Origin of the sequence: Amycolatopsis sp. lyj-109 (genome assembly GCF_046548995.1) — a bacterium.
Classification (GTDB): domain Bacteria; phylum Actinomycetota; class Actinomycetes; order Mycobacteriales; family Pseudonocardiaceae; genus Amycolatopsis.
In genome coordinates this window covers 168026-225150 of the sequence record NZ_JAJPWR010000016.1, presented here as the reverse complement: position 1 = coordinate 225150, position 57125 = coordinate 168026, and the positions used below count along the sequence as shown (strand labels likewise).

Here is a 57125-nt window from a genome sequence, read left to right as displayed (position 1 = left end):
CAGGCGATCGCGGAGTCCTTGCAGCGTAACGGGAATCGCGCGCAGGACCTGACGCTGCCGGTGGGCTACCGCGTCCACACGCGGGTGAAGCCCACCGGCCTCGTCCTGCCAGGTCACTCGGCTGCTTCTTCACCGGAAGAGGACTCGTCCTCGTCTTCGCCGAGGATGCCGTAGAGCGAGCGCCGGGCGTCGTTGAGCACCTCGGCCGCGCGGGCCTGCTGGCTCTCGGTGCCCGCACGCATGATCTGCACGACGGCGGCGGCCAGGTTCTTGCCCGCCTTCGCGAGCCCGACCTCGGACGGGTCGACGTCCTGCGCGATCTGCTCCCACGGTGGGGTGCTGTCCTGCTCCTCCGCGGCGGTGCGGCCGGCGTCGGTCAGCTCGAAGAGCTTCTTGCCGTGCTCGTCCTTGCTGATGACCAGGCCTTCGTCGGCCAGCAGCTGCAGCGTCGGGTAGACCGAGCCGGGGCTGGGCCGCCAGAAGCCGCCGGAGCGCTCGCCGATCTCGCGGATGATCTCGTAGCCGTGCCGGGGCTGCTCGGCGAGCAGCGCCAGGATCGCGGCGCGGACGTCACCGCGGCGGCTGCGCCGTCCGCCGTGACCCCGCCGGCCCGGTCCGTGGCCACGGCCGCGTCCACCGGGGCCGAAGCCCGGGGGGAACTCGCCGAAACCACCGAAGGGCCCGAAAGGTGCCCGCCCACGTTCGTGGGCGAAGGGGTGTTGGTGCCTACGCATGTCGTGTTCCTTTCTCGAACTGTTGCGACACGTTCACGATATATCGGAAACGGTCGGCTGGCAACCTGGTTCCGGTGAGCTCGCTCACGGAACTCGAGTCTTCAAGATCCGGCGACCTAGATTAGGCATGCCTAACCACCTGTTAGCAAAGGTAATGACCTGTGCGGACCCGCTCGCTCTCGCTGACGGCCGGGTTGCTGGTCCTCGCCGCGGCCGTGGCCGCCGCCGTGCTGCTCAGCATCGGTGTCGGCACCCGCGGCCTGAGCCCGGGCACCGTGCTGGACGCCCTCTTCCACTTCGACGCGGGCAATCCCGACCACCTCGTCGTCCGCGAACTCCGCCTCCCGCGCACCCTCGCCGGGGTCCTGGCCGGCGTCGCGCTGGGCCTCTCCGGTGCCGTCATCCAGGGCGCCACGCGCAACCCCCTGGCTGATCCGGGACTGCTCGGCGTCAACGCGGGCGCGGCGCTCTTCGTCGTCCTCGGCATCGGGACGTTCGGCATCACGAGCGTCGGCGGGTACGTCTGGTTCGGCTTCCTGGGCGCCGCGGCCGCCGGCGGCGTCGTCTACGGCGTCAGCTCCCTCGGCCGGGCCGGGGCGACGCCGGTGAAGCTCGCCCTCGCCGGCGCCGCGGTGACAGCGGCGTTGGCCTCGGTGACCAGCGCCCTGCTGCTCACCGACCAGACGACGTTCGACCAGTACCGGTTCTGGCAGGTCGGCTCACTGACCGGACGGGACGCCGCGACGATCACCCAGGCGGTGCCGTTCGTGGTGGTGGGCGTGCTGCTCGCGCTGGTCGCCGCGCGTCAGCTCAACGCGCTCGCGCTCGGCGAGGACGTCGCCCGTTCGCTCGGCCAGAACGTCCCGGTGGCCCGGCTGGTGTGCGCGCTCGCCGTCGTCGTCCTCTGCGGTTCGGCGACCGCGATCGCCGGGCCCATCGCCTTCGTCGGGCTGACCGTCCCGCACGCCGCGCGGCTCGTCACCGGACCCGACCACCGCTGGCTGCTCCCGTACTCGGCGTTGCTCGCACCGCTGCTCCTGCTGGTGTCCGACGTCGTCGGCCGCGTGGTCGCGCGCCCGGCGGAGGTGCAGGTCGGGATCGTCACCGCGCTCGTGGGCGCGCCCGTGTTCGTGTTCCTGGTACGGCGCCGGAAGGTCGTGGCGGTGTGAGCGCCGTCGAGGTGGTCGCCGCCGCTCGTCGGCGCGGCGCCGTCCGGGCTCGGGTCGTGTCCGCGGTGCTGGCCATCGCGATCGTGGTCGTCTTCGCGGTTTCCCTGGCCGTGGGCGACTTCCCGGTGCCCCTCGGCGACCTCCCCGGCCTCCTTCTCGGCGGAGAAGGCCGCGCGGCCTACGTCGTCACGGAACTCCGGTTGCCCCGAGCGGTCACCGGCGTTCTCGTCGGCGCCGCCTTCGGGACGTCCGGGGCGCTCTTCCAGCGGCTCCTGCGCAATCCGCTGGCCAGCCCGGACGTCATCGGCGTGACGCAGGGCGCGAGCGCCGCGGCGGTCGTGGCGATCGTGCTGTTCGGCGCCGCGGGCCCGGTGGTTTCGGCCGCGGCGCTGGCCGGCGCGCTGCTCACCGGCGCCACGATCTACCTCCTGTCCCGCCGCGGCGGGATCCACGGCTACCGGCTGGTGCTCGTCGGCGTCGGGGTCGGCGCGGTGCTGACGAGCGTCGTGTCCTACCTGATGACCTGGGCCGACGTCACCCTCGCCCAGCAGGCCCTGGTGTGGCTGACCGGCAACCTCAACGGCCGCGGCTGGGACCACGTCGTCCCGCTCGCCGCGGCACTGGTCGTCCTGCTGCCCCTGGCGCTGGGCCGAAGCCGCGCCCTCATGGGGCTGCAGCTCGGCGACGACACGGCGGCGGGGCTCGGGCTCCACGTCGAACGCAGCCGCCTGGCGCTGCTGGTGATCGCCGTCGCCCTCGCCGCCTTCGCGACGGCGGCCGCGGGGCCGGTCGCGTTCGTCGCCTTCGTGGCCAACCCGATCGCCACCCGGCTCGTCGGCGGCGCCCGCGCGGGACTCGTGCCCGCCGCGCTGACCGGCGCGCTCGTCGTGCTGCTGGGCGACTTCGTGGCCCAGCACCTGCTCGGCGAACAGTTGCCGGTCGGTGTCGTCACCGGCGCCGTCGGCGCCCCGTACCTGCTGTGGCTGCTGGCCACCGCCAACCGCGCCGGGCGAGTGTGAGGAACGCCGTGACACTGCACACCGAGAACCTCGACCTCGGCTACGGGCCGCTGCGCGTGGTCAAGGACCTCTCCGTCCGGATCCCGCCCGGCAAGGTCACCATGATCGTCGGGACCAACGCCTGCGGGAAGTCGACGCTCCTGCGCGGCCTCGCCCGGCTGCTCACTCCGACGGCCGGCGCGGTCTACCTCGACGGCAAGGGCATCACGACGTGGCGCAGCAAGGACGTCGCGACCGTGCTCGGCCTGCTGCCGCAGTCGCCGACCGCGCCCGAAGGCATCACCGTCGCCGACCTCGTCGGCCGCGGCCGCTACCCGCACCAGGGCGTCTTCCGCCGCTGGAGCGCCGAAGACGACGACGCGGTGGCGCGCGCCCTGCTCGCGACCGACACCGTCGAGCTGGCCGCCCGCCCGGTCGACGAGCTGTCCGGAGGGCAGCGCCAGCGCGTCTGGATCGCCATGGCGCTGGCGCAGCGCACGCCGTTGCTGCTGCTCGACGAGCCCACCACGTTCCTCGACATCGCCCACCAGGTCGAGGTCCTCGACCTGCTTTCCGACCTGAACGCCGAGGACGGCCGGACGATCGTCATCGTCCTGCATGACCTCAACCTGGCCGCCCGCTACGGCGACCACCTGATCGCGATGAAGGACGGCCGGATCGCCGCCGAAGGCGCGCCCGCCGAAATCCTCACCGCCGACCTCGTCGCCGACGTCTTCGGCATGCCCTGCCAGGTCATCGAAGACCCGGTTTCCGCCACGCCCCTGGTCGTCCCGATCGGCCGGCGGCGGGCCACCCCGAAAGGAAGTCCCAGTGAGTCCTAAGTGGACGCGCCTGACCGCCGTCCTGGCGTCGGTCACGCTCCTCGCCGCCTGCAGCCAGCCGTCGAAGCCCAGCAGCTCGGGTGTCGGCGACCAGGACGTCGCCACCGGCGGCCGGCTGTTCTCCACCGCGGACAGTGAAACGGCGAAGCTCGGCGCGGACGTCGGCCCCGGTGTCTTCCCGCGCACGGTGACCCACGCGCTGGGCAAGACGAAGCTGGACAAGAAGCCCACGCGGGTCGTCGTGCTCGACAGCGGCGAGCTCGACGACGTCCTCGCGCTCGGCGTCACCCCGGTCGGCATGGCCACCACGGCCGGGCAGAGCGGCGTGCCGTCGTACCTCGCCGACCGCGTCAAGGGCATCCCGGCCGTCGGGGACATCAACAACCTCAACCTCGAGCAGATCGCGGCGCTGACCCCGGACCTGATCGTCGGCAGCAAGCTGCGCGCCAAGGACCTCTACCCGCAGCTGTCGAAGATCGCGCCGACGGTGTTCAGCATCCGGCCCGGATTCCCGTGGAAGGAGAACCTGCTGCTGGTGGGGGCCTCGCTGGGTGACGAGACGAAGGCCGTCGGGCTGCTGAACGACTACCAGAAGCGCGCGAACGAGGTGAAGGCCGGCATCAAGGGCACGCCGAAGGTCTCGCTGCTGCGGTTCCTGTCGGGCAACGTCCGGCTCTACGGCAACCTGTCCTTCATCGGCGTCATCCTCAAGGACGCCGGCATCGCGCGGCCCGCGAACCAGAACATCGACGAGCTCGCCGCGCAGATCTCCAAGGAGCGCATCGACGAGGCCGACGCCGACTGGATCTTCTACTCCAGCTACGGCGCCGGCCCGAGCGCGGACGAGAAGGCCGTCACGAGCAGCGGGCTGTGGGCCGGGCTGGGTGCGGTCAAGGCGCAGCACGCGATCCCGGTCGCCGACGAGGTCTGGTTCCTGGGCCTGGGCCCGATCGGGTCGATGAAGGTCCTCGACGACCTGCAGAAGTACCTCGGCTGAGAAGAACGGGTGGTCCTCCGCCGGCGGCCAAAGGTGGCTGCGGACTGTCGCCGACATCGCGAATGACTCATTCGAGACCTCAGAGGTCCCCAATGAGTCATTCGCGACCTTCGAACGCCCCATCGACCTCCTGCTGGAGCGCGGGCATTCTGCGCAGCCGGAGGCCTGAGCCTCCGGCGTTCGGTGCGCATTCTGCGCACTTTCGGTGGCATCGGTTGTGCGATGCGTCCACCAGTGCTGTCCTGGTGTGCGCTTCCTGCACGAAAGGTGTCGACGATGACCCATGCCCCCGTGACCGCCCCGGCGCTCACCGCGATCGAGCAACGGGTCCTGTGGCTCGCCACCGCGATCGTGCACCAGGCCAACCGGGTCCGGCCCAACCCGTCCGGGCTGAAGGTCGGCGGCCACCAGGCGTCCTGCGCGTCGCTGGTGTCGATCATGACGTCGCTGTGGTTCCGGCACCTGCGTCCCGAGGACCGCGTCTCGGTGAAGCCGCACGCGTCCCCGGTGCTCCACGCCATCAACTACCTGCTCGGCGAGCTGGACGAGGCCTACCTGCCGACGCTGCGCGAGTTCGGCGGCCTGCAGAGCTATCCGAGCCGCGCCAAGGACCCCGACCCCGTCGACTACTCGACCGGCTCGGTCGGCATCGGCGCCACCGCCCCGATCTGGGGCGCGCTGGCCCGCCGCTACCTGACCGCCCGGGGCTCTTCCGCGGGCACCGGACGGCAGTACTCGCTGGTCGGCGACGCCGAACTGGACGAAGGCGCGATCTGGGAAGCCATCCTCGACCCGGGCGTCGCGGAGCTGGGCGAGATCGTCTGGATCGTCGACCTCAACCGGCAGTCCCTCGACCGGGTCGTCCCGAACATCGCGGCCGGGCGGCTGCAGGGCATGTTCGACGCGGCCGGCTGGCAGGTGCTGGCGCTGAAGTACGGGCGGCTGCTGGAAGAGCTGTTCACCCGGCCCGGCGGCGCCGAGCTGCGCGCCCGCATCGACGCGATGCCGAACCCCGAGTACCAGCGGCTGCTGCGCTGCGACGCCGCCCAGGTGCGCGACCGGCTGCCCGCGGGGAACGCGGCCCTCTCCGAGCTGGTCGCGTCGCTGGACGACGAGACGCTGCTGGCCGCGATCCGCAACCTCGGCGGCCACGACCTCGGTTCGCTCGACGAGGTCTTCGCGTCCATTTCGGACGATCGGCCGACGGTGATCTTATGCTACACGGTCAAGGGCCGCGGTCTCCCCACCCAGGGGCACCCGCAGAACCACTCGTCGCTGCTGACCGTGGCGCAGATGGAAGAGCTGGCGTCGTCGTTGGGCACGGACCTCGCGTCACCGTGGCAGCGCTTCGCCGACGGGTCTCCCGAAGCCGCGTTGTGCTCCGACGTTGCTTCGCGCCTTCGCCGTCCGGACGTCCCTTCGGCGCCTTCGCTGGACCTGCCGGCCGACATCGGGCGTACGCCGTCCGGGACCGCCACGACGCAGGCGGCGCTGGGACGAGTCCTGCTCGACCTGACGCGCGAAGCGCCCGAAGCGGCGAAGCGCGTGGTGACGGTCAGCCCCGACGTCAGCTCGACGACCAACCTCGGCGGCTGGGTCAACAAGGTCGGCGTCTGGTCGGCCACCGAGCGCCGCGACTGGTTCGAGGACGACCCCGAGACGATCATGCACTGGCGGGAGAAGCCGACCGGCCAGCACGTCGAGCTGGGCATCGCCGAGACGAACCTGGTCGGCCTGCTGGGCGAGCTGGGCGCGACCTGGAGCCGCTGGGGCGAGCCGCTGCTGCCCATCGGCGTCATGTACGACCCGTTCGTCGAGCGCGCGCTGGAGCCGTGGTCGTTCGGCATCTACGCGGGCGGGCAGTCGATCCTGATCGGGACGCCGTCCGGTGTCACGCTCGCCCCGGAAGGCGGCGCGCACCAGTCGATCACCACGCCGTCGATCGGCATCGAGCAGCCCGGCTGCGTCAGCTACGAACCGGCGTTCGCGATCGACACCGAATGGACGTTGCTGGCCGCGCTCGGCCGGCTCGGCAAGCCGGGCGGGACGTCGTCGTACTTCCGGCTCTCGACGCGTCCGGTCGACCAGACCCTCGCCGCGGTGCCGGCGGACCCGGCCGCGCGCGAACGCCGTCGACGCCAGGTCGTGGCCGGCGCGTACCTCCTGCGGCGTGCTGCTTCGCCCGCCGTCACGCTGGCGGCGATGGGTGCGCTGGTGCCGGACACCCTGGCGGCGGCCGAGCGGCTCGCGCAGGTCGGCGTCGAGGCCGACGTCGTGTGCGTGACCAGCCCGGGCCTGCTGTTCGAGGCGGTCCAGGCCCGGTCGGGCCGGGGGAGCGCCGAGTCGTGGATCCTCGACCAGGTGTTCCCGGCATCACGGGCTCGCCCGTTGGTGACGGTCCTCGACGGTCACTCGCACACGCTCGCGTTCCTGGCCGGGATCAACCGGGTGCCGTCGGTCGCGCTCGGCGTCACGGGCTTCGGGCAGTCGGGGTCGCTGGAGGACGTCTATCGATACCACGGCATCGACACGGACGCGATCATCCGGGCCGCGCTCGACGCCGTCAGCTGAAGGTGGCGCCGGCGAGCAGGTTGTCCATCTTGGCGTCCCAGCCGGGGAAGGACCCGTACTGGACGACCAGGATCCGGCTCGTCGGCAGCCACCAGCTCCGGACCTGGTTGTTCTGCGCCGAGTTCTCGCAGGTGACCTTCCAGCGGCCGTACTCGGCGTTCTTGGGGCCGATCGGCGCGAAGCCGGAGTCGAGGAGAGTGCTGCCGGTGGCCCCCGCGGCTTTCCCGGGCGGCGACGCGGGGGTGATGCAGGTCGGCAGGTCCGTGCCGGTGTACCAGCCGAACGGCCGTTTCGTGCTCGGCAGGTTGACCGGCGCGCCGGGGTCCGCCTTGCGCAGGTCCACGACCCGCGCTTCGCAGGCCGCGGTGCCTTCGGAGATGCAGCCGTCCAGCAGGCCGTCCGGGCTGTGCTCGGTGTAGGTCGCGCCCGCCGGCAGGGTCAGGTGCAGGGAACCGACGATGGCCTTCGGCCCGCTCGGCGCTGGCGGCGGGTTCTGGGTGGGAGTGCTGCAGGCGGTGACGCCCAGGATGACCGCGACCACCAGGACAAGGTGCCGGAAGGACACGCGCTCACCTCTTTCGTCGGACACCGCTTTTTCACGGTGGATCATCCCTGTGGGTGACACGGCCCCGGCGACCGGGGGCGGTCCGTGACCTGGGGTACACCTCGTGGGGGCGCCACGGGCGACCCGGGCGGGCGCGTGGGAGACTGGTCCGGTTATGACTGCCCTTCCCCTCGTCTTCGACGCGCCCAAGCGCGGCCTCCCGCCGCGCCACCTCGCCGACCTCACGCTCGCCGAGCGCGCGGCCGCGGTCGCGGAGCTGGGGGAGAAGCCGTTCCGCGCGAAGCAGCTGTCGAACCACTACTTCTCCCGCCTGACGGTGGACCCGGAGGAGATGACGGACATCCCGGCGGCGTCCCGCGCGAAGCTGGTCGCCGACCTGATGCCGACGTTGCTGACCGAGGTCCGTGCCTTGCAGGCCGACAAGGGCGCGACCCGCAAGACGCTGTGGCGCGCCCACGACGGGACGCTCCTGGAGAGCGTCCTGATGCGCTACCCGGACCGCGCGACGCTGTGCATCTCGAGCCAGGCCGGCTGCGGCATGGCCTGCCCGTTCTGCGCGACCGGCCAGGGCGGGCTGGACCGCAACCTGTCGACGGCGGAGATCGTCGACCAGGTCCGTTCGGCGGCGTCGGTCATGCGCGACGGCACGATGCCGGGTGGCCCCGGGCGGCTGTCGAACATCGTCTTCATGGGGATGGGTGAGCCGCTGGCCAACTACAAGCGCGTGGTGGCGGCGGTGCGGCGGATCACGGATCCCGCGCCGGGTGGTCTGGGGATCGGTCAGCGTTCGGTGACGGTGTCGACCGTGGGCCTAGCGCCGGCGATCCGCAAGCTGGCGGACGAGAAGATGCAGGTCCGACTCGCCGTTTCGCTGCACACGCCGGATGACGAGCTGCGCGACACTCTCGTGCCGGTGAATGAGCGCTGGTCGGTCGACGAGGTGCTCTCGGCCGCCCGGTACTACGCCGACACTTCCGGTCGCAGGGTGTCCATCGAGTACGCCTTGATTCGCGACATCAACGACCAGCCGTGGCGGGCGGAGCTGCTGGCCAAGCGGTTGCGCCAGCACCTGGGGCAGCTGGTGCACGTCAATGTCATTCCGCTGAACCCGACGCCGGGTAGCAAGTGGGATGCGTCGCCGAAGCCGGTGGAGCGGGAGTTCGTCCGCTTGGTGAACGCCGGCGGTGTCGCGTGCACGGTGCGAGATACCCGGGGTCAGGACATTGCCGCGGCGTGTGGGCAGTTGGCTGCTGAAGGCTGAGTTGTTCGTTTCGATGTTGGAGTGTTTTTCGTGATGTATGCGCCCAGCCTGTTGGATCCGGCTGCGGAGGAGCTTCGGCTCGCGGACGTGGTCGGCCGCGGCGCCACCGAGGTGGCCCGCGAAGCGCGGACCCTGTTGGGCGAGCGGTTCAGCTCGGTGACGTTCATGTACGTGCTGATGCGGGCGTTCGAGGTGGAATACACGGCCGCGTGCGACGCGTCGCGGTGGCACGAGTTCCATGGCGGGCCGCGAGCGCTGTCGGATGCCGACCTGGAGAAGCTGCTCGCTCCTTGGCTCGACCGCTGATCAGTGGTCCGCCGTCGGCGAGTTAGCCAGGCCATGCGTCGGGACCGGCTACCTAATCAGTTCGACGTCCCCCGATCTCCTCGGGGCTGCTGAGGAGCCGGTCGGTACGAGCCGCGGTCGTGTGGTCAGTGCTCTGCCTGCACCCATTTGCTGAGGGCAGCAACCGTCGGGTCTTCTGCGAACTTCGTGTTCCGCTGGTGGTCGAGGTCGCGGATTGACATCTGCGACAACGACCATGCGAGAGGGGCTTGCAGACCCGGTGAGACCGAAGGTCGGATTGCGATGAACCTGCTGTCCAGCGGGAGGTCGACGGGGCAGTCCTCGCCAGGGATCGCTTCTGAGAAGGCTGCGTGTGCACGTTGTTCGGCGGCGACGTCGTCTAGCGCGTCTGGTCGCCCTTGGGTGGAGGGTGGGATGTACAGCTCCTGGACGCGCCCGGCTGCTCGTGGTGTCGCGAGTGCCCGGTAGTGGTTATCCAGCATCAGGAACACTGGAACGACGGTCGCCCCGCCACCGCGGTTATGGTCGGAGACCATGGGCGCTAGACGTCGCCACAGTTCGAGCATGGCGTCGACGCCGGTGTTGTCGGCGTAGCCGCCGTCGACGACGTTTGTCGCGGAGTCGTTGGTGCAGTTGTACATCCGGCCGGATGGGGAGATGTACGGGAACCGTGCGGACAGCAGCGCGGCTGTGGAGCGGCGGAGTCCACCTGGTGTCGTGCCGTCCTTGTCGCAGAGGTAGTCGAGGATGTCGTTGGTCGCTGCGGCGTCGGACGGATGCCCCCGTTCCACGTTGTTGCAGGCGTCTCCGACGTGGTCGGGATCGGTCAGGCGGACCGCGGAAATGTTCATCCGGCACCCGGTCTCCACCTGCGTACCGGTGAGCATGAGCAGCGGTCGTTTGCTGCCGGTGCGTCGCAGGTCGTCGAAGTAGCTTTGACCCATACCTTCGACGCGTCGCTCGATGCCCTCCTCGATGATCGCCGCGCGGTCCGAGCCGCCGAAACCGACGTATGCGCGGGCAAGGTCAACCGACAGCATCCATGACAGCGGGCGTGTCAACGGGTCGGACAATGCGAACGGCTTGGCGTACCAGTCTTGCGGGCGGTCGTTGTCGTTATTCAGGTTCGACACCCACGCGGTGTTGCCGAGGCTGCCGCCCGAGGCGCCGCCGAGCGCGAACACGGCCTCAGCCGGTGTGCGGTCAGGACATCCTTTTGGCCCCTTTCCCTTCGCATCGCTAAGACGGGTGCCGAAAAGCTGCGTCAGGCTGGACGCGGTCCAGTAGGCGGCGCGTTGGCCCCCGCCTTGACTGCTCACGAGGATCAGCGGGATCGGGGCGGCCTGATCGGTGGTCGCGCAGTTCGCCTCCAGCCACCCGTGCCAAGCGTCGGTGAGCGCGATCCCCTCCCTTGACTGTGGGTCGTCCGTGCGTCGGGTGTCGTGCGCAGAACCGTCGGCAATGGCGCTACACACGCCGAGCATCACGACCAGAAGGAGGGCGAACGGCACCCTCGAGAACCCCAGCACCAGCAACCCCCTGGGTACCGGCCAGCGTTCTGAGAACCGTTGCGTCACTGTCAGTGCGGCCATGAACAGGGTCAGCATCACGGCGAGCACCACCAGAGACGGCACACCTGCCTGGTCGTTGCACGCAGCCACTACGGCCAACGGTAGAGCGGCCACGACGATGAGCATGGCAGTCAACCTCGGAAGGAGCTCGCTGATCACCAGTCCGAATAGGGTGAACACGGTGCCGGTCAGGACGACGCCGACCACGAACACGATAACTTGGAGGCTGTTCCAGTCGTCGGGGAGCACGAACGCGGCCGGTGTGTACGCGTTGATCGCGCCGTATATCAACGCGATGACAGGCGCGCCGGTGAGCACGTTGGAGTACCTGTGAATGGTCTGCCTATCGCGGTCCAGAGGGGGTCCGGCGACGACCTGACGGATCTCAGTGGCCTTCTTCTCCGCAGCCAATTCCGTACCGTAGGGCATACGACGCCACAGCAATTCGAGGACCTCGATCAGGAGCAGAACGCCGACGACACCCCACAGCGGGTGGAGGTGGAAGCCCACGGCGAGTGCCATGAGTACAACGCTCGCGGCGAGGAACCCGAACCGGAAACCCGAATCTGCCGTACCTGATTCGCGGTCGTCCTCCGCATAGTCCTCCAGCAGCAACTCGCGAACTGAGAGCCTGGCGCCGATACCGAGCGCGCATGCCGCGGCGATGGCGAACACGCCGACGTTGAACGCGTCGATCCATTGCCGCAGGAGGTCGTTGACCTGGCCAGTAGGTTCCAACAGCACAAGGCCCGTGAACAGCGCGACCGCGGCGGTGGCGACCCTGGCTCGCCAGAGGACCTTCAAGAGCCGCCGCGTATTATCCCACAATCTGTTTCGGAGCTGCGGAGAACGAAGGCAATCCAGCAACACCGCGGCGATGAACAGAACTGTGAGCCACTTCGCCGATGTGAAGCCGAAGGACACCCATATCCACGGCTCCGCCACAGTGGGTCCCTTGTGAAACAACACCATGCGCAGGCTGTTCTCCGCGAGGTCAAAGACAGTCAGGAGCCCGAGCAACAAGACTCGCGCGTTCCGCTCCGATGTAGCGAGCCTTTTCAACCGTGTCGGCTTCGGTGGGGGGAACTGCTTGATCTTCGCGCGGACGACGGTCCACACCCGCCAGATGATCAAGCAGTACAGCCCGATGTACACCAAGTCCGCGATGAAATACGTGACCATCAGACGGCTGGTCAGATCGTGCAGGTCGCCATCGGCCCAGGCCTTGAGGATGGATCTCGTGTCCTCGACCATGTCGCCCGGCGGCAGGCGCCACGCGAGCGACTCGACGCCGCCAGCCTGCTGGTTTACCACCTGGGCCGAAGCGAGCAACGAGTTCATCGCTCCCATCGCGAGCATCACGCCGCCCGCGACCAACATCAGCAACACCAGCATCGACTGCCTCCAGGAGCCAGGACGGTCTGTGCCGGAAAGGTCGCTTTTGCGTGACACGGCGTGACGGGACTAATCGATGTTCACCCGTTTGGCGGAAGATGAGAAGATGAGCTCCCTGGTTGTTCGGTACCTCACCTAAGGGTGCCCGCTGAGGATGTTTTGGTGCCTGCGCCACACCCGCCTGAGTTCCGTCAGCGTGCCGTCTGGCTCGTCCGCCTGGGTGACGAACCGGTCGCCGCGGCCGACGGACGGACTCTCGACGTCATGCTATGACAGAGGTCACCCCACAGCGGTCGTATGGCGCTGACCAGCGTGTATCTTGCTGTTGTAAAACGGGCGGGATGGGTGAACCACTCGCGAATTTTCGTCGCGTTATATCGGCGATATATCGGATCGTTTATCCGGCTCCTGCTGGGCTTGGTATCTCTCAGCGTTCGGTGACGGTGTCGACGGTGGGGTTGGCGCCGGCGATTCGGAAGTTGGCGGACGAGAAGTTGCAGGTGCGGCTAGCGGTGTCATTGCACACGCCGGATGACGAGCTGCGTGGCACGCTGGTGCCGGTGAACAACCGGTGGTCGATCGACGAGGTGCTCTCCGCTGCGCGGTACTACGCCGACACCTCCGGCTGGCGGGTCTCGATCGAGTACGCGTTGATCCGGGACATCAACGATCAACCGTGGCGAGCGGAGCTGCTTGCGAAGCGGTTGCGCAAGCACCTGGGCCAGCTGGTGCACGTCAACGTCATTCCGCTGAACCCGACCCCGGGCAGCAAGTGGGACGCATCCCCGAAGCCGGTCGAGCGGGAGTTCGTCCGCTTGGTCAACGCCGGCGGCGTCGCCTGCACCGTCCGGGACACCCGTGGCCAGGACATCGCCGCCGCCTGTGGCCAGCTGGCTGCTGAAGGCTGAGTTCGTGTTCGTTTCGATGATGGAGTGTTTGTCGTGATGTATGCCCCCAGCCTGTTGGATCCGGCTGCGGAGGAGCTGCGGCTCGCGGACGTGGTCGGTCGCGGTGCGACCGAAGTGGCGCGCGAAGCGCGGACACTGTTGGGTGAGCGGTTCAGCTCGGTGACGTTCATGTATGTGCTGATGCGAGCCTTCGAGGTGGAGTACACCGCCGCACGGGACGCGGCGCGGTGGCACGAGTTCCATGGTGGACCGCGGGCGTTGTCGGACGCTGACCTGGAGACGCTGCTCGCTCCGTGGCTTGATCGCTGATCAGGCGTCTGAGGTGGGCGCCCGCGGCCTCGTCGGCTTGAACCGCTCGCCTCAGCTCCAGAAATTGGCATCAGCTGACGCTGATACGCATCGAGGCCTCTTCATTCGTTGATGTTCTTGGGGTGCCCGCAGCAGTGCTTGAACTTGCGGTCTGTTTTGGGGGTGCAGACGCACCTTCGGTTACGAGATGGCGGCTCGACAGTCAGCTGGACAGCCGCTCCGACGAGGGTGCCGGCTCGGGCGGACTTGATGAGGTAGCTCGGGTCGTCGGCGGCCATTCCACGGAGGTCGTATCCGAACAGCATCAACAGAGTGCCGCTCTGGGTTGTGGCGTACCACTCTGGGTTGAAGGAGAGTGGCAGGCGGGAGATGACCTCCTTGCCGTCTTGCATGATCTTGAGCTTGTTGCCCACGAGCTTCGCGTGGAGAGACGCTTTCGCGAGTTCCGGGATGCGTGAGTGGTCTGATTGTGGTGTCAGGTCGCTAACGGTCGCGAATCCCATTGCGCGGAGTGAGTCGATGAAGACATCCCTTGGTTGGCCGTTCTCGCCGGTACCCCATGGGCCTCGCGTGTCGACAATGATGCCGGGCAGGTTGCCCGTGAAGATGATGCATTCGATTTCGAAATGCACCTGGTTGTCGCGAGGTCCCGGGTCTATGCTGTCGACTACTGTCGATGGGGCGCACGCTGGGTGGGCGAGCGTGATCCGCGGTGGCCCGTCCGGGAAGCGTAGGAGTACCGCGTTCGCCGGTCCGTCTTCTGCGATGGGGAGCCGACATTCCAGGCAATGGCGACGGCCGGTGGCCAGCCTGGCCCAGATCGCGTCCAGTCTGAGGTCGGCGAGTTCGTCGATGATCTCTTGGACAACGGTGATCGTCCGGCGATCGGGAACTCGGTCGGATGCGCTGGCTACTTGTGCCGCTGCGGTCGCCATCTGGCGGGCATGGAATGTGTTCAACAACGCTTCTGGCACATCTTCCGGCATCGACAGCTGCGTAGCGTCCTTGCCATCCTGCGTGGCGACGGCCATGGCTAGGAGCATCTCGTGCTCCAGTACTTCCGATGCGGCGGCCATGTTGCCGCTGCGTTGCCAGACCAGCCGTGCCTGGCGGAAGCAACTCAACGCTGCGGGTAAGTCTTCGAGGGATACGTGCACCTTTGCCAGGTTTCGGGTGGCATTTGCGAGGAGGTCGGTCGTTCCAAGACGGCCGGCGAGTTCGACGGCGTGGTTGAATTCGGCTTTTGCTGCGGCATGGTGACCCTGCTGTGTGAGAGCGGTGCCGAGGTTGGTTCGCAGTGAGGCATGCAGGTCGTCAAGGCCGAGTTCTTCCGCGCGGCCCAGGATCGCGCGCATGGTGGCGATGGCCTTGGCCAAGTCGCCGGTGGCCATCTCAGTTGTGGCCTGGTTGCTGCGGATGATCAGCATGGTCTGGAAGTCGCGCAGGGCGGTGGCCAGTTCCGCGGCGCGGTCATACTCCACAACGGCCTCAGGCCAACGGGACATGCGCGCAAGCACATTGCCCCTGGTGTGACGGCAATGCATCTGCTCACTGCGAGAGCCGGACTTCTCTGCCAGCTCGACGGCTTGGTTCGCCGCGTTTGTGGCTTCCGGCCACAGCTCGCGGCGGGAATACAGGGTCGCGAGAAACCGGAACGCGGAGGCGCGGGTCTGGGGGAGCGCCGCATCGGCGGGTGCGTCGATGACCGAACGGAGGACCAGCGCGGCTTCCTGCCATCCGCCGTGTTGTATCAATGCTTCCCCGAGTCGTGCGCGCGCGTTCGATAAGGAGTCGGATTCGCCGCTGCGCTCAAGCAGTTTCACCGAACGGCGGAGCAATGGAAGTGCTCCGTCGATTTTCCCTACCCGGCGCAGTATCTTGGCCTGCTGGTGCTGGACTTGCGCGCACACCAGGGGACTTCTGGATCCTTCGGCGATCGCGGCGGCGTCCTGCAGGATTTCGTCTGCCTGCTCGTGCTGTCCGGCTTCCGCGTACAGGTTGGCGATATGTGCGAGGGCTTGGGCAAGGTTCCGGAGGTCGTTGATCTGCTCCGCCATCTCCGCACAGTCGACGAACAGCTGCATGGCAAGTTCGCGTTCACCTCGGTGTTCTGCGGTGGTGGCCATCAGCAGCAGCGTGGACACCTGGCTTCGGACGTCCCCGACCTCGTGGTAGATCTCGATGGCGGAGGTTAGTGTGCCCAAGAGCGACTCGCTGTCGCCGAGCGCCTGCTCGATCAAGCCCATTTCGCGCAGCGCATCCGCTTCGACTTCGCGGTTACCGAGTGCACGAGCCCGAGCCAAGGCAATCTCACACTCGGACTTCGCGGCGACCTCGCGGCCTCCGAGCCGGAGCGCTTGCGCGAGGGCGATGCCGGCTATTCCGAGAAGTCCGCCGATGCCCGCTCGCTTGGCTACTCGCAGCGCATTGCGAAAGTAGGCCTCGGCGCGATCCCATCGGGTCATTGCGACGTTCGCCTTGCCCAGGCTGTCAAGTGCGTGCGCGATCATGGTGTCGTTCCCGAGTATCCGCCATACGTGCAGGCTTCGCTGCAGCACTGGGATAGCGTCTGCTGCGCAGCCAGTGTTGAGCAGTAGGTTGCCGTAGGCGTTGCGAGCGGCTTCGGCGATCCAGCCGTGTTCCCCGTCGTCGGTCATGTCGATGCACGCGCGGAACCGATCAAGCGCTGTGTCAGTCCCGCCTTTCCGGGCGGCGACTGTGCCGAGATTGAGCAGCCCTGTGGCCTGCCAGTCCGGCTTGCCTGCCCGCTCACCCGCGTCTGCCAGGCAGGTCGAGATACGAGCCAGCTCGTTCCAGCGACCCAGGTGCTGCAATGCGGGGGTGAGAGCTTGGGCGACCTTGATGAAGGCGTCCCAGAGTTCATGCTGTGCCGCCTGGAGGGCCATGGCCACCGCACCAGCGTGATCGTGCTCAAGGACGGTCAAAGCGTCGGTGTTGGTGGCGGACGGCTCGTGCCCTTCGGCATCGATGAATCCGATCGAGCTGATAGCGCGGTTGGTCCGGCTGGCGTAGGTCAGGCACGCGTGCGCGACCACTCGGTCACGCCACGCAGAATCGGTGGTGGTCATAGCCTTGTGCCGAGCAAACCTGTACAGCACATCGTGCAGGCGGTAGCGGTGCTCGTCGACCTGCTCGACCAAGTGCAGCTCAAGGAGATCGTCCAGGCAACGACGGACCGAGCGTGTGCGCGCGTCGGCTAATTCCGCTACCGTTTCTGTGCTCACCGCCGTGATGACGTCATCGTCGACCGCGGTGCCGGGCAGGACGCCGAGGACGACCAGGAGTTGCGCTTGGCCGACGGTGAGCAGTTGGTAGCTGTCTTCGATGATCCGCTCGACCGACTTTCCGCCAGCGCGGAGCTCCTCGGTTCCGTAGATCGGGTCGGCGAGCTCGGCGAGGTAGTCGGGAATGCTGAGTTGAGGGCGTTTGCCGATCCGCGCGGCCGCGATCAGCACTGCGATGGGGAGACCTCCGCACACGTCGGCAAGCTGACTGCTCTGTTCGTCGGTCAACCTTTCGGTGACCGTCCGCGCCAGCTGCGCGGCAGCGTCCTTGGGAAGAGGATGGACCTCGAGCGCATCGACATCCTCATGCGCAAGCCCGGTCAACCGCGATCGGCTCGTGCACAGGATGGCGAAAGAACCGTCAATGGACAACAGGTCTTCCAGCGACTCTTCAGTCCGGACGTTGTCGAGAACAAGCAGCATCTTCGGGCCGGCCAGCAACGCCGCCACGCGGGCGCGCTGACGGTAGCGGTCACCCGGCACCTGACAATCCGGTTCGAGCGCCAATAGCAGGCGGGGCAGGATTTCGTCCTGCTGAGACAGGTCGACAACGATGACCCCGCCGGGGAAGTTAGCTCGGACTAGCCACGCCAGTTCCCCGGCGAGTGCGGTCTTGCCGACCCCCGGCAGGCCGTGGACCACAACCACAGGTCGCTGACTACCAGCCAGCAGGGCGCGGACTCGGTCGAGCTCGATCTCGCGGCCGACAAGAGCGCGGCGGCGAGGCAGCCCATGTCGGGACTGCGGAAGGAGCCGCTGCGGCACGCCGAGGTACCTGTCCGCGATCCAACGCAGGTCTGGCTGAGCCAGTTGGTTGGCCAGCGCGTTGCCGTCGATGATTTGGAATCGGATCCCTTGGGGCACGTCTTCGCGGAGCCGGCGCTGGTGGCCGTCGGGTACGTCCGTCTCTGTGAACACGCAGATCGCATCCACTGGTGGACCTGAAAGAATCTTGGCGATGTCGGCCTGGAGCTTCTTCGTCAGGCCCTTGACCTGCAAGGTGCACGCGAACGCGATGGCGCGGTCGTCTTCGGGAAGGAAGGTTGGAAAGGTCTCGAAGTCCCGTCCTCCGTCTCCACCTGCGCTAACCGGCCCCGTCTTCGGCAGGACGTTCCGGCTGATTCGCTGGGTCGCGTAGTGCATGCAGATCTCTTCGAACAGGTGGTGTCCGTTGCGGGAGCGCAAGGTGCTCAGCTGGAACCGGATCTGGCTCACGACATGGCCAACATCATCTGTCACACTGAGTAACTATACCGACCTTTGTTTCGTCGAGCGTACGGCTATCCAGCCGTGGACGAAGGTCATGAAGCTGACCCCTTCGACTTTATGTGGGCCGGCAGTTCACGGTGAACGGGCCCGGCCGATCTTGAGATAAGTCGGGCCCGCTCTGTCATTCGATCCGGCGCAGCGGCCGGCTCTTGCGGCCGGTGAACTCGCGCAGTCCCAGCTGACGAAGGATGCCGTCTGCGCCCATCCACGCATAGGTCGTCCTGACCCAATCCGCGGTCTCGGCGAGCGAATCGGGCTGGTTCCGGTCCCGGAGCGCGGCTACGATCAGCTTGAGTTCGTCGTTCGAGCGGCCGGTCAGTGCCGTGTGAAGCACCGCCCGGCCGACGTCCGCTTCGCCCGTGCCGAAGAGGTACGCGATGTCGTGCGCGATCGCGGCCTCACCTCGGCCGGGGGCCGCCACGTCGGCGAGCAGCGCATCGGCGTGCGCCGGGAACTCAGGGCGCAGCCCGCGAACCAGCGCGCCCAGCCGGTTCACCGGCTGCCCCGTCAGGGGGGCTGGCAGCGCGCTACCATCCGAAGCGAGCGCCGCGAAGACCTCGCCGAGTGCCGGCCTTCCCGCCCGGACCGCCAGGAACATGAGAGTCTTCGCTTCGTCCGATGGCAGGTCGCGAAGCAAGCCGGTCAGCCCGAGGGGGTCGACGCCCTCGGCGAGGCTCGCGAACATGCGCTCCTTCGTGGCCGGGTCGAGCGCGTCGACGATGATCACGATCAGCTCGGGGTGCGCCGCGATGGTTTTCGTGACCAGGTCGGCGAACCGGCGCGCCAGGTCCGGGTGCGCGGGTCCCAGCGCGGCCAGCAGTGCGGCGCAGAATTCCGCTCCCCGATCGACCGTCACTTCGAGAATGCGGCCGCGGTCCGCGTCGTCGCTTCCGGCGAGCAACTCGAGCAGACCCATCACCGTCGTACGGGCCGCGCTATCCCGGAGCACCTTCCTCGCGTCGACCGGACGTCCTTCTTCGCGCAACGAGGCGACGATCTCCAGGACCGAACCGGCGGGCCGGGACGCGGCGACCAGCGAACAGATCCGGTACGCCGCCTGTTCGTGGTTGCGCAGCCGCGCGCCGGCGGCGAACGCGATCACCTCGGGGATCGACGATACTTCGGCCGCCCGGGCCACCACGAGGTCGGCGTGTGCTTCCTGCTCCGTCTCCCAGAAGACGTCCGCGACGTCCAGCAACGAACTGGCGTCGTGCGCGCGCCGGACGAGGCCCTGCGCGACCTCGGTGCTTTCCGCGTCGTGACCGGCTTCGGTCATCGCCTTGCACAACTGCGCCACGGCCGGGGGAGGCCGGGTGGCTACGATGTCGGCCGCCGCCGCGTAGAGCCCGAACGCGACTTCCTCTCGGCCGACCTCGCGCAGTTCGTCGGCCAGGGCAACGATGTCCGCGCCGGGCAGGTCACTCGCGGCGCGGAGGATCAACCGGTCCACTTCTTCGCGCAGTCCCGCGAGCCACAGGGCATTGATCAGGTCGATCAGCCCCCTGGCCGCCTGCGTGGCGCCGAACGCGGCGTTCAGCAGTTCGACGAGTTCGTCGTCCCGCCCGTCGGCTTGGAGCAGGCTAGCCAGGTCCGCGGCATCCGCCGCGCGGCAGGCCCCGACGGTCCGAACGAGCTGGATCGCCACGTCAGGAATGTCCATATCGTGCAGCGCATTGACGACCCGCAGCACTTCCGCCGGTGCCCGCAGGGCTGCGCCCGCGAGCACGACGCGGACGTCCTCGGCGTTCCCTTGTCGCCAGAGCAGTGCTGCGATGGCCGCGACTTCCTGGTCTGCTCGCAGCGCGGCCGACGCGGCCAAGAGCTGTTCCCCGAGCTGTTCCTGCCCGTGTGCGCGCATGGCCTGCACTTCGAGGTACATGTCCGCAGGCCGGCGCCGGAGCAAAGCTTCCATGCCCGGCGGCGGCTGGGGCAGCTCGCGGGCCGGATCACTCGCCCGCTCCCGCGCCGGACGAACACCGACGCGGTGCCGATTGCGGACCAGCGCGATCGCCTTGCCGTCATTGCGGGTGCGTTGCTGGGGTACCGGGAAGTGGCGGGCCTGCAGGTCGACGCGCACGTGGTAGAACAGCGTCTCCATGTCGAGCAGGTCCGGGCCTTCCGGCAGGCCGTGGACCAGCTTGTCCACTAGTGCCCCGGTGAACGCGGTGTAGGGCTCGTCGGGTGGCGCCAGCGCCAGGCTCGTCTCGGCCGACGCGGTCATGAGGTAGGTCCCGTCCACCCGGGCGTGGTCGGCCAGCTCGGCCGAACCGCCCATGCCGCCCTGCAGCGCGCGACCGCTGTAGCAGCAGTCGAGGATCGCCACTTTGCCGTAACAAGCCCGCGCGGTGCCCACGATCTCGCGCCGGATGTCGTCGTAGCGGACCGAGCGGTAGAGCCGGTCGCCCGCCGCGCCTGGCAGGGCGAGGTAGAGATCCGAGCGATCATCGAGCAGGCCGTGACCGGCGAAGTAGAACACCAGGGCGTCGGACGCTTCGGACGCGGCCGCGTGCACGGCCTCGAGCACGTCGTCGACGGTGCCGGGGTTGAGCAACGTGACGCAGTGTTCGTTGGGAAGTCCCCACAGGTCGGGGTCGGTGAATACCCGGTGCAGTGTCTCGATGTTGTTCGCGACCGCGGGCAGCGCTTCGAGGCTTGTGTAGTCGGACACCCCGACGAGGACGGCCCTCGAAGCGCGGGGATCCGGCAGCCCGGCCCGCGGTCCGGCCGCGTCAGTCATCGTCACCCTGCGCCACAGGCAGGTTCAGGCGCTTCACCATGGCGATTTCCTCGTCGGTGAGCGGCGTGTTGAAGACGAACTGCACCGGCGGCGCGGCCTTCCTCGACCGGAGGAAGCTCGCCCACGCGACGCCGAGGTTGGCGAGCCCGGTCAGCGTGCCGATCGACATGCACACGACCTCGACCGCGCCCATGTGCCCGGTGCCCGACGTCGCGCTCGTGCTGATCTTCGCCGTCCGCACGACATCGATGTCCTGTCTGAGCCAGTGGTAGAATTGCTCGAGTGCCTGTTCGTCGCCCTCGGCGCTGATCGTGAGTTCCACTCGGCCTCCGCTCGAAGTCCCTTACCTCTCCCAGTCGCACGGCGAGGCCGGTTCGTAACGGCGGCCTGGAAGCTTTCGCGGCTATGGCCGTCTGGATGGGGCGACGTGGCCAGGTGTTGGCCTGGCCACGTCACACCCGTTCGCGTGCGTGGCGCGATGACGCGCTACCTGCCGATGAGGTGGGCAATCGCGTCGTAGCCTGCGGCGGTGATTAGTCCGGCAATCCCTGATGCCAGCCAGCGGAACCGCTCGAGGGAGCGTAGGCGGGTCTCGTGGTCAGCGCGTTCAGCAGTGAGGAAGTCAGCCGTGGCTTCCATCTTGGCGAGGCGACGCAGGTGCTTTCGGTCGAATGTCACGTGAGTGGTGCTTGCGGCGCACGACGGGCACCTTCGTGTGGGCTTGAACATGAGGAATTCACCCTTTCGGGTCATTCCTGGTACCCATCTCCAGGCGACCGCGTGCGTGGGACGTGCCCAACTCACACCGATGCGGTGCGGGTGCTTGCGTTCGACTTTAGCACCGTGGGCCAGCGCGGGGGGATCCATCGGTCATGTGGCGGCAGGTAGATTTTCGCGCGCCACGCGAGGCGGTGCTCCTCGGGGATGGTCTCGCTCTCGGGATCCAAGTTCTCCGTGAGCCTCGTGCGCACCTGTTCTGGCATCCTGTCGAGAAATTCCGACGACGGCAGAGTCGGAGGAACCACAAGCTCTACTAGATCGGCCGAGTCGAGTCGGGTATGGCCGTGCTTGCATCCGACCTGCCACCATCGGGTGAGTCCGTCAAGACTGTCGGCGAACGGCCAGTTGCATACGCCATGTTTAGGTTTGCCGCTCGATGTCCTGCCGACGAAATATATCCGGCTGCCGCCACCTTGAAGTGCGAAACAGTACACCCGGCCGAGTAGGCAGCCCTTCTCGCGGCAACGCACGGCCACTTGGGGAAGGGACGTGCGTCGTCGTGAGCTCATGGTCTGTAGCTGAGATGCGTACCAGTCGTTCACCTTCTGCCATAGCGCAAGTTCGGCTGGCCATGTCACCGACTTCATCCATTGCTTGAATTCCTCGAAGTCTGCTGGGTCTTTCGAGCGATACCAACGTTCGTCGAGCTCGTGGCGTCGTTCGTAGCCAGCCGTTGCTTCCAGCTCGGCCTGCCACGCCTCGCGTGGTTCGCGGATCATCGGTCCAGTTCCCGGGTCATGCCATCGCAGTCGTGCTCAGGGGAGGGTCAGGTTGGACGGTACGCCGGAGGCTTAGCAGCACGGCGACGAGGTGTCTGCGTGTGCGACCGCCGACGTCGGCACATGGTGAGTGCGATCTTCGAGGTCTAGAGCCAAACTGGTCGCTATGTTGAACCTGCCAGAGGATGCCCAGACAAGCCCTGTCCTCGACTCCGCGCAACTGGTGCGCATCGAGGCAACTCACCGTGGGTTTGGCTATCAGCATCTTTACGCGGTGGCGTGTCTGCTCACGATGGACCGGACGGACACCGACGAGGTAGTGATCGAGCACGATGAGGATGTCGAGCTGGTACGTCCTTCAGGCACGGTATACGTGCAGGTGAAGACTCGTGAACGCCCGCTTCGGTTCAGCGACTTGGACGGAGTGTTACCGCGGTTCGAGCAGTTGCGCCGGGCGCATGCTGGTGGCGAGCGGGTGGGTGACGCCGGCTTCGCGATCGTGAGCAACGCCGCCCCTGGGCCTGACCTTCGTGCCCGCATAGCGTCGTCGAGTTGGCCGTCTGACGTGGCCCTGGTGTGGCCCGGGGGATCGGCTGGCGGCGTCGATCTGTCGCTGCCGACGCCCTGGCAGGGGCTGCAAGAAGCTATGGAGGGGTGCGTCGAGTTAGCTGGCGGGGTTCCTTTCCCGAGCTTGGCGCCAGAGACGTTGGTGCTCAAGCTCGCCGGACTTGCGCAGTACGTAGCGACCGGCCACGCCGGCCACGCGGTGACCAAGGCTCAGCTGCACGAGTTCCTTGAGCAGTTGGTTGTCCAGTTGCACGATTTCCCGCAGCCGCCTGTCGACTACCGTCAGCAGTCATCGGAACCGGATCTGACAGCGCCAGGCAGGGTACAACTGGTCGTCGGAGTGTCGGGGGCGGGCAAGACCACCTGGGCCTCGATCATGTCGCTGCGCCATCCTTTCCCGACCGCCTACTTCGACGTTGGCGAGCTTCCGAGCCAGGCTGTGGCTTCCTCACTGGCCCGCGAACTGGTTGCTCGGTTTTTGCCAGGGCGAGCTTTGGGCGGAGGCGGCGCAGCACTACCCGCAGCGAGCGGCCTTGAGTTGATGGCCTTCCTGTCGCGACGGCTTCGAGAGGAAGAACTCGAGGTCACCGTTGTTCTGGACAACGTGCACCGCTTGTCCGCAGAAGCGTTGCGCTCGCTCGTCGAGGCGGCGCCTGACGTGCGGTTCGTGTTGCTTGGTCAGCCTTGGCCAGGGCAAGCTCCGGTTGAAGCCCTGTTGGAGATCCAGGCCGAGGAACTCGGTGGTTGGTCGCAGGACGATGTCGCGGCCGTGTTCGCCGCGGAGGGATGTCCAGTTGAGGTAGCGGCCGTGCAGCGTCTTCTTCGGCTGACTGCTGGGGTGCCGCTCTATGTGAAGGCAGCTGTCCAACTCGCTGTTCGTGCCTACGACCGCGACGTTACTGAGTTCCTAGACGCTGTGGAAGCAAGGCTCACTCACGTGGAGACTGCGCAGGAAGTCATCCTTGCCGAGACGTTCAAGCAGCTAACGCTGCCCGCTCGCACCGTTGCCTCGTTGCTCGAGCTCGCAGATGTACCGCTAACCACCGAGGAGGCACTCGACCTCGTCTCGACGGCAGGGCTGACGCCGGCAACGGCTGCCGCGACGGTCCGGGATCTTACGAGGTCAAGCATTCTCCAGGTGACTGGCGACGGAATCAAAATCCATGATGCATTTCGACTTCTGGCCCGCGATCACCGCGCGACCTTGGAGCCAGAAATCCTCAGCGCAGCGCTGGAGAACCTCGTCGTGCTGGTGCAACGATCTCTTCCCACGACTTGGACGGTAGGCCGGTTCGGCTTGTGGCTAAGACTGCTGCCGCAGACCGGCCGGCAGGAAACGTTGATCGACATTGCCACTCAGGAGGAATTCCACCAGGTCGGTGATCCAAGAGAGGTTAGGGCCGCTATTGAGGCGGTCGCGCAGTCCACCGATCTCGATGACGAAGTACGCTTCTGGGCGCTTGATGCCTTAGCGTTCTGGGACTACAGCGTGGGCAGCTATGGACATATTCCTAGCATGGTGGACCAGATGACTACCGCTGTGGGCGCAGGCACGGATGCGCGTGCTGGGTCGGCGCTCGCAATGAAGCAGATGATCGCCGCGTCCCTGCGAAAGGACCGAGATGGAGTCGAGGCCGCATTCAGGGTCGGGCTCGAAAGCGCTGAGGGAGATGCGATGGTGCAACTGATCATCCGTTACAACCGCGCACTCTCGTTGTTTCACCTCGGGGTTTACGGGGACGCAGCATCTGAGGCACTGAGCCTCGTCGAGGATTACTACGATCGCCTCGGGCTTGGCCTTGGAGATGTCTTCGGCGCGAACCCTGGTGACTTGCGAGCCGCCGTACCCGACACCGCTACTCGTGACGACGACTTCAGACACGTCGCCGACAGTCTTTATCTCCTTGCTGCTGCCAACAAGCGTCTAAGCGAGTCTTCGGTCGCGATGTCGTTCCTTCACGCGATGAAATTCTACAGCGCTGCATCGGCTTGGCGATCAGCTGTCCGAGCCGGGCAGGAAGCCATCGATGAAGTGCTTGAGCTGGGAGATCTCCAAGGTGCACGTAATATTAGCGAGAATCTCCTCTTGCCCCTGGTTTCGGAGTACCAGTTGGTCGATCTGCTTGTTCCAGTCCGCGCTCAGTATGCTGTCCTTCTCGCTTTGTGCGGCGAGGTCCATGGCGCCCGTGAAGAAATGACAAAATTGGCGGCATATCAACTTAACGACGCTGGAGCGGCAGAGTTGGCCAACCAGCGTCAACTCATTGACCGAATCGCTGAGAGGGGAGACCTGCCAGGGAATCCTGTCGTCGACGGCTAGCTGGCCAGCTATCTTGCGGGTGAGTTGATTCCTGTTCGCGCTTCGGATGTTCGTTGTCTGGTCGGCCGGTGCACCGTCATTCGCGCTGGTCCAGTGCTGTCCGATAGGTGATCAACTGTCGGTGCAGGTGACAAAGAGGATGTCGTGAATTTTCTGGGTCGGGCGTACTCGCCGCTCGCCAGTTGTGGTGTCGACGGTTGTGTACGCGTACAGGCTGGGAGTGACTGTGTCCTCGTCGACGTGGCCGAAGTACACCTGCAGCAGGTGACCGGCGAAGAACAGGTTGCGATCGGTCGGCTCGAACTGTAATCGGGCCTCGTTGTGTGGGATGGTCGCCAACAGGTGGGCGTCGCCGTGGAGCTCGCCGTTTTGGTCGCGGAACGCGAAGATCACGGGCTGGCGTCTGCCTCGTCCGATGAGCTGCTGGGCACGGGATCGGGTACCGACGGAGAGCAAACCGGCGACGCGTGCAAACGATTCACCCTTGCTGGCGAGGTCAGCTGCACACTGAGCCTTCTCGTCGGCGATCCGGGTCACGACGCGATCGTAGACGGTGAGCTGATGGCTGAGTTTCTCGTAGCGCTTCACGGGGTCGTCCTCCTTCAGGATCGCGCCGATTGCCGTGGAAACAGCAGCCTCTACCTCGGCAGCGAGAGTGGTTTCGGAGTGCATACCCATCACTATGAACTGTGCCCGGTGTCATGTCAACCCATGGCTATGCAGCTTGTGGTGGTCACTGTGGTCGTGGCAACGGACCCTATGAGGCGGCACCTGTCGAGCCTTTCGGGGGCGGGGGCGCCCTATGGTCAAGGTCACTTTCGGCTACTGGCCTGGTGTCAACCTGCGGTTTTGTGGCCTAGCGCGGTGTTGTAAAACGGTAGGGAGAGGTGAACCTCTCGCGAACTTTCGTCGCGTTATATCGGCGATATATCGGATTGTCGATCCGGCTCCTGCTGGGCTTGGTATCTCTCAGCGTTCGGTGACGGTGTCGACGGTGGGGTTGGCGCCGGCGATTCGGAAGTTGGCGGACGAGAAGTTGCAGGTGCGGTTGGCGGTGTCGCTGCATACGCCGGATGACGAGTTGCGGGACACGTTGGTGCCGGTGAACACCCGGTGGTCGGTGGACGAGGTGCTCTCCGCTGCCCGGTACTACGCGGACACCTCCGGACGTCGGGTCTCGATCGAGTACGCGTTGATCCGGGACATCAACGACCAGCCGTGGCGGGCCGAGCTGCTGGCGAAGCGGCTGCGCAAGCACCTGGGTCAGCTGGTCCACGTGAACGTCATTCCGCTGAACCCGACCCCGGGTTCGAAGTGGGATGCGTCCCCGAAGCCGGTCGAGCGGGAGTTCGTCCGCCTGGTGAACGCTGGCGGGGTCGCGTGCACAGTTCGGGACACCCGGGGTCAGGACATTGCCGCGGCGTGTGGCCAGCTGGCTGCTGAAGGCTGAGTTCGTGTTCGTTTCGATGATGGAGTGTTTGTCGTGATGTATGCCCCCAGCCTGTTGGATCCGGCTGCGGAGGAGCTTCGGCTCGCGGACGTGGTCGGTCGCGGTGCGACCGAGGTGGCGCGCGAAGCGCGGACACTGTTGGGTGAGCGGTTCAGCTCGGTGACGTTCATGTATGTGCTGATGCGCGCCTTCGAGGTGGAGTACACCGCGGCGTGTGACGCGTCGCGGTGGCACGAGTTCCACGGTGGACCGCGCGCGCTGTCGGACGCGGACCTGGAAAACCTGCTTGCTCCCTGGCTCGAGCGCTGACCCTGGTTCAGCTGATCCGGTAGAGGTGCCCGCTCTGGACGGCGAGCACCATGAGTGCTTGGGGGCCTCGCCCCGAGGCCTGTCACTCGTGCCATCGCACTCGACGGCCTCGCGCTCAAAAAGACTGGAGAAGAACTTCGTGGGCGCTGCCGGGTTCCGATCCGCGGCGCCCGCCTCGGATTGGGCCAGTCAGCTGACGAGGTTCGGGCTGCCGAAGGCCCGCCGGAGCCGCGTCAGCCAGTCGGCCGAGTCGGACATGGCCGACGTCGACGGCGAGGCGGTGCCGAAGACGACGGCTTCCGGCCCCGACTCCGCGGCGATCGCCGCCAGCCGCGCCGCGACGGTGTCCAGCGCTTCGTCCCAGCTCAGCCGCTCCCAGCCGGGGTCGGCCGCGCCTTTCGGAGCGGTCCGCCGCAGCGGGTGCAGCAGCCGCTCGGGATGCGCGACGATCTCCGGCGCGGCCTTGCCCTTGACGCAGAGGGCCTGCCCGGTGGGGTGCCCGGGCAGCGGGCGCAGGGCGAGCAGGCGCCCCTCGTCGACGGTGGCGGTGGCCCCGCACCGGGACACGCACAACGGGCAGAACGTCGCGACTTCGGTCGCCATCGGCGCACCTCCGAGTTCCGGCCCAGCCTCCATCCGGACCATTCATCGTGGCACCGGCGCGGTTCGGCGGCGCACTACAAGTTGATAAAGGGCATTCGGTGGGGAATTTGCGATCGGTGGGCTATTCCTCGGCGACACCCACCGGGTCCGCCGAGGTGGCCGGGGCGGTCGGGATGACTTCGACGGCCCCGGCGGCGATCGCGGTTTGCGGCGAATGACTTCGGGGCCATCGTGTTCTGGAATCGAATGTCGCTCCTTGCATGCTCGTGCCGTCCAGGTCCGCTCCGGTGAAGTCGGTGTCGGGCAGGTTGCAGTGGTCGAGGTTCGCTCTTCGCAGGTTCGCGTTCACCAGCGAAGCACCCCTAGGTCGAGGTGCCGCAGCCGAACGTAGTCGACTCCGTGCCACCGGTACGTGTGCTGTCCCAGCACCGTCAGCGCTGTCTGGACCTCGGGGTCGTAGTCCCGCAGTGAGCGGCCGGTATCGGCGAGCAGGACTTCGGATTCATCCGGCTGCGGCCGGACGGGCGGCCACGGGCTTCTGGTGCGGATGAAAGTCGAGAGGACGTCGGCGCAGGCCGGGCGGTGCGAACTCGTCGCGCTTCTCCTGTTCGCGCCGGACAGCTTCGGTCTTCAGGTGGACGTACTGCCGCCACGCCGGCACAGCCCCGGAAAGGGCGGCCAGGCCGACGATGCTCTGGACGAGAATGGCGCGAACGGCGTTCTGCTGCTGTAGCGCACCGTTCAGCAGATCCAGTTTGTCCTTGCCGGACAGCTGCGCGGCGTCGATCAGCGAAACGTCCGGCACCGGTTGCAGGACGGCGGGCAGCAGCGCCGCGAGCGCCACGAGGCTTGCCGCCGCCACGGCCAGTGCCGATCCGATCAGCGTCCGACGGCGGCGGGAAGTCTTCTCTGCGGTCGCCATGGGTTCCGTTCCTGAACAGGAGTGACACTGCGGCGGTAGATCGCGTCGACGACCGGCGTCGTTACGTCACGGTCGATATTCGGTGGCGCCGCCGCGGGGGACGGAGTTAGGTCGGCTCCCATGGTGCAGGTGCACGGTACGTGCGATGAGCGGTTCGGAGAAGTGCGCGACGCGCTGGCGGAGTCCTTGGCCAAGGACGACGTCGGTGCTTCGGTGGCGGTCGCCGTCCGCGGCGAACTCGTGGCCGACCTGTGGGGTGGGTACGCCGATGCCGGGCGAACCGTTGCCTGGGAAGAAAACACGATCACCAACGTCTGGTCCACCACCAAGACGATGCTCGCCCTGTGTGCGTTGATCCTCGCCGACCGCGGAGACCTCGACCTCGATGCGCCACTCGTCCGGTACTGGCCGGAGTTCGGCGCCGCGGACGTGCGGGTGCGGCACGTGCTGTCGCACACCGCGGGACTTCCCGTCTGGGACACGCCGATCACCCTCGGCGATCTGGGCGACCCGCCCAAAGTCACCGCGTTGCTGGCCGCGCAGGAGCCGCGGTGGACGCCCGGGGAAATCGGCTGTTATCACGCGCTCACCCAAGGATTTCTGCTCGGTGAGGTCGTCCGCCGGATCACCGGCAAGACGATCGGGGCGTTCTTCGCCGCGGAAGTCGCCGGGCCGCTGGGCGCCGATTTCCACATCGGGCTGCCCGACGCCCTCCACGACCGCGTCGCGCCCTCCCTCGCGCCACCCGGTGGGCTGACCGTGCCGCCACCCACCGAACTCTTCGACGCGGCCCCCAACCCCGAGTTCGTCCCCGAGGACACGAACACCGCGGCGTGGCGGCGCGCGGAGATCCCGTCGGGCGCCGGGTACGGCAATGCCCGGTCGGTCGCGGCCGTCCAGTCCGTCCTCACGTCCGGCGGTGCGGGGCTGCTGTCGCGGGCCGGGTGCGAGCGGGCCCTGGAGGAGCAGTACCACGGCCTCGACTACGGCCTGGGCGTCTCGATGCGGTACGGCCTGGGCTACGGCATCAGCGGCCGCAACTGCTTCTGGGGCGGCATGGGCGGCTCGCTGGTGTTCAACGACCTCGACGCCGGCCTCACCGTCGCCTACGCGATGAACCAGATGCTCGACGCCATCGTGGGCGACGGCCGCGGCATGACCATGGTGGCCGCGGCCTACGGCGGCCTGGGGTAACGCGTCAGCCGATCCGGTACAGGTGCCCGTCGCGGACGGCGAGCACCGTGCGCGGCCCAACACCGCCGTCTCCGGGATGCCGGGGTCGATGGCCGGGCCGCGTCGCTGGCCTCCGCCGGCCGGCAGACCGGCACGACACTGGGTGTCGCGCTCTCGAGCCAGGGACACGGTGTGGTGGCTGGTCGCCGCTTCGGGATCGCTCTCGTCGTCCTGGCGCTGCTCAGCCTCCCGCGACCGACGGGATGATCTGCACCTCGGCGTCCGCGCGCAGCACCGTCGCGGTGCCGTCGCGGTGGCGGCACTCCTCGCCGTCGACGTAGAAGTTGACGTACCGGCGCAGCCCCGCCTGCTCGTCGCGCAGCCGCCGTTCCAGCGCCGGGTACCGCTCGGCGAGCGCGTCGAGCACCGCACCCAGCGTGGCCGGCTCGGCGACGTCGACGGCCAGCCGGGATTCGCCGCCGGCCTTCTCCCGCAGCGTTCCGGGCAGCAGCACGGTGATCCGCACGGTCACACCCTCGCGGCGCGGACGCTCAGCACGTCGGGCAGGTGTGCCGCGACGAGCTGCCAGCTGTCGCCGTCGTCGCGGCTGGCGTAGACGTCGCCGGTCCGCGAGCCGAAGTACACCCCGGCCGGGTCGGCGTCGTCGGTGCACATCGCGTCCCGCAGGACGCCGGTCCAGTACCCGTCCGGCAGGCCCGCCCCCAGCGCCTCCCACGACTTCCCGGCGTCCTCGCTGCGGTACACCCGGCACCGGCCGTCCGGCGGGAACCGCATCGCGTCCGCGACCAGCGGGAACGTGTAGATCACCTCGGGCCGGTGCGGGTGGACGACGATCGGGAAGCCGAAGTCGCTGGGCAGGCCGTCGGCGATGGACTGCCAGGTCGCGCCGGCGTCGTCGCTGCGGTAGACGCCGTGGTGGACCTGCGCGAACAGGCGGCCCGGCTCGGCCGGGTGCCGGGCGACCTTGTGCACGCACTGGCCGTATTCGGGGTACGGGTCGGGCACGTGGACCGCCTTGATGCCGGTGTTGCTCGCCTCCCAGGACGCGCCGCCGTCCTCGGTGCGGTAGACGCCGCCGGTGGACATCGCCACGGTGACGCGGCCGGGGTCGGTGGGGTGCGGGAGCACGGTGTGGATGGCCTTGCCGCCGCCTCCGGGCGTCCAGTGCTCGCGGTGCGGGTGGTCCCACAGGCCGCGGACGAGCTCGTAGGTGCGGCCGCCGTCGGTGGAGCGGAACAGGGCGGACGGCTCGGTGCCGGCGTAGACGACGTCCGGTTCGCCCGCCGGGCCCGGCACCAGCTGCCAGGCCCTGGCGAGGGATTCGCCGGTGTCCGCCGGGAACGCGATCGGGGCGTGGTCGGGCTCGGCCCAGGTCGCGCCGAGGTCGTCGCTGGTGGCCACGCTCGGCCCGAAGTGCTCGCTGGTGACCCCGGCCAGCAGCCGCGGCCTGTCGCGGCGCGTGTCGATGCCGACCGCGTACACCTCCGTCATCGGGTGGTGCGGGCCGGTGACCTCCCACGTGGCCCGATCGTCCGTGCTGGTCGCCAGCCACAGACCCTTGCGCGTTCCGATCGCGAGCAGGACGGACATCCGGCACCTTCCCCGGTTCTTCGGGTGACTCAGGTCACAGGTACTCTGCCGGAAAAATCTCCCCGGGGAAATGTCGAACGCCGGACCGGTGCGTTCGACGCGGGGGTGAAGGCCGGTCACCGCGTCCGGGAACGCACCGGACCCCGGCCGAAGAACACCAGGGAGCACACCATGCGGTTTCTCATGATGCACCGGGTCGACGAGCACGACCCGCAGTCGTGGAACCCCAGCCAGGAGTTCATCGAGAAGATGGGCGGGTTCATCCAGGAGGCGGCGGAGAAGGGCACCCTGATCACCGCGGAGGGTGTCCACCCGACGGAGAAGGGCTCGCTGATCCGCAAGCCGCGCGGCGCCGCGATCCGCGTGACCGACGGCCCGTTCGCCGAGGCCAAGGAGGTCATCGGCGGGTTCGCGCTGATCAACGCGGCGGACCGGGCGGAGGCCGTCGAGTTCGCCAAGCGCTACGTCGAGCTGTTCGACCAGGACATCGAGGTGGAGGTCCGCCAGGTCGTCGAGTTCGACGAGCTGCCGACGCAGGACTGACGGCGGCCGGTGGCGCTAGGCTGGCCGGACAACGACTCTGGGGGTAGAGCGATGTTCCTGGTCACCGGTGCCACCGGCAACGTCGGTAGGGAAGTGGTTTCGGCACTCGCGGCGGCGGGTGCCCCGGTCCGGGCGCTGGTGCGCCGGCCGGATGCCGTTCTGCCGGACGGAGTCGAGGCCGCCGTGGGCGACCTCAACTCTCCCGGCGGGCTCACGGACGCGCTCAAGGGCGTCGAAGGCGTGTTCCTGATGTCCGGCTACGAGGACATGCCGGGCATGCTGGCGCGGGCCCGCGACGCGGGCGTGCGGCGGATCGTGCTGCTGTCCGGAGGATCGGCCGCGCTGGCGGACCTGGACAACGCGGTCTCCCGCTACATGACGCTCTCCGAGCGGGCGGTCCGGGAATCGGGCCTGGACTGGACGTTCCTGCGCCCGCGCGCGTTCTCGTCGAACGCCCTGCGCTGGCTGCCGCAGCTGCACGAGGGCGACACGGTCCGCGTCCAGTTCCCGGACGTCCCGGTGGCGTGCATCGACCCGGCCGACATCGCGGCGGTGGCGGCGCTCGCCCTGGCCGGCGGCCACGAAGGGCTGGTCCACGAGCTGACCGGGCCGGTGGCGATGCGGCCGGTCGAGCAGGTTTCGGTGCTGGCTTCGGTGCTGGGGCGGGACCTCCGGTTCGTGGGGCTGTCGAACGAGGAGACGCGCGCGGAACTCGAGGCGGGGATGCCGCGCGAGTACGTCGACGCGTTCTGGAACTTCTACGTCGACGGAACCTTGGACGAGGCGACGGTGTACCCGACGGTGGCGGAGGTGACGGGGCGGCCGGCACGGACCTTCGCCCAGTGGGCCGAGGCGCACGCGGCCGCCTTCCGCTGATCCCGCGCCGCTGTCCACTTCGACCGGATCAAGCGGCTGAAGGACCGCGGTTTCCGAGGGTGAGCGAACTCAGCACCAGCGCGTCCACAACCTGACCGTCCGGGACATCAGTACCTACTACGTCTTCGCCGGAAGCACGCCGGTCCTCGTGCACAACACCGGCCCCGGGCTGTGTGGGGAGTACATCAACTTCTACGGTGGGCCGAGGGCGGCGTGCTGGCGAACATCCGTGACGGCGTGATGAGCCTGGCCATCGAGAAGGGGCCGACCACCCCGCGAGGTGCCCAGATGTTCGATGACGCGATATCGAACTTCGGCGTGGAGAACGTCGCCGCGATTCAAGGAAAATGGGTCACCAACATGCCCAGCAACCTCAACACCTTCAATGACCTGACGAGGAGCGGAGCGATGACCGTCGAGCAGGCGGCAGCCGCGACGTTCACCGGAAAAATGGCAGCCCGATTCGGCTTCACCAAGATCGAGGTGGTCAAGACGATCGGCAGCCCCGGCGCGTACACCGACGTCGAAGTACTCTTCACCAAGTAGGCGGCCCGAGATGGAAGAAGTTGTCGCCGAAGCCCGGCGGATGATCCAGGAGCAGCGGAGCGTGTTCGACCTGCTCGAATTCCTGCAGGAGGATGCTTCCTTTCGCTGCACGCCGTTCAATTTCCTGCGGGTCCTGCACGAGGCCGCGGGAATTTCCTTGATCGAATCCCGGGAGCTGCTGTCGATGTTCGACCTCGACTGGCGGCCCAGTGCGCCGGCAGCCGAGATCGAACAGAAGTGGGCGGCGATGCTCAGCAGTCACGGCTGACCCGGCCCGCGTAAGTGCGTGAAGGCCACCTTGAGGAACTTGAAGTTCCTCAAGGTGGCCTTCACGCACATCGGCGTGCAGTGGCCGTCAGCCCGACTGCGCCGCCAGGCGCTCTTCGCGGTCCGCGGTCGCCAGTGCGTCCAGCACGCCGTTCAGATCGCACGACTTTGCCCGCGGAGTGTCCTTCGTGGACGTAGCCGATCGCGGTCACCGCGTCGGCGAAGGGGTACGTGCGGTCGAGCACCGGAGTGAGCCGTCCCGCCTCGATCGTCTCCCTCAGCACTTCGAGGTCCGCGCTGCGGACCCTCGTGACGAGTCCCCGCAGCCGGTGCCGCACGAACGGGTTCAGCAGCACCGCCCGGACCACCCGCTGGACACCGCCCAGCCACTTGCCGCCTTCGCCGCCGACGATCACGAGCGTGCCGCGCGGGGTGAGTGCCCGGCGCAGGTGGCTCAGCGAGCGCAGCCCCGCCGTGTCCACGATCAGGTCGTACCGCCGATCGGTGAAGTCCGAGAGCGTGTAGTCGACGACGTGGTCGGCGCCCAGCTCGCGCACCAGGTCCGTCTTGCCCGTGCTGCACACCGCGGTGACCTTCGCGCCGAACGCCGTGGCCAGTTGCACCGCGAACGACCCGACCCCGCCCGCCGCGCCGATCACCAGGACCGACTGGCCCGGCTCGACGCGCCCCGAGTCGCGCAGGGCCTGCAGGGCGGTGCAGCCCGAGATCGCGACGGCGGCCGCCTCCTCGAACGAGAGCCGGGCGGGCTTCGCGGATACGAGGTCCGCGCGGGCGACGGCGTACTCGGCGAATGCGCCTTCGCAGGTGCCGAACACCTCGTCGCCGGCCCGGAAGTCCGGGACGCCGTCGCCGGTTTCTTCGACCGTGCCCGCGAAGTCGACGCCTCGCACCGGGGCTTTCGGTGCGCGCAGGCCGAACCCCAGCAGGCGCAGCAGGTACGGCCGCCCGCTGGTCAGGTGCCAGACGCCCGGGTCGACGCCGGCCGCGTGCACCCGCACGACGACCTCGCCGGGTCCGGGCACGGGTCTGGCGACGTCTCGCAGCCGCAGGACGCCGGTATTTCCGTAGTGGTCTTGGACGAGGGCTTTCACGAGGACTCCTCCGGGTACTGGAACACGTCTTCGAGCGGGACGCCGAACACGCGCGCGATCTGGAACGCCATCTCCAGCGAAGGCGAGTAGCGGCCCTGCTCGATGGCGATGACGGTCTGGCGGGTGACGCCGATCCGGTCGGCGAGGTCGGCCTGGGTCAGCCGGCCGTGCGCGAACCGGAGGGCACGCAGCGAATTGGTGACGCGGGTCGGTTTCACCACGGCTGGAAACCCCGCCGGTAGGCGAAGACCCGGGCGGTCGAGTCGAGGATCGCCGACAGCGTGAACGCCAGGTAGAGGGCGTTGGCGATCCAGAAGTGCGGCGCCTGGGCCATGGCCAGCAGCAGCGCGGCGACGGCGCCGATGATGACCATCGAGTGGCCGATGTACTCGCCGAACCGGCCGATCTCGCGGTCGCGCTGGTCCTTTCCGCCGTCTCGCGAAATCACCGCGGCGAGGATGCTCAGCACGATCGACGCGACGATCGACGTGCCGACCGTCCACAGCAGTGGCGCGACGTAGGGGACTTCGGCCAGCGGCCGCTGGCCGGCCCGGCCGAGGACCACCACCAGGTACACCGCGTAGCTCACTATCGCGGCGACGCCGAGGATCCAGGCTCGCTTCTCTTCGTGGGGCACCTCGCCAAGGTAAAATAAACCAGACATCATGTCAAAGTTTCTTGACATGAGAAGATTCCCGCAGAGCCTGTCCAACGGGCCGGCCGTCGTTCGTAGTGGTGGCGTACGGCAACCGAGCCAGGAGGAATCATGAAGTACCTGATGCTGATCAACGCCGCTCTCGACGCCGAGGGCGCGCCCACCGGCTGCAGCACGCCCGAGGACTGGATGCTGTTCGACAAGTCGCTCAAGGAAGCCGGGGTCCACGCCGGCGGCGACTCGGTCGCCGACTTCACCACGGCCGCCACGGTCCGGGTCGACGAGCACGGCGAGCGGCTCGTCACCGACGGCCCGTTCGCCGAATCCCGGGAGGTTCTCGGCGGCTACTTCGTCGTCGACGTGCCGGACCTCGACGTCGCGCTCGACTGGGCGGCGCGCTGCCCGGGCTCGCGCGACGGCGGGTCGATCGTGGTGCGGCCGCTCGCCGGCTACGGGGGCTGACGGCGGTGGCGGGGCGGGCGGACGCGTCGAGCGGCGAGTGCGAGAGTAGCCCGCGGCTGACCCTCGAGGCGGTGTTCCGGGAGGAGCGCGGGCTGCTGCTCGCCGCGCTCGTCCGCCGGTTCGGCGACCTCGACCTGGCCGAGGAGGTGACGTCCGAGGCGATCGAGGCGGCGCTGGTGCACTGGCCGGCCGAGGGCGTGCCGCCGAAGCCGGGCGCCTGGCTGATGACGACGGCCCGGCGCAAGGCCGTCGACCGGCTGCGTCGCGACCAGGCCTACGCGGCCCGGCTCGCGGTGCTGCAGGTCGAGGCCGAGCGCGCGGCGCCCGCCCCGCCGTCCGACGGCGCCCTGCCGGACGAGCGGCTCCAGCTGTTCTTCACGTGCGCCCACCCGGCGCTGCCGGCCGAGGACCGCGCGGCGCTGACGTTGCGCTGCCTGGCGGGGCTGACGACGCCGGAGGTGGCACGGGCGTTCCTGGTCCCGAGCGCGACGATGGGCAAGCGGATCGTGCGAGCGAAGAACCGGATCCGCACGCTGCGGATCCCGTTCCGGGTACCGGACGCCGAGGAGCTGCCCGGCCGGCTGCCGGGCGTGCTGCAGGTCGGCTACTCGATCTTCACCGAGGGCTACGCGGCGAGTTCGGGCCCGGATCTGCAGCGGCTGGACCTGGCGGAGGAGGCGATCCGGCTGGCCCGCATCCTCCGCCGCCTGCTGCCGGGGGAGCGGGAGGTCGCGGGCCTGCTGGCGCTGATGCTGCTGATCCACGCCCGCCGCGACGCCCGCACCGGTCCGGACGGCGACCTGGTGCTCCTCGACGATCAGGACCGCGGCCGCTGGGACCGCGCGATGATCGAGGAAGGGACGGCCTTGGCCGAGATCGCGTTGACCGGCGGCCCGCCGGGCTGGTACGGGGTACAGGCGGCGATCGCGGCCCTGCACGACGAGGCCGCGGACGTGGCGAGCACGGACTGGCCGCAGATCGTGGCGTTGTACGACGTGCTGCGCGGACTGGCGCCGTCGCCGGTGGTGGAGCTGAACCGGGCGGTCGCGGTGGCGATGCGCGATGGGCCGGAGGCGGGGCTGGTGTTGCTGGAGGGGCTGTCGGCGGAGCCGAGGTTGCGGGAGTACAGCCCGTTCCCGGCGGCGCGGGGAGATCTGCTCAGCCGGCTCGGGCGGCTCGCGGAGGCGGCCGCGGCGTACCGGGAGGCGCTGGAGCTGGCCGGAACCGAGCCGGAGCGGGCGCACCTGCGTGGCCGGCTGGGGAAGGTGGAGCGCGAGGAGCGGTGACATCGCCCGGAACTGTCGGTGGCCCCCGGTAAGCTGGATACCGGGGGCCGGGAGGCCTACCCCGCCCGCAAAGCCGCCACGGCCGGCGCGAACATCGTCGCCTTGATCGCGCCCAGCGTCCCCCGGTCCTTCCCCGCCAGCTCCCGCACCCGTTCCTCCGCCACCTTCAGCACCGCACCCTCGGCCGCGACCTCGTCCACCAGCCCGGCCTCCACCGCCTCCGGCCCGCCGAACCGCCGCCCCGTCGTCATCGACGCGATCGCCGCCGACGGCGTCAGCTTCCCCTGGATCAGCGCGGCCATGCCCGGCGTGAACGGGATGTTGATGTCCGCCTCCGGGAAGCAGAAATAGCCCCGGTCCGCGCGCATCACGCGGAAGTCGTGCGCCATCGCCAGCATCGCGCCCGCGCCGAACGCGTGGCCGTTGATCGCCGCGATCGTCGGGACCGGCAGGGTCAGCACCCGCGCGAACAGCTCCTGCACCTCCGCGACGTACTCCGCCGCCTGGTCGCTGTGCGCCGTCAGCCAGTCGAGGTCCAGGCCGTTCGAATAGAACTTGCCGCCGCCGGTGGTCACCAGGGCGCCTTCGACACCGTCCAAAAAGGAATGAACCCGCTGCAGCCAGTCCGGTGAGAACCGGTTTTCGTCGTCGCCCAGGTCAAGTACGGAAACGGTCACGGTCGGTCCTTTTCTCGAGGGGGTACGGTCAGCACGGCCCGCACCGCGGCGGCCAGCCTTTCCCGCACCAGTGGATCGGTGATGTCGCGCCGGAAGAACGCCGTCGGCAGGTCGACGACGCAGGTCGTGATCACCTCGACGGCGAGCCCGTCGCCGCGGTCCCACAGCTGCCGGGCGAGTCGCACCAGCAGCGTGACCAGGCGTTTGTCCACCGCGTGCAGGGCGTCCGCCAGCTCGTCGGGCAGCTCCGGCCCGAACAGCCGGTCGCCGCGCACCGACAGCAGCATCCGCGCCCCGTCGGGACGCAGCGTCGCGAACACCGCGGGCGTGTCCGCCGCCGCGACGACTGCCTCCACCGGCGAAGCGGCCTGGTCCACCAGCGAAGTCTGCAGGTCGAGGAACGCCGAGGCCGCGCGTAGCCAAACCTGGGCCAGCAGCGCGCTGAGCGACCCGAACGCGTGGTAGATCGTCCCGTTCGGCACGCCCGCGGCCGCCGCCAAGCCGCGCACGGTCACGTCGGTCGAGGACGCGACGAGCCGCTCGGCGACGTCGAGGAGCGCGTCGAGGTCGTGGACGCGGGGGCGGGGCATGCCGTGACCGTAACAGAGCACGTGCTCCAAAACCAGGGCGGTAAGCTGCCGCCGTGGAGATCTGGATCAACCCGGCGTGCGCGAAGTGCCGGTCCGCGGTGTCGCTGCTCGACGAGGCCGGCGCGGAGTACACCGTGCGCCGCTACCTCGAGGACCCGCCGACGGCGGCGGAGCTCGAAGCCGTCCTGAAGCGCCTCGGCCTCGAACCGTGGGACATCACCCGCACCGCCGAGCCCGTCGCGAAGGAACTCGGCCTCAAGACCTGGGGCCGCACGCCCGCGGACCGGCCGAAGTGGATCAAGGCGCTGGCCGAGCACCCCAAGCTGATCCAGCGGCCGATCATCACCGCCGACGACGGCACCGCGGTCGTCGCCCGCGACCCCGAAACCGTGCGGTCGGTCCTTTAAGGAATCGCGTCGGTCTTCGCCAGGAGCGGGACGTCGAGCGGCACCGTCTCCGGGTACTTGATCCCGGCGCCGGTGTTGAGCACGACGACGTCTTCGCCGCCCTCGAGCCATCCCGACTCGCGAAGGTGCCTCAGCGCGGCGAAGCACGCTGCGCCCTCCGGGCAGACGAAGGTGCCCTCGTAAGAGGTCAGTTCCCGTTGTGCCGCAAGCAGTTCCTCGTCGGTGACGGCGATCGCGGTGCCGCCGGTCGCGTACACGGCGTCGAGCACGAGGAAGTCGCCCAGCGCCTTGGGCACGGTGATACCGAACGCGACCGTCCGGGCGTCCGGGAACGGCGTGCTTTCCCGCTCACCGCGTGCGAACGCCGTGACGATCGGCGCGCAGCCGGTGGCCTGGACGGCGACCAGCCGGGGCAGCGGGCCGGAAACCCAGCCCAGCTCCCGCATTTCCAGCAGGGCCTTGTGGATCCCGATGATGCCGACGCCGCCGCCGGTCGGGTAGAGGATGACGTCGGGCAGCCGCCAGCCGAACTGCTCGGCGAGCTCGTACCCCATCGTCTTCTTGCCCTCGATGCGGTACGGCTCCTTCAGCGTCGAGACGTCCTGCACCCCGGGACGCCGCCCGACCGCCGCCGTGACGAGCTTGCCGGCGTCGCCGATGAGACCGTCCACCCGGTACAGCTCGGCCCCGGCAGCGACGCACTCGCGCATGGTGATCGCCGGCGCGTCGTCCGGCATCGCGACCAGGCTCGACAGCCCCGCGCGCGCCGCGTACAAGGCCCACGCCGCGCCGGCGTTGCCGTTCGTCGGCATCGCGATCCCGCGCACGCCCAGCTCGGCCGCCCGTGAGACGCCGACCGCGGCGCCGCGCGCCTTGAACGTGCCGGTCGGGACCAGGCCTTCGTCCTTCATCCACAGGCGCGAGAGCCCCAGCTCGCGGCCGTAGCGCGGCAGCCGTAGCAACGGCGTCATGCCCTCGCCGAGGCTGACGACGTGCTCGGCCGACCGCACGGGCAGCACCTCGTGGTAGCGCCACAGCGTCGGCTCGCGCCCGCCGATCTCCTTCGGCGTCACGGCTTCGCGGACCCCGTCGAGGTCGTAGCGCGCGAGCAGCGGCGCCCCCGCCGGGGAGAGGCCCTGGACCGCGTCGGCGTCCAGGCGGTCGCCGGTCCGCGAGCACTCGAGGTGGCTGAGGAAGGAGTACGGCACGGCGCCGATCCTAGGTCACTAAAGTGGGCACATGGACGCGCTGCGGGTGTGCCTGTACGTCTTCGCCGGGGTGACGCTCGGCACCTGGCTGGTCTCGGTGCTGACCAGGGAGTACTCCTGGGTCGACCGGATCTGGTCGATCGTGCCGGTGGTCTACGTGGGGATCTTCGCCGGTGCCGCCGGGTTCGCCGACGCGCGGCTCGACGTGATGTTCGTGCTGGTCGCGCTGTGGGGCGCCCGGCTGACGTTCAACTTCGCCCGCAAGGGCGGCTACGCGCCCGGCGGCGAGGACTACCGGTGGGCCGTGCTGCGCGAGCGGCTGGCGCCGTGGCAGTTCCAGCTGTTCAACTTCTTCTTCATCTCGCTGTACCAGAACGCGATCCTGCTGCTGATCACGCTCCCCGCGCTGACGGCGCTGGAGCACCCCGGCGGCTTCGGGGTCGCGGACGTCGTCGTCGCGCTGGTCTTCGCCGCCTTCCTGGTGGGGGAGACGGTCGCCGACCAGCAGCAGTGGGTGTTCCACCGCGAGAAGCACGCGGGCCGGGCGCCGACGCGGTTCCTGCAGGCCGGCCTGTTCCGCTACTCGCGGCACCCGAACTTCTTCTTCGAGCAGGCGCAGTGGTGGGCGATCGCCGCGTTCGGGGTGGTCGTCGGCGGTCTGCAGTGGACGGTCGCCGGCGCGGTCCTGCTGACGCTGCTGTTCGTGGGCTCGACGCGGTTCACCGAGAGCATCACGAAGTCGCGGTACCCCGAATACGCGGACTACCAGCGGCGGACGTCCGCGGTGGTCCCGTGGCCGGCCCGCGGATGACGGTCGTCGCCGCGCTGCAGATCGCGACCGGTGTCCCGCTCGAGCACGTCCTCGGCTTCGAGGACGAGATCCGGGGCGCCGACCTGGTGGTGCTGCCGGAGGCGGTGCTCGGCGGGTACCCGGGCCGGGGGCCGTTCGTCGAGTACTTCCGGGCGGCGGTGACGGTGCCCGGACCCGAGGTGACCGAGCTGGCCGGGCTCGCGGCACGGACCGGCGCGAGCCTGGTCGCCGGCGTCATCGAGCGCGACGGCTCGACGCTGTACAGCACGGTGGTCTTCCTCGACCCGGAGCTGGGCCTGGTGGCCAAGCACCGCAAGCTGGTCCCGACGGCCCGCGAACGCCTGGCGTGGGGCCGCGGCGACGGTTCGACGCTCCCGGTGGTCCCGACGGCGGCGGGCCGGGCCGGCGCGGCGATCTGCTGGGAGAACCACATGCCGCTGCTGCGGGCGGCGATGTACGCGAAGGGCGTCGAAATCTGGTGCGCCCCGACGGCGGACGACCGCGATGTCTGGCAGGCGTCGATGCGCCACATCGCCGACGAGGGCCGGTGTTTCGTGGTTTCGGCGTGCCCGTACGAGGCCGGAGGCGACGACCCGTTCCGCGGCGGCAGCGTGATCGTCGGCCCGCTGGGCGACGTGCTCGCGGGCCCGTTGCGCGACGCGGAGGGCCTGATCACGGCGGAGATCGACCTGACGGAGATCGTGGCCGCGCGGCACAGCCTCGACGTCTCGGGGCACTACGCGCGGCCGGACGTCTTCTCGCTGACGGTGGACGAGCGGCCGCGGGACGGCGTCACCTTCCTGAGGTGACGAGCTCTGCCTCACCCGCGGCACCCTCTTCGGGAGCCCGGCTGGGCAGCTTTCGGAGACGGCCAGCACGCACTCGCCCAGCGGTTCTGCAGCGACAGCCGGAGAGCCCCCGAGGAAGCTGGTGCGCTCGACTTGCCATCGACTCGTATGAGGTCGCGCTGCCGAAGGTGAACGCCCTGCTGCTCGGGCGGCAGGAGTGGGCGCACACGGTGGCTCGCGAGCCCGCAGAAGGCCCGACCGAACGCAGGCCCGTGAAGCCCTTCACTCCCGAGACGACCGGCCGCCTAAGCGGTCGAGTTCGTCGACGCCTCGACCCATCGTAGGTAGTCGGCGGAGCCGCGGACGAGTTCAACAGCGGTTACCTCCGGTTTGCTCCACGGGTGCTGCTCGACGATGTGCGCCTCCAGCTCTGCGTACCGGGCGTCGGTGGTCTTGAACGTCACGTTCCACTCTTCGCCCTCGCTCTGCTCACCGAGGTGCCGGAAGAACGACGCTATGGGGCCGGTGACCTGCGCGGTGGCCGCCAGACGTGCGGCCACCGCAGATCCGGCGACCTTCACGCCGGCCGCGCGGTCAGGGGTCGTCGTCACGAGAAGGTGAACAGCCATGCGGCCAGCCTAGGGGTGTGCAAACCTCAGCCTCCGGCCGTGGAGTGCACGCCAGGTCTAGTACTGCAGGGACACTTGTGTGCGTGACCTGGGGAAACAAGGTCACCGTTTGCCGTGGCTGGTGGTCGTGAGTGGTAATTCGGGTTCTAACCCGAATTACCACTCACGACCAGCTGCGGCAGACCGGCAGGCCGGCGTCCAGGATTGTCCTGGCAGGCTATCTTCGGCCGCACCGAACAAAGATCTCGCCCTGTAGTACTAGCTCATCGGCCGGACGTGCTCAGTCCACCTGGCGCCGTCCCACCACTGCGTCACGCCATCGTTTGTCGGCGACGGGTACCAGCCCGCCGGAGGTCCGGCCGGTGCCGGTGCGGGGGCGGCGGATGCGATGGCTTGCTGCTTGAGCGCCTGTTGCTGGAGCCGCGTCTGCGTCTGTAGCTCGCGCAGCGACTTCTTGGCAACGCGCTGCTTCTTGCTGCTGCCGCGCACGAGGCCGCCCGTACCAAGCATCAGGGACTTCCGGATGAGGCCAACGTGGTGCCCCCTTTCGTCGGGTGTACTCGCTGGAGCCGGTGATCAAGCGAGCCGTGTTACGCGTTCGCCGCGGCGATCCGGTCGAGCAAAGCGTGAGCGCTGACAGGATGTGTCGGGGAGCGCATCGGGCCTCTCGTAGCAAGCCCGTCATCCCAAGATCATGGATCTTGAGCTCACACCGCCAGCCGGCCGCCGTCCACCGGGAGCACCGCGCCGTGGACGAAGCTCGCGTCACCCGCGGCCAGGAACGCGATCGCCGCCGCGATCTCCTCCGGGGCCGCCACCCGGCCCGCCGGGCCTGCCGCCGCCAGCTCGTCCAGGCCGTCGCCGAACACCGCCGTGCCTTCCGTGCGGGTCGGGCCCGGGCTGACCGCGTTGACCCGCACGCCCGACGGGCCGAACTCCGCCGCCCACGCCTTCGTCATCAGCTCCACCGCCGCCTTCGACGCGCCGTACACCGCCATGCCCGCCATGCCGCGCACGGCGACCATCGTGGACACGTTCACAATCGCGCCGTGGCCGCGCGCCGCCATTTCCGGTGCCAGCTCCGCGACGAGGAAGAAGGGCACCTTCACGTTCGTCGTGAAGACCGCGTCGAAATCCGCTTCCGGGAAGTCAGAGGTCGGCCCGGTCGGGAAGATCCCGGCGTTGTTGACCAGCACGTCGATCGGCCCGGCCAGCTCCCGCGCGCGGTCCGCGAGGGCGCGCGCCGACGCGGCGTCCGTCAGGTCCGCCGCGACGAAGTCGGCCTTGCCGCCCGCCGCGCGGATGGTCTCGACGGCCTCGGCGCCGCGCCCGGCGTCCCGGCCGGACAGCACCACGTGCGCGCCGAGCCCGGCCAGCGCGACCGCCGTCGCGCGGCCGATCCCGCTCGTCCCGCCGGTCACCAGCGCCGTCGACCCGGACAGTTCTGCAGTCATCGCTCAAACTCCTTCGCACCCCGGGTGTTTCCCGGTCGCAGAGTTCAAGCGCCCGCACCGGAAAGGACTTCCGGACCTGCGTTCGGCCCTCCTTATACCCCCGATCCGTCTCGCCGATGGTCTTCCAGCGCGGCGACGAACTCGGCGACGTCGCGCCGGTGCGACGTCGCCGGCCACACGGCCCAGGTCCGCCGGACGATCGGGGTGCCGGCCAGCGGCACCCAGCGCACCGTGTCCGGCAGCGGGTAGGGCCACTCCGGCGGCGCGAACGCGTACGCCCCGCCCGCGCTGACCGCCGGGATCTTGAGTTCGATGATCAGCCGCTGCTCCTCGGGCACCTCCGGGCCGACGTCGAGGCCGTGGCTGCGCAGGGTCGCGGCCAGCTCGTCGTACCAGGCCGGGCTGCCCGCCCGCGGGAAGGCGAACCACTCCAGGCCGGCCAGGTCCTCCAACCGGACCGGCGAGCCCAGCTTCTCGGCCAGGTCCGTGGCCAGCAGGACACCGACGTCCTCGGTCACCACGAGCGCCGCGTCCAGGTCGGGCCCGGCCGGGCGCTCGCGCACCAGCCCGACGTCCAGTTCACCGGCTCGCAGCGCGGCCACCTGCGCCACCGACGACAGGTGCCGGGCCTGCACTCGCGTGTCCGGCAGCCGCGCGAGCGCCGTGGGCAGCAGGTCCGGCGGCAGTTCCAGGGGGACGCCGACGCGCAGCACGCCGCCGCCGTCCGCGGTGTGCCGGGCCATCGCGGCGAGCGCCTGGTCGTGGCGCGCCAGCACCGCGCGGGCCTCGCCGAGCAGCGTCGTCCCGGCGTCGGTGACCTGGACGCCGGTGCTCGTGCGCACCAGCAGCCGGACGCCGAGCCGCCGTTCCAGCGCGGTGATCGTCTGGGACAGGGCCGGCTGGCTCACGTGCAGCTGCCGCGCCGCCTTCGACATCGCGCCCGCCTCGACGACCGCCACGAACGCCCGCAGCTCCCGGATCTCCATCAGCGGGCCCACCGGATCGGCAGTGACTTGAGGCCGTTCTGGAAGTTCGACCGCAGCCGCACGGGATCGCCGTCGAGCTCCACGAAGCCGAGCCGGTCGAGCACCGCGTCGAACATGGCCCGCAGCTGCACTCGCGCGAGGTGTGCGCCGAGGCAGAAGTGCGGGCCGTGGCCGAAGGTCAGGTGGTCGTTCGGGGTGCGGCCGATGTCGAAGGTGTCCGGTGCCGCGAACACGGCCGGATCCCGGTTGGCCGAGGAGAACCAGACCACCACCTTGTCCCCGGCGGCGATGTCCACATCGGACAATCGGACGTCGGAGGCCGCGGTGCGCCGGAAGTGCATCACCGGCGTCCACCAGCGCAACATCTCTTCGACCGCGGACGGCAGCAGTGACCGGTCGGCCAGGAGCCGCCGGTACTGCCCGGGGTGGGAGAGCAGCGCGAGCAGGCCGCCGGGCAGGCCGTTGCGGAGGGTTTCGTTGCCCGCCACGGAAAACAGCCAGAACAGGTTCTCGAACTCGGCGAGCGAGACGCGGCCGCCGTCGTCGTCGACGTGCCGCATCAAGGTGCTCATCACGTCGTCGCCCGGATGCTCGCGCTTGTACTCGCCGAGCGAGTTCGCGTACGCGTAGAGGTCCGGCATGCCCGCGCGCGTCCGCGGGTCCGGCATCGCCCCGCCGGGCCCGGGCGACGGGCGGACGGCGAGCGCGGCCCGGGCGAGGTCGCTCACCTCGGAACCGGAAACCGTCGAGCTCACCGCGTACTCGGCGTCCTGGTAGCCGATCACCCGGTTGCTCCAGTCGTACATCAGCCGCCGGTCCTGCTCCGGCACGCCGAATACCCCGGCGAGGGTGCGCAGCGGCAGGTCGGCGGCCACCTGCGCGAAGTCGCACGCCCCGCGATCGGCGACCGCGGCGACGAGCTCCCGCGCCCAGCCTTCGATCTGCGACGTCAGCTTCGCGATCGCTCGCGGAGTGAACGCCTTCGTCAGCAGCCCGCGCAGCCTGCCGTGCTCCGGCGGGTCCATGTTGAGCATCATCCGGCGCACGTAGGCGAGGTCGGCCGCGTCCCGGATCTGCGTCCCGCCGAGCTGCGAGGAGAACACTCCCGGGTCGCGCAGGACCCGCCGCACCTCGGCGTGGCCGAGCACGGCCCAGAAGTCGTCGACGCGCACCACCGGGCCGGCACGCCGCAGCCGCGCCAGCTCCTCGTAGGGGACACCTCGCACGTAGGTGCCCGGATCGGTGATCGTCACGGGCCCGACCCTAGCCGCGGCCACCGACAATTTGGGAGGCTGCGCGGATGGACACGCTCAACATGCGCACCGGCGGCAAGGGCGAACCGGCCGTCCTCCTCCTGCACGGCCTCGGCGCGACCGGCGCCGTCTGGGACCACCTCGCCGTCCAGCTCGACCGGCGCGTCCTGGTGCCCGACCTGCCCGGCCACGGCCCGTCGGCCCCGCTGCCGCACTACAGCTTCGCCACGCTCGCCGAGGCGGTCGCGCGGGCACTGCCGGACGGCGGGCCGTTGATCGTCGCCGGGCACTCGCTCGGCGGTGTGCTCGCGCTGGAGCTGGCGTCCGGTCGTTACGACGTCGAGGTCGCCGGCGTGCTGGCCCTCGGGGTGAAGGTCGAGTGGAGCCAGGACGACCTGAACCGCGCGGCCTCGTTCGCGGCCAAGCCGCCCCGGGTGTTCGCGACGCGGGCCGACGCCGAGCAGGCCTACCTGAAGGTGTCCGGGCTGCTCGGGATCGCGCCGACCGACCCGGCCGGGCTTCGCGAGACCGAGGGAGGTTGGCGCCTCGCGATGGACCCGGCCGCGTTCGGCCTCGGCGCGCCGGACATGCCGGCCTTGCTGGCCGGGGCGCGCTGCCCGGTCGCGCTCGCGGCGGGCGAGAACGACCCGATGAGCCGTCCGGAGCAGCTGCGAGCGCTCGACCCCGATGCCGTCACGCTCGCCGGCCTCGGGCACAACGCCCACGTCGAGGACCCCGCCGCCGTGCGGGCCCTGCTCGAGCGCTTCGGCGTCTGAAGGTCCGGGACGCAGCCGTCGTACCCCACTCGACGGCTGCTCCACGAACCCCTCGCCACCACCGGACGCGAGCAAGCCTAGGAAAGCGCGGTGGACGAGCGCCTGTACTCCCGCTTCGCGCCGCCGTCACCGTCCGTACCTGCGGAAACGGTTATCTTCGCCGATCGGTGGTACATCTCGGGCGGCACGATCGTGATGCTGGAGAGGTACGTTCCGATCGGGGCACGCAGGAGAGGACGCCTGTGGACGAAGGCTTGTCGTTCGCCGGATGGCTGCGGGACCGGCGTGTGCTCGCCGGTCTCACCCAGGCCCAGCTCGCCGAGCGTGCGGGACTGAGCCTGCGCGCGGTGCGCAACGCCGAGCTCGGCAGCGTCCGGCGGCCCCGGCCGGAGACGGCACGCAAGCTGCGGGAAGCGCTTGCCGAAGCCCCGCCGGAGCCCGTGCGGCTCGGCGTCCTCGGCCCGCTGACGGTGACGCGGGGCACCGAGGCGGTGGAGATCGGCGCCGAGAAACAGCGCCTGCTGCTGGCGTTGCTGGCCCTGCAGCCGAACCGGACGGTCCGGCGCGAGGACCTCGTCGACGTCATCTGGGACGAGCCGCCGCCGTCGTGCCTGGAGCTGCTCCACACCTACGTCGCGCGGCTGCGGCGGGCGCTGCGGCCCGCCGACCTCATCGTCACGGACAAGGGCGGCTACCGGCTCGCGGCCGGCGAGGACGAGCTCGACCTGCTGCGTTTCGAAGCCCTCCTTGCGCAAGACTCGCTCAAGGAAGCCCTCGACCTCTGGCGCGGCCCGGCGCTCGCCGACGTCGAACGGCTGCGCCAGCACCCCGCCCGGCTCGCGCTGGCGATGCGGCGCGCCAAGGCCGTGCTGGCCTACGCCGGGGTCGCCGACCCCGAGGACGCGGCGGTGCAGTTGCGGGTGCTGACCGCCGAGGAGCCGCTGAACGAGTCGGCGCACGCCAAGCTGATGCTGGCGCTCGCCGAGTCCGGGCGGCAGGCCGCGGCGCTCGACGTCTTCGCCGAGGTGCGCCGGCGGCTCGCCGAGGAGCTCGGCCTGGAACCCGGCCCCGAGCTGCGGGTGGCCCACCGGCAGGTGCTGCGGCAGGACTTCGCCGCGCCGGAGCGGCCGGCCCGGGTGCCCGCGCAGCTGCCCGCCGACGTCCCCGGGTTCCGCGGACGCGCCGCCCAGCTGGCCGAGCTGGACGCCCTGCTGCGTCGCGACGAAGGCGACACCGGCGCGCGCATCGCCGTCCTCTCCGGCACCGGCGGGGTCGGCAAGACCGCCCTCGCCGTCCACTGGGCGCAGCGCGCGCCCGGGGAGTTCCCGGACGGTCAGCTGTACCTCGACCTGCACGGCTACGGCACGGTCCGGCCGGTGGATCCAGGCGACGCGCTGTCGGGGTTCCTGCGCGCTCTCGGCGTCGCCGGTCCGGACATCCCCGCCGAGCCGGACGAGCGCGCCGCGAAGTTCCGCACCGCGCTCACCGGGCGGCGGATGCTGCTGGTGCTGGACAACGCCAACGCGGTCGGGCAGGTCCGGCCGCTGCTGCCCGGCTCGCCGACCTGCCTGGTGCTGGTGACCAGCCGGGACGCGCTGCCCGGGCTGGTCGCCCGCCACGGCGCCCGGCGGGTGCTCGTCGACCTGCTCACCGAGGCCGAGGCCCGCGACCTGCTGCGGGCGCTGCTCGGCCCGCGCGCCGACGGCGAACCCGAGGCCACCGCGGCGCTGATCGGGTACGCGGCCCGGCTGCCACTGGCCCTACGGCTGGTCGCGGAGCTGGCGCTGAGCCGGCCGGGTGAGCGCCTCGCCGCGCTGTCCGCCGAGCTGGCCGACGAACGGCGGCGGCTCGACCTGCTCGACGGCGGCGGCGACCCGCTGACCGCGGTCCGCGCCGTGTTCTCCTGGTCCTACCGCAACCTCGCACCGGACGCCGCGCGCGTGTTCCGGCTCTGCGGCCTGCACCCGGGCCGCGACCTGACGCCGCCGGCGCTGGCCGCGCTCGCCGGCGTCCCCCTGCCGGAGGCGGAACGGCTGGCCGGTGCCCTGGTGCGCGCCCACCTCGCGCAGCAGACCGGCGACGACCGCGTCCAACTGCACGATCTGCTGCGCGTCTACGCCGCCGAGCTCGCCGCCGCCGATCCCGACGAGAGCCACGACGCACAGCAGCGGCTGTTCGACTTCTACGTCTCCTCGGCCGGGCAGGCCATGGACGTCGTCCTGCCGCACGAACGGCACCTGCGGCCACGCGTGCCGGACCCGGACGTCAAGGTGCTCGACGCGCAGGCGTGGCTGGAGGCCGAGCGCCACAACCTGCTGGCGGTCGCCGCGCACGCGACCCGGCACGGCTGGCCCGACCACCTGCGGCTGCTGTCCGGGATCCTGTGGCACTACCTCGACGTCGGCGGCTACCACGAGGAAGCGCTGGTGCTGCACACGCACGCGTCGGCGCTGGCCCACCACACCGGCGACCGGGTGGCCGAGGCCGAACCGCTCATCCTGATCGCGCTGGGTCACTGGCGGGTCAGCCGGTCGCGGGAAGCGTTGCGGTACCTCGAAGAGGCGCTCGTCCTCGCCCGCGAGACCGGCGACCGGCGGGCCGAGATCCACGCGGTCAACACGCTCGGCCTGGTCTGCCGCGCGCTGGGCCGGTTCGCCGACGCGATCGGGTACTCGACGGAGGCACTGACGCTGGCCCGGCAGACGGGCGACCGCACCAGCGAAGGCCTGGTACTGGTGGTGCTCGGCTGTGCGTACCGCGGCATCGGCCGATACGGCGAAGCGGTCGGCTGCTTCGACGAGGCGCTCGCGCTGGCGAGGGACATCGCGGACCGCACCAGCGAGGGCTACGCGCTGGTCAACATGGGCGACGCCCTGTCGCAGCTGGGCCGCCACGACGAGGCGGCCCAAGCCCTCGAAGGAGGGCTGGCGCACCTCCGCGCGATGGGCGTGCGGGTGAGCGAGGGGTACGCACTGGGCATCCTCGGCGACATCGAGCACGCGCGCGGCCGGTACGCGGTAGCCGCGGCGCACCTGGAGCGGGCGCTGGAAATCGTGCAGGAGACCGGAAGCCCCATGAACCGCTGCCTCGCGTTGAAGCACCTGGGCGACGTCCGGCTGGCGCAGGGCCGCCACGCGGAAGCGGCCCAGCACCTCGACGAAGCGTTGGGCCTGGCGCGCGAATGCGGTGACCTCGGTGTGGAATCCCGCGTCCTCAACAGCCTGGGCCGGCTCTCCGCGGCGCGTGGTGCCTCCTCGGACGCGCTGCGGTACCACCGCGAAGCCCTGGCCGTGGCGAAGGAAACGGGCTGCCGTCCCGAACAGGGCCGGGCCCACGGCGGGCTCGGCGAAGTCCACTGTGGACTCGGCGACCCGGAGGCCGCGCGCTCGCACTGGGAGCGGGCGCTGGCCTGTTACGCGGGGGAGTGCGTCCCCGGCGCGATCCGGGTCCGGAACCACCTGCGGGCCCTGGAGGGCGTCCGGGGGTGATCGGGTTCGCGGGGCCGGGGATCACGGCCTGCTCCCGGTGGCCTTGAAGAACGTGTAGTGGAAGGTCCCGTCTTCGTGGGTGGTCCGGTGCAGGTCCGCGACCCCGTGGTCCCAGCGGTCCTGCGTGATCAGCCCGCGGGCGACGGCGGTATCGCCGACGCCTTCGACCATCGCGGTGAAGGTGTCGCGGGTGAACCCGGTGACCAGCGCGGGGCGGGACGCGTCGACGTAGACGGTCCGCGGCCCCACGGTGACGTCGCCGAACCCGGCGCCGGTCAGCAGCGGGTGGAGGCGCCGCCCGATGAGCGCGTCGCCGCCGGCGTCGGCCTGCAGCCGGACCAGGCAGTCGATCGCGGCCTGCGCGTGCTCGCTGCGCGGGTGGAAGAACGCCGACCCGTGGTCACCCTCGATGACCGTGATCGTGCCGCCCGGCCGCAGCAGGGTCTTCAGGTGCGCGAGCGCTTTCGCCGGATCCGGCAGGTGTTCCAGCACGAAGCAGACGAAGACGTGGTCGTACTCGCCGTCGAGGTCGAACAGGTCGGCCTGCCGGAAGTCGACGCCGCTCACGCGTTCCCGCGCCTGGGCGAGGGACGCGTCTCCGACGTCGATCGCCGTCAAGTGCGCGCCCGGGCTGCGGGCCACGAGGTGGACGGTCTGGGCGCCGACACCGCAGCCGGCCTCCAGCACGCGGCTCCCGGCGGGGTAGGCCGTCCCGGCGTGCAGGAGTTCGGCGAGGGTGTCGGCCTGGTCGCCGAGGCGGCGGGTCTCGGGTGCGGTGTATCCGTGCACGTAAGCGGTGTCCATGAGCCCAGCGTGCTGCGACAATGGCCCGATGGACAGAGCCAATACAGCGCGTTCGGAGGGGTCCATAGGGTCGGACTTCCTCCAGCTGGACGTCCGCGAGGCGCCGCCGGGCGGGCTCGCGGACTGGCTCGCCGGGCAGCTGCGGTCGGCGATCGCCGACGGCAGGCTCCCGGTCGGCGGCCGGCTGCCCGCGTCCCGGGTGCTGGCCGCCGAGCTGCGCGTGTCGCGGGGCGTCGTGACCGAGGCCTACCGGCGGCTGATCGACGACGGCCACGCCGCGGGCCGCGGCCGGGCGGGCACGGTCATCGTCGCCGCACCCGTGCTGCCGCCGGCTCCGTCGCCGGACCGTCTCTCTGGGAAGGTGATCACGCCCCTGCCCGGTGCGGAGGTCTTCGACGCGGTCCGCGCGGCCCCGGCCTGGATCGACCTCACTCCCGGCGTCCCGGACCTGACGGCGTTCCCGCGGGCGGCGTGGCTGCGCGCGGAGCGGGCGGTGCTGGACGAGCTGGAGCCGTCCCACTTCGGCTACGGCGACCCGCGCGGCGCGCCGTCGATGCGGCTGGCGGTGTCGCGCTGGCTGGCGCGCAACCGCGGGATCCGCGCCGATCCGGGCGAGATCATCGTGGTGTCCGGGGTGGCGCAGGCCCTGACGTTGCTGGGGCAGGTGCTGCGGCAGCACGGCGTTCTCTCGGTGGCCGTCGAAGATCCGGGTTCGCTGGGCGCGCGGCAGCACCTGCACCACTGCGGCCTGGAAACCCCACCGGCCCCGGTCGACGACGACGGCGTGCGGGTCGCTTGCCTGGATGCCCCGGCGGTGCTGCTGACCCCGGCCCACCAGTTCCCGACGGGCGTGGTCCTGGGTGGCTCGCGGCGCCGGGAGCTCCTGCGCTGGGCGGCGGCCGGCGGCATTGTGCTCGAGGACGACTACGACGCCGAGCACCGCTACGACCGGGCGCCGGTGCCCGCGGTCCGGTCGATGCTGCCGGAGGTCTGCTACATGGGCAGCGTGTCGAAGCTGCTGGCACCGGCGTTGCGCGTGGGCTGGCTGCTGGCGCCGCCCCGGTTCTTCGCCGACCTGGTGGCCGCGAAGCGGTTCGCCGACCTGGGGAACGCGGTGCTGGCCCAGCTGGTACTGGCCAGGCTGATGGAGACGGGCGAGCTGGAGCGGCAGCTGCGGGTGGTGCGGGGGCGTCATCGCCGTCGCCGGGACGCGATGATCCGTGCTGTCGCTTCCGAGTTGCCGGGCGCGGTGGTCCACGGCGCGGCGGCGGGCCTGCACCTGACGATCACGTTCGACGCGGACGTCGACGACGTCGCGGTGGCGGCGGCCGCGCTGGCGGAGGGGGTGAAGGTCCAGCCGTTGTCGTGGCACCGGCAGCTCCCGGGGCGTCCGGGCCTGGTCCTGGGGTATGCGGCGCGGACGGCGACGGAGATCGCCGAGGGAGTGGCCGTGCTCGGGCGGCTCGTGGGGCTCTCGCCGTGAGGGGGACCCCCGGTTTCAACGTTACCGGCGAACACCGACAGTTTCCGGACCGCGCACCGGAGTTGTCCACAGCCTGGCCCGAGGCGCCCGAGTTGTGCACAGCCCACCACCTCCGCAGACGTCTTGAATGACTCATTCAGGACCTGCGACGTCCTGAATGAGTCATTCAAGACGTCACTGCCCCCCGCCGAACCCAGCGCAGGCCTCGCGAGGTAAAGAGTCCCTAAAGGACAGTCAAGCGACTGTGATCATGCTCTCCCATGCATTTCGCGCTGTTGGTTGCCATACGCAAGCAAGTTGCTTAGCCTAGCTAAGGGACTGGCGAGCAGAGAGGTTGCACAGTGGCGGAACGCCGGACGTATTCGATCGCGGAACTGGGGCCGCGGTACAAGTGGATCGCGCTGTCCAACACGACGCTGGGCATGCTGATCGCCACGATCAACTCCTCGATCGTGCTGATCGCGCTGCCCGACATCTTCAAGGGCATCGGCATCAACCCCCTGGAACCGGCCAACACGAGCTACCTACTGTGGATGATCATGGGCTTCCTCGTGGTCACCGCGGTACTGGTGGTGAGCTTCGGCAGGCTCGGCGACATGTACGGCCGCGCGAGGATGTACAACCTCGGCTTCGCGGTGTTCACGGTGTCCTCGATCATGCTGGCCATCACCTGGTTCGACGGCGACGCGGCCGCGTTGTGGCTGATCGGCTGGCGGATCGTGCAGGGCGTCGGCGGCGCCTTCCTGATGGCGAACTCCTCGGCGATCCTCACCGACGCGTTCCCGGCCAACCAGCGCGGCCTCGCGCTCGGCATGAACGGCGTCGCGGCCATCGCGGGTTCGTTCCTCGGCCTGGTCGTCGGTGGTGTGCTGGCCCCGATCGACTGGAACCTGATCTTCCTGGTGTCGGTGCCGTTCGGCGTGATCGGCACGGTCTGGGCGTACCTCAAGCTGCACGACACCGGCGTCCGCAAGCACGCGCGGATGGACTGGTGGGGCAACATCACCTTCGCCGTCGGCCTGATCGCGGTGCTGGTCGGGATCACCTACGGCATCCAGCCCTACGGCTCGTCGCCGACCGGCTGGGGCAGCCCGTTCGTGCTGAGCTGCCTGATCGGTGGCGCCGCCGTGCTGGTCGCCTTCGTGGTCATCGAGACCAAGGTCGACAACCCGCTGTTCCGGCTGTCGCTGTTCCGCATCCGCTCGTTCACCTGGGGCAACGTCGCCAACCTGACGGCCTCCCTCGGCCGTGGCGGGCTGCAGTTCATCCTGATCATCTGGCTACAGGGCATCTGGCTGCCCCAGCACGGCTACACGTTCGAGCAGACGCCGTTGTGGGCGGGCATCTACATGCTCCCGATGACGATCGGCTTCCTGGTCTCGGCGCCGGCCTCGGGCGTGCTGTCCGACCGCATCGGCAGCCGCCTCCTCGCCTCGAGCGGCCTGCTCATCACGGCTGTCACGTTCCTGCTGCTGATCCTGCTGCCGGTGAACTTCGACTACTGGGCGTTCGCGGGAATCCTGCTGCTCAACGGAATCGGCATGGGCATGTTCGCCTCCCCGAACCGCGCCGAGGTGATGAACAGCCTGCCGGCCGACTCCCGGGGTTCGGGCGCGGGCATGATGACGACGTTCCAGAACGCGGCCATGGTCCTGTCGATCGGCTTCTTCTTCAGCTTGATCATCGCGGGCCTGTCTTCGAGCCTGCCGTCGACGATGAGCCAGGGCCTGATCGAGCACGGCGTCCCGGCATCCTCGGCGGCGGAGATCGCGAACCTCCCGGCGGTGGCGGTGTTGTTCGCGGCGTTCCTGGGCTACAACCCGATCCAGCAGCTGCTGGGTGGTCAGCTGTCGTCGCTGCCGCCGGACCAGGCGTCGTTCCTGACGGGGCGGAGTTTCTTCCCGAACCTGATTTCGGGCCCGTTCCAGTCGGGGCTGGCGGTGGCGTTCGGTTTCGCGATCGTGGTGTGCCTGATCGGTGCGGTGGCTTCGTTGCTGACGAAGGATTCGCGTCCGGAGGACCGCGAATCGGTGGGGGAGGAACTGGCCGCGGTGGCCGGGGAGTCGAGCGGCGGGCCGAGCGAATTGGTGTCGCCTTCGACCGAGCGCTGAAGGTAGTTTCGGAAGCCGGGTGCCGGGTGGGCGCCCGGCTTTCCGTTTGGGGGTGCCCGTGACAACAGTTGCGCGTTTGGAAGAGTTGCTGGCCGAAGCGGGCACGGAGGCGTGTGTCCTGGCCCGCGAGGCGCTGACAGCGGGAACCCCGCCGCAGTTCTGGGACAAAGTCCAGCACACGCAGCCGACCCGCTCGCTCTACGGCCGCCGCGAACTCCTCAGCCGCCGCGCGGGTCAGGGGTCCATCGGCTTCGAGGCGGCCGTCCGCGCACTGTGCGCCTACCCCGGCGCGACGCTCGCCAGGGTCCAGATCGACGATCGGCCCCGAGGCCGGTACTACTTCGAGCTGTTCCTGACGCCGGACTTCACCCGGATCGTCGCCTGCTTCGGCGTCGGTCGCGTGACCACGCACCGGGAAAGCGACCGGCCGCCGGATGCGCCACCGTGGTCACCCCTGGACGAGATCGTGCACAGCCACAAATTGGAGACACCGGAGAAAGTCGCGAAGCTGCAAGACGTCCCGGACGTGGCGGCCGGCTTGGCGGCCGGCCTGGAGCGCACTCTCGCAATGCGGCGGTGGGAGAGCTTCCGCCAGCACGCCGACCTGGTCCCGGCATTCCCCTCCCCGGCGGCGGAGCGGCACTTGACCGAGGCGCGCGCCCGGATCGTCTCGGACGAGTACGTCAGCGCACTCCTGGTGGCCATCATCGACGACGCGCTCGCCGCGGTATATCGGGCCGCGGAATGACCCACCTCCGAGTCAGGTGGCGCCACGATGGTGACTTCGAGAAGTGGCCCAGTCGTGAGATGTAGGCCGAATGATGCAATTGTCAAAGAACAAGTAACGGCTTGGTCGGAAGGTCGATAGGAAGATCGAACAGCTCGCGGGAGGGCGGGCTCGTCTTCGCGCGGCATGGAGGTGCGGCGCTCAGGAACAATGCCGGGCCGACCGGCGCCGTCACCAGTTCATTTGCTGATTGCCCGCTGCTGTCGTGCAGCGGGCCGATTCGTGCTGCCCGCGAACGCTTTTCACGAGGGGAAGTCCATGCGTCAGGGAACGTTTGCCCGGAGACCCGTCACGCTCTGCTGTGCCTTCACCGTCGCCCTCACCGGCGTGGTGAGCGCGACCGGAGCGACCCAGGCCGCCGCGGCCGACACGATCACCTGCCGCGCCAGTGCGGGCGTGTTCTACACCCTCCCGGACACCCACCTGGACCTCGACCGCCACAACGAACCCGAGACCGGCGCCACCTCCTGGACCGGGCGAACGACGATCGGCAACGCGTGGAGCGGCAAGACGCTCGCCGGCCCTGACGGCCGGATGTACATCATCGACACCAACGGCGAGGTGCGCCGCCACCGCCGCCTGGCGACCGGGTGGGAGAACGGCGGGGTCAGCCAGACGATCGCCACCGGCTGGACGGGCACGACGCTGCCCGAGTACCGGAACCGGATCACCGTCGACGCCACGGGCGACTTCTACTGGTCACACGACAACATCCTCGCCTGGGTGCGCTACGACGAGACGACCAAGGTCTGGACGGACCGCCTGATCGACACGGGCTGGACCCTGGCCAAGTACGACCTGATCGTCGGGGCGGGCGCGGGGGTCTTCTACGCCCGCACACCCGCAGGGGAGCTCTACCGCTTCCAGTACGACCCGGCGAGTCAGCGGTGGGTCGAATACGCGACGCTGGTCGGTACAGGCTGGCAGAACTTCGCCCAGATCGCCTCCGCGGGCGGTGACGTGCTGTACGCGCTGGACAAGAACAGTGGCCAGATCAAGTGGTACCGCTACCTGGGCGGCGGCAGTTGGACGGGCCCGAAGGTGGTCGGCACGATCGGCACGGACTACCAGCTGAGCGTCACGACGGACGACTGCAAGCTGGTCGACCCCGGTCTGCCCCCGCGCCCGGCCGTGCCGGCCTCCAGCGACGCACCGAGCGCCGTCGTCGAGGGCACCGGAGGCAAGCTGCAGCACTTCTACGTGGACGGGTTCGGCCGCCTCATCCACGGGCGGCAGCGCTCCACGGACATCACCGTGGTGGACTTCGCCGTGGTACCCGGCTACCAGCAGTACGCGGGCGTTCCGAGCGCGCTCCGGCTCGCTGACGACAGCCTGCTGGTGACGGCCCTCGGGCAGGACAGCGAGACCCGGCAGAGCACCCAGGCTCCCGCCACCGTCACCTGGACCGCCGCGAGCGGTTTCGGCGGCTGGACGCCGGGGTCCGCCGTGCTCGTCCAGCGGTCCGGCGTCGGCGCCGCGTTCGCCGTCGACAGCTCGGGCCGCCTGATGGTCCGCCCGCAGGATGTGGCGAGCAAGCAGTACCTGCCTTGGCGGGCGCTGCCGTCGTCGGGGCTGACGACGGATCTGACCGCCGTCGTCCAGCCGGACGGGATCGACATCGTCGCCAGGACCACGGCCGGCGCCTACACCAAGGCGACGTACACCGATGGCACGCTCAGCGCCTGGATCCCGGTGCCGGGCACCGGGTGGACGGGCAAGCTCGCCGCGACGGCGA

General features: G+C 69.4%; 52 protein-coding genes and 2 pseudogenes (2 of these 54 running past the window's edge). 29 read left to right on the top strand and 25 right to left on the bottom strand.

The genetic code is table 11. The features are described 5' to 3' along the window. A protein-coding gene (locus ACLJQF_RS32360) for a class I SAM-dependent methyltransferase (RefSeq protein WP_410614157.1) crosses the window boundary here: on the top strand, window positions 1-174 show its end. The gene continues 636 nt to the left of window position 1, outside the view; only the last 174 of its 810 coding nucleotides appear in the window; its start codon lies beyond the left edge, outside the window; it ends in the stop codon at window positions 172-174. Here the strand turns inward: ACLJQF_RS32360 and ACLJQF_RS32355 are convergent. After that, on the bottom strand, window positions 114-734 hold the full coding sequence (locus ACLJQF_RS32355; RefSeq protein ID WP_410614120.1) for a PadR family transcriptional regulator: 621 nt from the start codon (window positions 732-734) through the stop codon (window positions 114-116). The two genes, ACLJQF_RS32360 and ACLJQF_RS32355, sit on opposite strands and share 61 nt — an antisense overlap. A gap of 161 nt (window positions 735-895) precedes the next feature. Here ACLJQF_RS32355 and ACLJQF_RS32350 point away from each other — a divergent pair, with 161 nt between their 5' ends. The 5 genes from ACLJQF_RS32350 to ACLJQF_RS32330 all read left to right on the top strand — a co-directional run bounded on the left by ACLJQF_RS32350 (window position 896) and on the right by ACLJQF_RS32330 (window position 7311). Further along, window positions 896-1903, top strand: a complete 1008-nt coding sequence (locus ACLJQF_RS32350; protein ID WP_410614119.1) for a FecCD family ABC transporter permease — start codon at window positions 896-898, stop codon at window positions 1901-1903. Beyond that, entirely contained in the window at window positions 1900-2922 is a 1023-nt protein-coding gene (locus tag ACLJQF_RS32345; RefSeq protein ID WP_410614118.1) for a FecCD family ABC transporter permease, read from the top strand. The genes ACLJQF_RS32350 and ACLJQF_RS32345 overlap by 4 nt, the downstream gene beginning before the upstream one ends. Window positions 2923-2930: 8 nt before the next feature. Then, on the top strand, window positions 2931-3743 hold the full coding sequence (locus ACLJQF_RS32340) for an ABC transporter ATP-binding protein (protein WP_410614117.1): 813 nt from the start codon (window positions 2931-2933) through the stop codon (window positions 3741-3743). Further along, entirely contained in the window at window positions 3733-4740 is a 1008-nt protein-coding gene (locus ACLJQF_RS32335; RefSeq protein WP_410614116.1) for an ABC transporter substrate-binding protein, read from the top strand. Before ACLJQF_RS32340 ends, ACLJQF_RS32335 begins: the two co-directional genes overlap by 11 nt. Window positions 4741-5016: 276 nt before the next feature. Beyond that, window positions 5017-7311 (top strand): transketolase-like TK C-terminal-containing protein, encoded by a 2295-nt coding sequence (locus ACLJQF_RS32330; RefSeq protein ID WP_410614115.1) that lies wholly within the window; start codon window positions 5017-5019, stop codon window positions 7309-7311. Here the strand turns inward: ACLJQF_RS32330 and ACLJQF_RS32325 are convergent. After that, window positions 7304-7876 carry a hypothetical protein gene (locus ACLJQF_RS32325; protein WP_410614114.1) on the bottom strand — a complete coding sequence of 191 codons (573 nt, stop codon included), beginning with the start codon at window positions 7874-7876 and terminating at the stop codon, window positions 7304-7306. The two genes, ACLJQF_RS32330 and ACLJQF_RS32325, sit on opposite strands and share 8 nt — an antisense overlap. A gap of 154 nt (window positions 7877-8030) precedes the next feature. On the opposite strand from ACLJQF_RS32325, the gene rlmN reads away from it, so the two are divergent. Both rlmN and ACLJQF_RS32315 read left to right on the top strand, forming a co-directional pair. Next, window positions 8031-9137: a 23S rRNA (adenine(2503)-C(2))-methyltransferase RlmN gene (rlmN, locus tag ACLJQF_RS32320; RefSeq protein WP_410614113.1), complete on the top strand. Its 1107-nt coding sequence runs from the start codon at window positions 8031-8033 to the stop codon at window positions 9135-9137. A gap of 30 nt (window positions 9138-9167) precedes the next feature. Beyond that, entirely contained in the window at window positions 9168-9443 is a 276-nt protein-coding gene (locus ACLJQF_RS32315; protein ID WP_410614156.1) for a hypothetical protein, read from the top strand. A 125-nt stretch (window positions 9444-9568) separates the two neighbouring features. Here the strand turns inward: ACLJQF_RS32315 and ACLJQF_RS32310 are convergent, their stop codons facing one another. Next, window positions 9569-12409 carry a hypothetical protein gene (locus ACLJQF_RS32310; RefSeq protein WP_410614112.1) on the bottom strand — a complete coding sequence of 947 codons (2841 nt, stop codon included), beginning with the start codon at window positions 12407-12409 and terminating at the stop codon, window positions 9569-9571. Between the two features lie 338 nt (window positions 12410-12747). Here ACLJQF_RS32310 and ACLJQF_RS32305 point away from each other — a divergent pair. Continuing rightward, window positions 12748-13317: pseudogene (locus ACLJQF_RS32305) on the top strand (radical SAM protein); the annotation flags it as partial. Between the two features lie 33 nt (window positions 13318-13350). Beyond that, the gene (locus ACLJQF_RS32300) at window positions 13351-13626 is read left to right on the top strand and encodes a hypothetical protein (RefSeq protein WP_410614155.1); all 276 of its coding nucleotides are present in this window, start codon (window positions 13351-13353) and stop codon (window positions 13624-13626) included. Window positions 13627-13727: 101 nt separating this feature from the next. Here ACLJQF_RS32300 and ACLJQF_RS32295 read toward each other — a convergent pair whose 3' ends face one another. The 4 genes from ACLJQF_RS32295 to ACLJQF_RS32280 form a co-directional block, all read right to left on the bottom strand. Then, window positions 13728-18170: a tetratricopeptide repeat protein gene (locus ACLJQF_RS32295; RefSeq protein ID WP_410614111.1), complete on the bottom strand. Its 4443-nt coding sequence runs from the start codon at window positions 18168-18170 to the stop codon at window positions 13728-13730. Window positions 18171-18321: 151 nt separating this feature from the next. Further along, complete coding sequence (locus tag ACLJQF_RS32290) at window positions 18322-20937, bottom strand: caspase domain-containing protein (protein WP_410614110.1); 2616 nt, start codon at window positions 20935-20937, stop codon at window positions 18322-18324. Further along, window positions 20930-21259: an effector-associated constant component EACC1 gene (locus tag ACLJQF_RS32285; protein WP_410614109.1), complete on the bottom strand. Its 330-nt coding sequence runs from the start codon at window positions 21257-21259 to the stop codon at window positions 20930-20932. Before ACLJQF_RS32285 ends, ACLJQF_RS32290 begins: the two co-directional genes overlap by 8 nt. Before the next feature lie 478 nt (window positions 21260-21737). Further along, complete coding sequence (locus ACLJQF_RS32280) at window positions 21738-22436, bottom strand: hypothetical protein (RefSeq protein WP_410614108.1); 699 nt, start codon at window positions 22434-22436, stop codon at window positions 21738-21740. A gap of 166 nt (window positions 22437-22602) precedes the next feature. Here ACLJQF_RS32280 and ACLJQF_RS32275 point away from each other — a divergent pair, with 166 nt between their 5' ends. Beyond that, a complete protein-coding gene (locus ACLJQF_RS32275; protein WP_410614107.1) occupies window positions 22603-25323 on the top strand; it encodes a dsDNA nuclease domain-containing protein in 2721 nt (906 codons plus the stop codon). 111 nt (window positions 25324-25434) lie between these two features. On the opposite strand, the gene ACLJQF_RS32270 is transcribed toward ACLJQF_RS32275, so the two are convergent. Then, a complete protein-coding gene (locus tag ACLJQF_RS32270; protein WP_410614106.1) occupies window positions 25435-25995 on the bottom strand; it encodes a hypothetical protein in 561 nt (186 codons plus the stop codon). Window positions 25996-26200: 205 nt separating this feature from the next. Between ACLJQF_RS32270 and ACLJQF_RS32265 the strand changes: the two are divergent. Together ACLJQF_RS32265 and ACLJQF_RS32260 are read left to right on the top strand one after the other, a co-directional pair. Continuing rightward, window positions 26201-26773: pseudogene (locus ACLJQF_RS32265) on the top strand (radical SAM protein); the annotation flags it as partial. Window positions 26774-26806: 33 nt separating this feature from the next. Beyond that, a complete protein-coding gene (locus ACLJQF_RS32260) occupies window positions 26807-27082 on the top strand; it encodes a hypothetical protein (protein WP_410614154.1) in 276 nt (91 codons plus the stop codon). Between the two features lie 189 nt (window positions 27083-27271). Here ACLJQF_RS32260 and ACLJQF_RS32255 read toward each other — a convergent pair whose 3' ends face one another. The 3 genes from ACLJQF_RS32255 to ACLJQF_RS32245 form a co-directional block, all read right to left on the bottom strand. Beyond that, complete coding sequence (locus ACLJQF_RS32255; protein ID WP_410614105.1) at window positions 27272-27685, bottom strand: molybdopterin-dependent oxidoreductase; 414 nt, start codon at window positions 27683-27685, stop codon at window positions 27272-27274. Window positions 27686-27806: 121 nt separating this feature from the next. Next, complete coding sequence (locus tag ACLJQF_RS32250; protein WP_410614104.1) at window positions 27807-28034, bottom strand: pentapeptide repeat-containing protein; 228 nt, start codon at window positions 28032-28034, stop codon at window positions 27807-27809. Window positions 28035-28187: 153 nt separating this feature from the next. After that, a complete protein-coding gene (locus tag ACLJQF_RS32245; protein WP_410614103.1) occupies window positions 28188-28607 on the bottom strand; it encodes a hypothetical protein in 420 nt (139 codons plus the stop codon). Window positions 28608-28727: 120 nt separating this feature from the next. On the opposite strand from ACLJQF_RS32245, the gene ACLJQF_RS32240 reads away from it, so the two are divergent. Next, complete coding sequence (locus ACLJQF_RS32240; protein ID WP_410614102.1) at window positions 28728-29801, top strand: serine hydrolase domain-containing protein; 1074 nt, start codon at window positions 28728-28730, stop codon at window positions 29799-29801. Between the two features lie 220 nt (window positions 29802-30021). Here the strand turns inward: ACLJQF_RS32240 and ACLJQF_RS32235 are convergent, their stop codons facing one another. After that, window positions 30022-30306 carry a ubiquitin-like small modifier protein 1 gene (locus ACLJQF_RS32235; RefSeq protein WP_410614101.1) on the bottom strand — a complete coding sequence of 95 codons (285 nt, stop codon included), beginning with the start codon at window positions 30304-30306 and terminating at the stop codon, window positions 30022-30024. Window positions 30307-30308: 2 nt separating this feature from the next. Continuing rightward, window positions 30309-31391: a WD40/YVTN/BNR-like repeat-containing protein gene (locus tag ACLJQF_RS32230; protein ID WP_410614100.1), complete on the bottom strand. Its 1083-nt coding sequence runs from the start codon at window positions 31389-31391 to the stop codon at window positions 30309-30311. Window positions 31392-31562: 171 nt separating this feature from the next. Here ACLJQF_RS32230 and ACLJQF_RS32225 point away from each other — a divergent pair, with 171 nt between their 5' ends. The 4 genes from ACLJQF_RS32225 to ACLJQF_RS32210 all read left to right on the top strand — a co-directional run bounded on the left by ACLJQF_RS32225 (window position 31563) and on the right by ACLJQF_RS32210 (window position 33624). Then, window positions 31563-31934: a YciI family protein gene (locus ACLJQF_RS32225; RefSeq protein ID WP_410614099.1), complete on the top strand. Its 372-nt coding sequence runs from the start codon at window positions 31563-31565 to the stop codon at window positions 31932-31934. A 51-nt stretch (window positions 31935-31985) separates the two neighbouring features. Continuing rightward, window positions 31986-32810, top strand: a complete 825-nt coding sequence (locus ACLJQF_RS32220) for an NAD(P)H-binding protein (protein WP_410614098.1) — start codon at window positions 31986-31988, stop codon at window positions 32808-32810. A gap of 213 nt (window positions 32811-33023) precedes the next feature. Beyond that, window positions 33024-33356 carry a hypothetical protein gene (locus tag ACLJQF_RS32215; RefSeq protein ID WP_410614097.1) on the top strand — a complete coding sequence of 111 codons (333 nt, stop codon included), beginning with the start codon at window positions 33024-33026 and terminating at the stop codon, window positions 33354-33356. A gap of 61 nt (window positions 33357-33417) precedes the next feature. Continuing rightward, window positions 33418-33624: a hypothetical protein gene (locus ACLJQF_RS32210; RefSeq protein WP_410614096.1), complete on the top strand. Its 207-nt coding sequence runs from the start codon at window positions 33418-33420 to the stop codon at window positions 33622-33624. A 61-nt stretch (window positions 33625-33685) separates the two neighbouring features. Here the strand turns inward: ACLJQF_RS32210 and ACLJQF_RS32205 are convergent, their stop codons facing one another. Genes ACLJQF_RS32205 through ACLJQF_RS32195 form a run of 3 tightly spaced genes read right to left on the bottom strand, consistent with a single transcriptional unit; the run spans window position 33686 to window position 35402 of the window. Then, the gene (locus ACLJQF_RS32205) at window positions 33686-34735 is read right to left on the bottom strand and encodes an NAD(P)-dependent alcohol dehydrogenase (RefSeq protein WP_410614095.1); all 1050 of its coding nucleotides are present in this window, start codon (window positions 34733-34735) and stop codon (window positions 33686-33688) included. Next, complete coding sequence (locus tag ACLJQF_RS32200; RefSeq protein WP_410614094.1) at window positions 34732-34956, bottom strand: helix-turn-helix transcriptional regulator; 225 nt, start codon at window positions 34954-34956, stop codon at window positions 34732-34734. Before ACLJQF_RS32200 ends, ACLJQF_RS32205 begins: the two co-directional genes overlap by 4 nt. Further along, entirely contained in the window at window positions 34950-35402 is a 453-nt protein-coding gene (locus tag ACLJQF_RS32195; RefSeq protein ID WP_410614093.1) for a hypothetical protein, read from the bottom strand. The genes ACLJQF_RS32200 and ACLJQF_RS32195 overlap by 7 nt, the downstream gene beginning before the upstream one ends. A gap of 99 nt (window positions 35403-35501) precedes the next feature. On the opposite strand from ACLJQF_RS32195, the gene ACLJQF_RS32190 reads away from it, so the two are divergent. Next, window positions 35502-35852, top strand: a complete 351-nt coding sequence (locus ACLJQF_RS32190; protein WP_410614092.1) for a YciI family protein — start codon at window positions 35502-35504, stop codon at window positions 35850-35852. A gap of 5 nt (window positions 35853-35857) precedes the next feature. Continuing rightward, window positions 35858-37138, top strand: a complete 1281-nt coding sequence (locus ACLJQF_RS32185) for an RNA polymerase sigma factor (RefSeq protein ID WP_410614091.1) — start codon at window positions 35858-35860, stop codon at window positions 37136-37138. Between the two features lie 56 nt (window positions 37139-37194). Here the strand turns inward: ACLJQF_RS32185 and ACLJQF_RS32180 are convergent, their stop codons facing one another. Both ACLJQF_RS32180 and ACLJQF_RS32175 read right to left on the bottom strand, forming a co-directional pair. Then, window positions 37195-37815: an enoyl-CoA hydratase/isomerase family protein gene (locus ACLJQF_RS32180; protein WP_410614090.1), complete on the bottom strand. Its 621-nt coding sequence runs from the start codon at window positions 37813-37815 to the stop codon at window positions 37195-37197. Next, window positions 37812-38405 carry a TetR/AcrR family transcriptional regulator gene (locus tag ACLJQF_RS32175; RefSeq protein ID WP_410614089.1) on the bottom strand — a complete coding sequence of 198 codons (594 nt, stop codon included), beginning with the start codon at window positions 38403-38405 and terminating at the stop codon, window positions 37812-37814. The genes ACLJQF_RS32180 and ACLJQF_RS32175 overlap by 4 nt, the downstream gene beginning before the upstream one ends. A 53-nt stretch (window positions 38406-38458) precedes the next feature. On the opposite strand from ACLJQF_RS32175, the gene ACLJQF_RS32170 reads away from it, so the two are divergent. Next, complete coding sequence (locus ACLJQF_RS32170) at window positions 38459-38812, top strand: arsenate reductase family protein (RefSeq protein ID WP_410614088.1); 354 nt, start codon at window positions 38459-38461, stop codon at window positions 38810-38812. Here ACLJQF_RS32170 and ACLJQF_RS32165 read toward each other — a convergent pair. Continuing rightward, window positions 38809-40020, bottom strand: a complete 1212-nt coding sequence (locus ACLJQF_RS32165) for a threonine synthase (RefSeq protein WP_410614087.1) — start codon at window positions 40018-40020, stop codon at window positions 38809-38811. The two genes, ACLJQF_RS32170 and ACLJQF_RS32165, sit on opposite strands and share 4 nt — an antisense overlap. A gap of 31 nt (window positions 40021-40051) precedes the next feature. On the opposite strand from ACLJQF_RS32165, the gene ACLJQF_RS32160 reads away from it, so the two are divergent. Together ACLJQF_RS32160 and ACLJQF_RS32155 are read left to right on the top strand one after the other, a co-directional pair. Beyond that, window positions 40052-40831 carry a DUF1295 domain-containing protein gene (locus ACLJQF_RS32160; RefSeq protein WP_410614086.1) on the top strand — a complete coding sequence of 260 codons (780 nt, stop codon included), beginning with the start codon at window positions 40052-40054 and terminating at the stop codon, window positions 40829-40831. After that, complete coding sequence (locus ACLJQF_RS32155) at window positions 40813-41640, top strand: carbon-nitrogen hydrolase family protein (RefSeq protein WP_410614085.1); 828 nt, start codon at window positions 40813-40815, stop codon at window positions 41638-41640. Before ACLJQF_RS32160 ends, ACLJQF_RS32155 begins: the two co-directional genes overlap by 19 nt. A gap of 284 nt (window positions 41641-41924) precedes the next feature. Here ACLJQF_RS32155 and cutA read toward each other — a convergent pair whose 3' ends face one another. From cutA to ACLJQF_RS32130, 5 genes are all read right to left on the bottom strand, one after another. After that, window positions 41925-42248, bottom strand: a complete 324-nt coding sequence (gene cutA, locus ACLJQF_RS32150; RefSeq protein ID WP_410614084.1) for a divalent-cation tolerance protein CutA — start codon at window positions 42246-42248, stop codon at window positions 41925-41927. 258 nt (window positions 42249-42506) lie between these two features. Next, a complete protein-coding gene (locus ACLJQF_RS32145) occupies window positions 42507-42737 on the bottom strand; it encodes a DUF2510 domain-containing protein (protein ID WP_410614083.1) in 231 nt (76 codons plus the stop codon). 218 nt (window positions 42738-42955) lie between these two features. Next, window positions 42956-43702 carry an SDR family NAD(P)-dependent oxidoreductase gene (locus tag ACLJQF_RS32140; RefSeq protein ID WP_410614082.1) on the bottom strand — a complete coding sequence of 249 codons (747 nt, stop codon included), beginning with the start codon at window positions 43700-43702 and terminating at the stop codon, window positions 42956-42958. A 92-nt stretch (window positions 43703-43794) separates the two neighbouring features. Beyond that, complete coding sequence (locus ACLJQF_RS32135) at window positions 43795-44688, bottom strand: LysR family transcriptional regulator (protein ID WP_410614081.1); 894 nt, start codon at window positions 44686-44688, stop codon at window positions 43795-43797. Continuing rightward, complete coding sequence (locus tag ACLJQF_RS32130) at window positions 44688-45941, bottom strand: cytochrome P450 (RefSeq protein ID WP_410614080.1); 1254 nt, start codon at window positions 45939-45941, stop codon at window positions 44688-44690. The genes ACLJQF_RS32135 and ACLJQF_RS32130 overlap by 1 nt, the downstream gene beginning before the upstream one ends. Window positions 45942-45988: 47 nt before the next feature. On the opposite strand from ACLJQF_RS32130, the gene ACLJQF_RS32125 reads away from it, so the two are divergent. Beyond that, the gene (locus tag ACLJQF_RS32125; RefSeq protein WP_410614079.1) at window positions 45989-46717 is read left to right on the top strand and encodes an alpha/beta fold hydrolase; all 729 of its coding nucleotides are present in this window, start codon (window positions 45989-45991) and stop codon (window positions 46715-46717) included. A 242-nt stretch (window positions 46718-46959) separates the two neighbouring features. Further along, window positions 46960-50205 carry a tetratricopeptide repeat protein gene (locus ACLJQF_RS32120; protein ID WP_410614078.1) on the top strand — a complete coding sequence of 1082 codons (3246 nt, stop codon included), beginning with the start codon at window positions 46960-46962 and terminating at the stop codon, window positions 50203-50205. A 21-nt stretch (window positions 50206-50226) separates the two neighbouring features. Here the strand turns inward: ACLJQF_RS32120 and ACLJQF_RS32115 are convergent, their stop codons facing one another. Beyond that, window positions 50227-51009: a methyltransferase gene (locus ACLJQF_RS32115; RefSeq protein WP_410614077.1), complete on the bottom strand. Its 783-nt coding sequence runs from the start codon at window positions 51007-51009 to the stop codon at window positions 50227-50229. Between the two features lie 28 nt (window positions 51010-51037). On the opposite strand from ACLJQF_RS32115, the gene ACLJQF_RS32110 reads away from it, so the two are divergent. The 4 genes from ACLJQF_RS32110 to ACLJQF_RS32095 form a co-directional block, all read left to right on the top strand. Beyond that, window positions 51038-52492, top strand: a complete 1455-nt coding sequence (locus tag ACLJQF_RS32110; protein ID WP_410614076.1) for a PLP-dependent aminotransferase family protein — start codon at window positions 51038-51040, stop codon at window positions 52490-52492. Between the two features lie 341 nt (window positions 52493-52833). Continuing rightward, window positions 52834-54603, top strand: a complete 1770-nt coding sequence (locus ACLJQF_RS32105; protein ID WP_410614075.1) for an MFS transporter — start codon at window positions 52834-52836, stop codon at window positions 54601-54603. 76 nt (window positions 54604-54679) lie between these two features. Further along, entirely contained in the window at window positions 54680-55351 is a 672-nt protein-coding gene (locus tag ACLJQF_RS32100; RefSeq protein ID WP_410614074.1) for a hypothetical protein, read from the top strand. A 297-nt stretch (window positions 55352-55648) separates the two neighbouring features. Beyond that, a protein-coding gene (locus ACLJQF_RS32095; protein ID WP_410614073.1) for a tachylectin-related carbohydrate-binding protein crosses the window boundary here: on the top strand, window positions 55649-57125 show its 5' portion. The gene runs 461 nt beyond the window's last position; the window shows 1477 of its 1938 coding nt (coding positions 1-1477); its start codon is at window positions 55649-55651; its stop codon lies off the right edge, out of view.

Coding starts and splice junctions, on each gene's coding strand:
- ACLJQF_RS32330 (WP_410614115.1), top strand. CDS start 5,017: ATGACCCATGCCCCCGTGACCGCCCCGGCGCTCACCGCGATCGAGCAA.
- ACLJQF_RS32195 (WP_410614093.1), bottom strand. CDS start 35,402: ATGATGTCTGGTTTATTTTACCTTGGCGAGGTGCCCCACGAAGAGAAG.
- ACLJQF_RS32270 (WP_410614106.1), bottom strand. CDS start 25,995: ATGCACTCCGAAACCACTCTCGCTGCCGAGGTAGAGGCTGCTGTTTCC.
- ACLJQF_RS32135 (WP_410614081.1), bottom strand. CDS start 44,688: ATGGAGATCCGGGAGCTGCGGGCGTTCGTGGCGGTCGTCGAGGCGGGC.
- ACLJQF_RS32225 (WP_410614099.1), top strand. CDS start 31,563: ATGCGGTTTCTCATGATGCACCGGGTCGACGAGCACGACCCGCAGTCG.
- ACLJQF_RS32110 (WP_410614076.1), top strand. CDS start 51,038: ATGGACAGAGCCAATACAGCGCGTTCGGAGGGGTCCATAGGGTCGGAC.
- ACLJQF_RS32160 (WP_410614086.1), top strand. CDS start 40,052: ATGGACGCGCTGCGGGTGTGCCTGTACGTCTTCGCCGGGGTGACGCTC.
- cutA (WP_410614084.1), bottom strand. CDS start 42,248: ATGGCTGTTCACCTTCTCGTGACGACGACCCCTGACCGCGCGGCCGGC.
- ACLJQF_RS32290 (WP_410614110.1), bottom strand. CDS start 20,937: ATGACTGACGCGGCCGGACCGCGGGCCGGGCTGCCGGATCCCCGCGCT.
- ACLJQF_RS32310 (WP_410614112.1), bottom strand. CDS start 12,409: ATGCTGGTGTTGCTGATGTTGGTCGCGGGCGGCGTGATGCTCGCGATG.
- ACLJQF_RS32125 (WP_410614079.1), top strand. CDS start 45,989: ATGGACACGCTCAACATGCGCACCGGCGGCAAGGGCGAACCGGCCGTC.
- ACLJQF_RS32230 (WP_410614100.1), bottom strand. CDS start 31,391: ATGTCCGTCCTGCTCGCGATCGGAACGCGCAAGGGTCTGTGGCTGGCG.
- ACLJQF_RS32220 (WP_410614098.1), top strand. CDS start 31,986: ATGTTCCTGGTCACCGGTGCCACCGGCAACGTCGGTAGGGAAGTGGTT.
- ACLJQF_RS32355 (WP_410614120.1), bottom strand. CDS start 734: ATGCGTAGGCACCAACACCCCTTCGCCCACGAACGTGGGCGGGCACCT.
- ACLJQF_RS32275 (WP_410614107.1), top strand. CDS start 22,603: ATGTTGAACCTGCCAGAGGATGCCCAGACAAGCCCTGTCCTCGACTCC.
- ACLJQF_RS32245 (WP_410614103.1), bottom strand. CDS start 28,607: ATGGCGACCGCAGAGAAGACTTCCCGCCGCCGTCGGACGCTGATCGGA.
- ACLJQF_RS32240 (WP_410614102.1), top strand. CDS start 28,728: ATGGTGCAGGTGCACGGTACGTGCGATGAGCGGTTCGGAGAAGTGCGC.
- ACLJQF_RS32115 (WP_410614077.1), bottom strand. CDS start 51,009: ATGGACACCGCTTACGTGCACGGATACACCGCACCCGAGACCCGCCGC.
- ACLJQF_RS32140 (WP_410614082.1), bottom strand. CDS start 43,702: ATGACTGCAGAACTGTCCGGGTCGACGGCGCTGGTGACCGGCGGGACG.
- ACLJQF_RS32190 (WP_410614092.1), top strand. CDS start 35,502: ATGAAGTACCTGATGCTGATCAACGCCGCTCTCGACGCCGAGGGCGCG.
- ACLJQF_RS32255 (WP_410614105.1), bottom strand. CDS start 27,685: ATGGCGACCGAAGTCGCGACGTTCTGCCCGTTGTGCGTGTCCCGGTGC.
- ACLJQF_RS32280 (WP_410614108.1), bottom strand. CDS start 22,436: ATGATCCGCGAACCACGCGAGGCGTGGCAGGCCGAGCTGGAAGCAACG.
- ACLJQF_RS32175 (WP_410614089.1), bottom strand. CDS start 38,405: ATGCCCCGCCCCCGCGTCCACGACCTCGACGCGCTCCTCGACGTCGCC.
- rlmN (WP_410614113.1), top strand. CDS start 8,031: ATGACTGCCCTTCCCCTCGTCTTCGACGCGCCCAAGCGCGGCCTCCCG.